Annotated in this window: 53 protein-coding genes and 2 tRNA genes (2 of these 55 cut by a window edge); 29 read left to right on the top strand and 26 right to left on the bottom strand. The window is 63.8% G+C overall.

Going from position 1 to position 56,373, the window contains the following annotated elements; genetic code table 11:
* The 8 genes from glyS to miaB form a co-directional block, all read right to left on the bottom strand.
* Positions 1–1,210, bottom strand: the 5' portion of a protein-coding gene (gene glyS / locus O3299_RS16730) for a glycine--tRNA ligase subunit beta (RefSeq protein WP_305062746.1). 893 nt of this gene lie to the left of the window's left edge; the window shows 1,210 of its 2,103 coding nt (coding positions 1–1,210); it begins with the start codon at positions 1,208–1,210; its stop codon lies off the left edge, out of view.
* A 39-nt stretch (positions 1,211–1,249) separates the two neighbouring features.
* Entirely contained in the window at positions 1,250–2,167 is a 918-nt protein-coding gene (gene glyQ, locus O3299_RS16725; protein WP_034780177.1) for a glycine--tRNA ligase subunit alpha, read from the bottom strand.
* 147 nt (positions 2,168–2,314) lie between these two features.
* Positions 2,315–3,832 carry an apolipoprotein N-acyltransferase gene (gene lnt, locus O3299_RS16720; RefSeq protein WP_305062745.1) on the bottom strand — a complete coding sequence of 506 codons (1,518 nt, stop codon included), beginning with the start codon at positions 3,830–3,832 and terminating at the stop codon, positions 2,315–2,317.
* Positions 3,833–3,911: 79 nt separating this feature from the next.
* Positions 3,912–4,790: an HlyC/CorC family transporter gene (locus O3299_RS16715; RefSeq protein WP_071075558.1), complete on the bottom strand. Its 879-nt coding sequence runs from the start codon at positions 4,788–4,790 to the stop codon at positions 3,912–3,914.
* A gap of 117 nt (positions 4,791–4,907) precedes the next feature.
* Positions 4,908–5,330, bottom strand: coding sequence for a DUF4259 domain-containing protein (locus O3299_RS16710; RefSeq protein WP_099666558.1), 423 nt, complete (start codon positions 5,328–5,330; stop codon positions 4,908–4,910).
* 4 nt (positions 5,331–5,334) lie between these two features.
* Positions 5,335–5,799 carry an rRNA maturation RNase YbeY gene (ybeY, locus tag O3299_RS16705; protein WP_305053992.1) on the bottom strand — a complete coding sequence of 155 codons (465 nt, stop codon included), beginning with the start codon at positions 5,797–5,799 and terminating at the stop codon, positions 5,335–5,337.
* On the bottom strand, positions 5,783–6,847 hold the full coding sequence (locus O3299_RS16700) for a PhoH family protein (protein ID WP_099666560.1): 1,065 nt from the start codon (positions 6,845–6,847) through the stop codon (positions 5,783–5,785). The genes ybeY and O3299_RS16700 overlap by 17 nt, the downstream gene beginning before the upstream one ends.
* Positions 6,844–8,211 carry a tRNA (N6-isopentenyl adenosine(37)-C2)-methylthiotransferase MiaB gene (gene miaB / locus O3299_RS16695; protein ID WP_305062744.1) on the bottom strand — a complete coding sequence of 456 codons (1,368 nt, stop codon included), beginning with the start codon at positions 8,209–8,211 and terminating at the stop codon, positions 6,844–6,846. Before miaB ends, O3299_RS16700 begins: the two co-directional genes overlap by 4 nt.
* A gap of 687 nt (positions 8,212–8,898) precedes the next feature.
* Between miaB and O3299_RS16690 the strand changes: the two genes are divergently transcribed.
* Positions 8,899–9,225: a hypothetical protein gene (locus tag O3299_RS16690; protein WP_034746769.1), complete on the top strand. Its 327-nt coding sequence runs from the start codon at positions 8,899–8,901 to the stop codon at positions 9,223–9,225.
* A gap of 141 nt (positions 9,226–9,366) precedes the next feature.
* Here the strand turns inward: O3299_RS16690 and O3299_RS16685 are convergent, their stop codons facing one another.
* Complete coding sequence (locus O3299_RS16685) at positions 9,367–10,212, bottom strand: HDOD domain-containing protein (protein ID WP_289903568.1); 846 nt, start codon at positions 10,210–10,212, stop codon at positions 9,367–9,369.
* A complete protein-coding gene (locus O3299_RS16680) occupies positions 10,209–10,547 on the bottom strand; it encodes a hypothetical protein (RefSeq protein ID WP_305062743.1) in 339 nt (112 codons plus the stop codon). The genes O3299_RS16685 and O3299_RS16680 overlap by 4 nt, the downstream gene beginning before the upstream one ends.
* Positions 10,548–10,748: 201 nt before the next feature.
* Here O3299_RS16680 and O3299_RS16675 point away from each other — a divergent pair, with 201 nt between their 5' ends.
* From O3299_RS16675 to O3299_RS16660, 4 genes are read left to right on the top strand one after another with little or no spacing between them, the layout of a single operon-like run.
* Complete coding sequence (locus O3299_RS16675; RefSeq protein WP_305062742.1) at positions 10,749–12,326, top strand: sensor histidine kinase; 1,578 nt, start codon at positions 10,749–10,751, stop codon at positions 12,324–12,326.
* A gap of 15 nt (positions 12,327–12,341) precedes the next feature.
* On the top strand, positions 12,342–12,929 hold the full coding sequence (locus O3299_RS16670) for a DUF1697 domain-containing protein (protein ID WP_305062741.1): 588 nt from the start codon (positions 12,342–12,344) through the stop codon (positions 12,927–12,929).
* Positions 12,929–13,330 carry a DUF3224 domain-containing protein gene (locus tag O3299_RS16665; RefSeq protein WP_305062740.1) on the top strand — a complete coding sequence of 134 codons (402 nt, stop codon included), beginning with the start codon at positions 12,929–12,931 and terminating at the stop codon, positions 13,328–13,330. Before O3299_RS16670 ends, O3299_RS16665 begins: the two co-directional genes overlap by 1 nt.
* Positions 13,327–13,506 carry a hypothetical protein gene (locus O3299_RS16660; protein WP_099666566.1) on the top strand — a complete coding sequence of 60 codons (180 nt, stop codon included), beginning with the start codon at positions 13,327–13,329 and terminating at the stop codon, positions 13,504–13,506. Before O3299_RS16665 ends, O3299_RS16660 begins: the two co-directional genes overlap by 4 nt.
* Positions 13,507–13,603: 97 nt before the next feature.
* Here O3299_RS16660 and O3299_RS16655 read toward each other — a convergent pair whose 3' ends face one another.
* Positions 13,604–14,005 (bottom strand): hypothetical protein, encoded by a 402-nt coding sequence (locus O3299_RS16655; protein WP_305062739.1) that lies wholly within the window; start codon positions 14,003–14,005, stop codon positions 13,604–13,606.
* Between the two features lie 332 nt (positions 14,006–14,337).
* Between O3299_RS16655 and O3299_RS16650 the strand changes: the two genes are divergently transcribed.
* From O3299_RS16650 to O3299_RS16635, 4 genes are read left to right on the top strand one after another with little or no spacing between them, the layout of a single operon-like run.
* Complete coding sequence (locus O3299_RS16650; protein ID WP_035822023.1) at positions 14,338–14,691, top strand: helix-turn-helix transcriptional regulator; 354 nt, start codon at positions 14,338–14,340, stop codon at positions 14,689–14,691.
* Positions 14,692–14,699: 8 nt separating this feature from the next.
* Complete coding sequence (locus tag O3299_RS16645; protein WP_305062738.1) at positions 14,700–15,125, top strand: YeeE/YedE family protein; 426 nt, start codon at positions 14,700–14,702, stop codon at positions 15,123–15,125.
* Between the two features lie 8 nt (positions 15,126–15,133).
* Positions 15,134–15,565: a YeeE/YedE family protein gene (locus tag O3299_RS16640; protein ID WP_289917240.1), complete on the top strand. Its 432-nt coding sequence runs from the start codon at positions 15,134–15,136 to the stop codon at positions 15,563–15,565.
* A gap of 45 nt (positions 15,566–15,610) precedes the next feature.
* Complete coding sequence (locus O3299_RS16635; protein WP_305058707.1) at positions 15,611–16,468, top strand: ChaN family lipoprotein; 858 nt, start codon at positions 15,611–15,613, stop codon at positions 16,466–16,468.
* A 17-nt stretch (positions 16,469–16,485) separates the two neighbouring features.
* Here the strand turns inward: O3299_RS16635 and O3299_RS16630 are convergent, their stop codons facing one another.
* A complete protein-coding gene (locus O3299_RS16630; protein WP_251350313.1) occupies positions 16,486–17,313 on the bottom strand; it encodes an IclR family transcriptional regulator C-terminal domain-containing protein in 828 nt (275 codons plus the stop codon).
* Between the two features lie 166 nt (positions 17,314–17,479).
* On the opposite strand from O3299_RS16630, the gene O3299_RS16625 reads away from it, so the two are divergent.
* The 18 genes from O3299_RS16625 to O3299_RS16540 all read left to right on the top strand — a co-directional run bounded on the left by O3299_RS16625 (position 17,480) and on the right by O3299_RS16540 (position 39,175).
* A complete protein-coding gene (locus O3299_RS16625) occupies positions 17,480–18,178 on the top strand; it encodes a 3-oxoacid CoA-transferase subunit A (RefSeq protein WP_077408447.1) in 699 nt (232 codons plus the stop codon).
* 10 nt (positions 18,179–18,188) lie between these two features.
* Positions 18,189–18,830, top strand: coding sequence for a 3-oxoacid CoA-transferase subunit B (locus tag O3299_RS16620; RefSeq protein ID WP_305062737.1), 642 nt, complete (start codon positions 18,189–18,191; stop codon positions 18,828–18,830).
* A 41-nt stretch (positions 18,831–18,871) separates the two neighbouring features.
* Entirely contained in the window at positions 18,872–20,074 is a 1,203-nt protein-coding gene (gene pcaF, locus O3299_RS16615; RefSeq protein WP_251350314.1) for a 3-oxoadipyl-CoA thiolase, read from the top strand.
* A 152-nt stretch (positions 20,075–20,226) separates the two neighbouring features.
* A complete protein-coding gene (locus tag O3299_RS16610) occupies positions 20,227–21,522 on the top strand; it encodes an MFS family transporter (RefSeq protein WP_099666574.1) in 1,296 nt (431 codons plus the stop codon).
* A 78-nt stretch (positions 21,523–21,600) separates the two neighbouring features.
* Positions 21,601–22,296 carry a fumarylacetoacetate hydrolase family protein gene (locus O3299_RS16605; RefSeq protein ID WP_099666575.1) on the top strand — a complete coding sequence of 232 codons (696 nt, stop codon included), beginning with the start codon at positions 21,601–21,603 and terminating at the stop codon, positions 22,294–22,296.
* A gap of 18 nt (positions 22,297–22,314) precedes the next feature.
* Entirely contained in the window at positions 22,315–22,638 is a 324-nt protein-coding gene (locus O3299_RS16600) for a thioredoxin family protein (protein ID WP_099666576.1), read from the top strand.
* Between the two features lie 518 nt (positions 22,639–23,156).
* Complete coding sequence (locus O3299_RS16595) at positions 23,157–24,443, top strand: MFS transporter (RefSeq protein WP_070290424.1); 1,287 nt, start codon at positions 23,157–23,159, stop codon at positions 24,441–24,443.
* Positions 24,444–24,688: 245 nt separating this feature from the next.
* Positions 24,689–25,708, top strand: coding sequence for an ABC transporter substrate-binding protein (locus O3299_RS16590; protein WP_369812307.1), 1,020 nt, complete (start codon positions 24,689–24,691; stop codon positions 25,706–25,708).
* A gap of 83 nt (positions 25,709–25,791) precedes the next feature.
* Entirely contained in the window at positions 25,792–27,966 is a 2,175-nt protein-coding gene (locus O3299_RS16585; RefSeq protein ID WP_305053981.1) for an iron ABC transporter permease, read from the top strand.
* On the top strand, positions 27,963–29,048 hold the full coding sequence (locus tag O3299_RS16580; protein ID WP_305053980.1) for an ABC transporter ATP-binding protein: 1,086 nt from the start codon (positions 27,963–27,965) through the stop codon (positions 29,046–29,048). The genes O3299_RS16585 and O3299_RS16580 overlap by 4 nt, the downstream gene beginning before the upstream one ends.
* On the top strand, positions 29,045–29,878 hold the full coding sequence (locus O3299_RS16575; protein ID WP_251350320.1) for an inositol monophosphatase: 834 nt from the start codon (positions 29,045–29,047) through the stop codon (positions 29,876–29,878). Before O3299_RS16580 ends, O3299_RS16575 begins: the two co-directional genes overlap by 4 nt.
* Before the next feature lie 111 nt (positions 29,879–29,989).
* On the top strand, positions 29,990–31,096 hold the full coding sequence (locus O3299_RS16570) for a porin (protein ID WP_305053979.1): 1,107 nt from the start codon (positions 29,990–29,992) through the stop codon (positions 31,094–31,096).
* A gap of 70 nt (positions 31,097–31,166) precedes the next feature.
* Entirely contained in the window at positions 31,167–32,156 is a 990-nt protein-coding gene (gene iolG, locus O3299_RS16565; protein WP_305053978.1) for an inositol 2-dehydrogenase, read from the top strand.
* A gap of 12 nt (positions 32,157–32,168) precedes the next feature.
* Positions 32,169–34,115 carry a 5-dehydro-2-deoxygluconokinase gene (iolC, locus tag O3299_RS16560; protein ID WP_305062736.1) on the top strand — a complete coding sequence of 649 codons (1,947 nt, stop codon included), beginning with the start codon at positions 32,169–32,171 and terminating at the stop codon, positions 34,113–34,115.
* Positions 34,112–35,953, top strand: a complete 1,842-nt coding sequence (gene iolD / locus O3299_RS16555) for a 3D-(3,5/4)-trihydroxycyclohexane-1,2-dione acylhydrolase (decyclizing) (RefSeq protein WP_305062735.1) — start codon at positions 34,112–34,114, stop codon at positions 35,951–35,953. Before iolC ends, iolD begins: the two co-directional genes overlap by 4 nt.
* Positions 35,950–36,867 (top strand): myo-inosose-2 dehydratase, encoded by a 918-nt coding sequence (gene iolE / locus O3299_RS16550; RefSeq protein ID WP_305062734.1) that lies wholly within the window; start codon positions 35,950–35,952, stop codon positions 36,865–36,867. Before iolD ends, iolE begins: the two co-directional genes overlap by 4 nt.
* On the top strand, positions 36,864–37,661 hold the full coding sequence (gene iolB, locus O3299_RS16545; RefSeq protein ID WP_305062733.1) for a 5-deoxy-glucuronate isomerase: 798 nt from the start codon (positions 36,864–36,866) through the stop codon (positions 37,659–37,661). The genes iolE and iolB overlap by 4 nt, the downstream gene beginning before the upstream one ends.
* A gap of 14 nt (positions 37,662–37,675) precedes the next feature.
* Positions 37,676–39,175, top strand: coding sequence for a CoA-acylating methylmalonate-semialdehyde dehydrogenase (locus tag O3299_RS16540; protein ID WP_305062732.1), 1,500 nt, complete (start codon positions 37,676–37,678; stop codon positions 39,173–39,175).
* 30 nt (positions 39,176–39,205) lie between these two features.
* Here O3299_RS16540 and O3299_RS16535 read toward each other — a convergent pair whose 3' ends face one another.
* The 12 genes from O3299_RS16535 to O3299_RS16480 all read right to left on the bottom strand — a co-directional run bounded on the left by O3299_RS16535 (position 39,206) and on the right by O3299_RS16480 (position 53,912).
* Positions 39,206–40,774 (bottom strand): histidine-type phosphatase, encoded by a 1,569-nt coding sequence (locus O3299_RS16535; RefSeq protein ID WP_305053115.1) that lies wholly within the window; start codon positions 40,772–40,774, stop codon positions 39,206–39,208.
* 91 nt (positions 40,775–40,865) lie between these two features.
* Positions 40,866–42,485: a histidine-type phosphatase gene (locus O3299_RS16530; protein ID WP_305053114.1), complete on the bottom strand. Its 1,620-nt coding sequence runs from the start codon at positions 42,483–42,485 to the stop codon at positions 40,866–40,868.
* 79 nt (positions 42,486–42,564) lie between these two features.
* The gene (gene acpA, locus O3299_RS16525) at positions 42,565–43,965 is read right to left on the bottom strand and encodes an acid phosphatase (protein ID WP_289903600.1); all 1,401 of its coding nucleotides are present in this window, start codon (positions 43,963–43,965) and stop codon (positions 42,565–42,567) included.
* A 232-nt stretch (positions 43,966–44,197) separates the two neighbouring features.
* A complete protein-coding gene (locus O3299_RS16520) occupies positions 44,198–45,184 on the bottom strand; it encodes a LacI family DNA-binding transcriptional regulator (RefSeq protein WP_354669647.1) in 987 nt (328 codons plus the stop codon).
* Between the two features lie 182 nt (positions 45,185–45,366).
* On the bottom strand, positions 45,367–47,847 hold the full coding sequence (locus O3299_RS16515; protein ID WP_305053113.1) for a TonB-dependent receptor: 2,481 nt from the start codon (positions 47,845–47,847) through the stop codon (positions 45,367–45,369).
* 78 nt (positions 47,848–47,925) lie between these two features.
* A complete protein-coding gene (locus O3299_RS16510; RefSeq protein ID WP_305053112.1) occupies positions 47,926–48,930 on the bottom strand; it encodes a FecR domain-containing protein in 1,005 nt (334 codons plus the stop codon).
* The gene (locus O3299_RS16505) at positions 48,927–49,454 is read right to left on the bottom strand and encodes a sigma-70 family RNA polymerase sigma factor (protein WP_305053111.1); all 528 of its coding nucleotides are present in this window, start codon (positions 49,452–49,454) and stop codon (positions 48,927–48,929) included. Before O3299_RS16505 ends, O3299_RS16510 begins: the two co-directional genes overlap by 4 nt.
* Positions 49,455–49,637: 183 nt before the next feature.
* A tRNA-Met gene (locus O3299_RS16500) sits at positions 49,638–49,714 on the bottom strand.
* Between the two features lie 59 nt (positions 49,715–49,773).
* Positions 49,774–49,850 (bottom strand) — tRNA-Met (locus tag O3299_RS16495).
* A gap of 91 nt (positions 49,851–49,941) precedes the next feature.
* Positions 49,942–50,901, bottom strand: coding sequence for a tRNA (adenosine(37)-N6)-dimethylallyltransferase MiaA (gene miaA / locus O3299_RS16490; protein ID WP_289917201.1), 960 nt, complete (start codon positions 50,899–50,901; stop codon positions 49,942–49,944).
* Between the two features lie 126 nt (positions 50,902–51,027).
* Positions 51,028–52,935, bottom strand: a complete 1,908-nt coding sequence (gene mutL, locus O3299_RS16485) for a DNA mismatch repair endonuclease MutL (protein WP_099666595.1) — start codon at positions 52,933–52,935, stop codon at positions 51,028–51,030.
* Positions 52,936–52,973: 38 nt separating this feature from the next.
* Entirely contained in the window at positions 52,974–53,912 is a 939-nt protein-coding gene (locus O3299_RS16480; protein ID WP_305062731.1) for a peptidylprolyl isomerase, read from the bottom strand.
* A 248-nt stretch (positions 53,913–54,160) separates the two neighbouring features.
* Between O3299_RS16480 and O3299_RS16475 the strand changes: the two genes are divergently transcribed.
* On the top strand, positions 54,161–54,811 hold the full coding sequence (locus tag O3299_RS16475) for a VTT domain-containing protein (protein WP_071075583.1): 651 nt from the start codon (positions 54,161–54,163) through the stop codon (positions 54,809–54,811).
* A gap of 99 nt (positions 54,812–54,910) precedes the next feature.
* On the opposite strand, the gene O3299_RS16470 is transcribed toward O3299_RS16475, so the two are convergent.
* The gene (locus O3299_RS16470) at positions 54,911–55,102 is read right to left on the bottom strand and encodes a hypothetical protein (RefSeq protein ID WP_251351786.1); all 192 of its coding nucleotides are present in this window, start codon (positions 55,100–55,102) and stop codon (positions 54,911–54,913) included.
* Between O3299_RS16470 and O3299_RS16465 the strand changes: the two genes are divergently transcribed.
* A complete protein-coding gene (locus tag O3299_RS16465) occupies positions 55,101–56,000 on the top strand; it encodes a carbonic anhydrase (RefSeq protein WP_305055851.1) in 900 nt (299 codons plus the stop codon). The genes O3299_RS16470 and O3299_RS16465 overlap by 2 nt on opposite strands.
* Positions 56,001–56,098: 98 nt before the next feature.
* Here O3299_RS16465 and O3299_RS16460 read toward each other — a convergent pair whose 3' ends face one another.
* Positions 56,099–56,373 carry the end of a D-hexose-6-phosphate mutarotase gene (locus tag O3299_RS16460; protein ID WP_305053109.1) on the bottom strand. 562 nt of this gene lie beyond the right edge of the window, so 275 of the gene's 837 nt are visible here — the last part of the coding sequence; its start codon lies off the right edge, out of view; it ends in the stop codon at positions 56,099–56,101.

Genomic DNA, 56,373 nt, shown 5'->3' with positions numbered 1-56,373 from the left:
GCAAATCGGCCTTGGCCAGCAGGGCGCCGCGTTCGGCCAGGGCGACGTCATATTGCAGCTTGGCGGCGATGGCGCCGGCCAGCGACTTGACGCGCTCTGTGCGCGCGGCTTGCGTGCCCAGCTTGTTGTGGTAGACGACATTGGCCAGCAGCGGCAGACGCGATGCCAGGGTCTTCTTCTTGTCTTGCTCGAAGAAGAACTTGGCGTCGGACAGGCGCGGGCGCACGACGCGCTCGTTGCCGCCGATGATGTGCTCTGGCGTGTCCGTCTCGATGTTCGAGACGATCAGGAAGCGCGAGCGCAGCTTGCCTTCGCTGTCCGTCAGGGCGAAGTATTTCTGGTTCGTCTGCATGGTGAGGATCAGGCATTCCTGCGGCACGGCCAGGAATTCTTCCTCGAAGTGGCACTCATACACGACCGGCCATTCGACCAGCGCCGTGACTTCATCGAGCAGCGCTTCGGGCATCAGCACCTGGTCGGCACCGGCCTTGTCCAGCAACTGGGCGCGGATGCGCTCCTTGCGTTCCTCGTTGCTGGCGATGACGCTGGCGTTGAGGATCAGCGACGGCGCATAGTTTTCCGCGTGCGCGATGGTGATCGGTTCGCCGTCGGTGAGGAAGCGGTGGCCCAGGGTGGTGCGGCCGGCCGTCAAACCCAGCAAGGTCAATGGCAGGATATTGATGCCGTGCAGGGCGATCAGGCTGTGGGCCGGACGCACGAATTGCACGGTGGTGCCGTCCGGGCGCTGATAGCTCATCAGCTTTGGAATCGGCAGCTTGGCGGCCGACTCGGCCAGGGCAGCTTGCGCGCCCGTGGCGAGCTGGCTGCCGGGCGCCGTGTAGGTGTAGAAGAAGCTTTCAGCCTTGCCGTCGGCGGCGCGTTCCAGCTCGGTCACCGTCAGCTCGGGGAAGCCCAGCGCGGCCAGTTTCTTGGCCAGCGGCGGGGTGCCGTTGCCGTTCGCGTCCAGCGCCACGGAGACGGGCAAGACTTTTTCGCGGATCGATTTATCGGGCGAGACTTCACGCACGTTGGTGATGGAGACGGCCAGGCGGCGCGGCGAGGCGTAGCTGGTGGCGACGCTGTCGGCTTCCAGGAAGTCGCGCGCCTTCAGGCCGTTGACGATGCCGGCCGTGAAGGCGGCGCCCAGTTTGGCCAGCGCTTTCGGCGGCAGTTCTTCGGTCAGCAGTTCGATGAGCAGTGTTTGGTTCATGGTGTTCTTGTCTGGTACGGCGGTGTATGAGCTAGGCGATCAAGCGGCGGCGGGTTGGTCTGCGGCGGGCAGCATCGGGAAACCGAGGCGCTCGCGCGAGTCGTAATACGCTTGCGCCACCAGGCGCGACAGGGTGCGCACGCGGCCGATGTAGGCGGCGCGTTCCGTCACCGAGATGGCGCCGCGCGCATCTAACATATTGAAGCTGTGCGAGGCCTTCATGATCTTCTCGTAGGCGGGCAGGGTCAGTTGCAGCTCGATCAGGCGCTTCGCTTCCGCTTCGTAGTTGCCGAACTGTTCGAACAGCAGGTCCGTATTCGCGTGCTCGAAGTTGTAGGTCGACTGCTCCACCTCGTTCTGGTGGAAGACGTCGCCGTAGGTCAGCTTTTTCGTGACCCCGTTCTCTTCCCACTCGGTCCACACCAGGTCATACACGTTTTCCACGCCTTGCAGGTACATGGCCAGGCGTTCGATGCCGTAGGTGATTTCGCCCAGCACGGGCTTGCAATCGAGGCCGCCCACTTGCTGGAAGTAGGTAAATTGGGTCACTTCCATGCCGTTCAGCCAGACTTCCCAGCCCAGGCCCCAGGCGCCCAGGGTCGGGCTTTCCCAGTCGTCTTCGACGAAGCGCACGTCATTCTGCTTCAAATCCAGGCCCAGCGCGGCCAAGGAACCCAGATACAGGTCGAGGATGTTTTCCGGCGCGGGCTTGAGCACCACCTGATACTGGTAATAGTGCTGCATGCGGTTCGGATTTTCGCCATAGCGGCCATCTTTCGGGCGGCGCGACGGCTGCACATACGCGGCGCGCCAAGGCTCCGGGCCGATCGCGCGCAGGAAGGTACCGGTGTGGAAGGTGCCGGCGCCGACTTCCATGTCGTAAGGCTGGAGCAGGGCGCAACCTTGCTTGTCCCAATAGGTTTGCAAGGTCAGGATAATTTGTTGAAATGTGAGCATCGTATGAGTTCGCCGCGCGGGAGGCTGCGCTTTGTTAAGGTTTGCTTGAAGCCCGGACGCATGCTTGGAAGCTCGTCCGGGCCGGAGTTTTGCTAATTTTAGCGGTTTTTACGGGCCCACTGTGACTCTTCGGGCAATATCGGCCGCTTATTGCTGCGCGGTGCGGCCACGGCGGGCGGCGCGCGACAGCAGGAAGGCCGTCAGCAGGGCCAGCGCGGCCAGGGCCAGCACCAGTTTGTTGCCGTAAAGAATGTATGGCGTCATGCCGCCCATGCCTTGCACCTTGGCCGCCAGGGTGGCTTGCTGTTCCGGCGGCAGCAGGCTTTGCACCACGCCCTTGCCGTCGATGACGGCGGTGGCGCCCGTATTCGTCGAGCGCAGCATCGGGCGGCCCGTTTCCAGGCTGCGCATCTGCGAGATCTGCAGATGCTGCGGGATGGCGATCGAATCGCCAAACCAGGCCAGGTTCGAGATATTGAGCAGCACGGACGCCGACTGCTTGCCGCTGCGGTGGGCGCTGGCCAGCTGGCCGGCGATTTCCTCGCCAAACAGGTCTTCGTAGCAGATATTCGGCAGCACCAGCTGGTCGCGCACGGCCAAAGGCGCTTGCACCTCGGCGCCGCGGCCCATGTCGCCCAGCGGGATGGCCATCATGGCGACAAACCAGTGCAGGCCGGGCGGCACGAATTCGCCGAACGGCACCAGGTGGTGCTTGCGGTACTGGTAGTACGGTCCCGGCGTGCCGTTGGGCGTGATCCCCACGGCTGCATTGTAGAAGCGCTGCTGCTCGTCGAGCACGGGCATGCCGACCAAAATCGAGCTGCCCGTTTGCTGCGCATACGTCGCCAGGCTATCCAGATAGCCGGGCGGCAGCTGGTGCGGCAGCACGGTGACGGCCGTTTCCGGCGTGGCGATCAGGTCGGCCGGCGCGCTGGTGATGGCGCTTTGGTACATCTGCAGGGCGCCCAGCACGAAGCCGGGGTCGAATTTCTGCTGCTGCGGCACATTGCCCTGCAGCAGGCGCACCGTGATCGGGCGTCCGACCGGGTGCGTCCACGCCACGTACTGCAAGCCGATGCCGGCCGCGTACAGCGTGATCACGCCGCCCAGCGCGAACCAGCGCGTGCGATGCGTGAGCAAGAGCAGGGCGCCGGCCGACAGCGCCGCCAGCCAGCCCAGGCCATACGACCCAACGATGGGGGCAAAGCCGGCCAGCGGGCTGGCATTGTGGGCGTAACCGGTAGCCAGCCACGGGAAACCCGTAAACAGCCAGCCGCGCGTCCATTCGAACAGGGTCCAGGTCGCGGGCAGCACCAGCAGGGTCATGGCGGGCAGGGACAGCACCCAGCGCTGGCGCAGCCAGGCGGCCGCGCCCATGGCCAGGGCCACGTAAATGGCCATCAGGAGGGCTAGCAGGGCCACGGCGACGGCGGCGATCGGCGCGGCCATGTCGCCATAGCGGTGCATGGAGATGTACAGCCAGTGCGTGCCGGCCGCGCACCAGCCGAAGCCGTAGGCCCAGCCGATCAGCGCGCCGCCCTTGACGCTGGACGAACGCAGCACCTGGTAGAACAGCACGCCCAGGCTGAGGATTTGCAGCGGCCAGTAGCCGAAAGGGGCGAACGCCAGCACGGCGACGGCGCCGGCGATGGCGGCAGTCAGCATGCGCGCCCAGGTGCTGCGGGGCGGTTTGGCGGGGGCGTTGGGGTCAGCGCGTCTGAAACGCATTTACAGCACGCGCATGTCAGAGTTCCAGTTCCGGCACATTGGGCAGGCGCTCGACGAGCAGCACGTGCACCTGGCGCGCATCGGCGCGCAGCACCTCGAAGCGCAAATTGCCCAGGTCGAAAATATCGCCCTTGTGCGCCATGCGGCCCAGGTACTTCGACACGAGGCCGCCGATGGTGTCGACGTCGTCGTCCACCAGGTGGCTGCCCACTTCTTCGTTGAACTGCTCGATCTCGGTCAGCGCCTTGACGCGCCAGCGGGGGCCGAACTGGCCTTCCTTGAGCGACAGGATGTTGTCCTCGGCTTCGTCGAAGTCGTATTCATCCTCGATATCGCCGACGATCTGTTCCAGCACGTCTTCGATGGTGATCAGGCCGGCGACGCCGCTGTATTCATCGACGACGATGGCCATATGATTGTGGTTGGCGCGGAAATCGCGCAGCAGCACATTCAGGCGTTTCGATTCGGGGATGAAGATGGCGGGGCGCAGCATGTCGCGGACGTCGAAAGTTTCTTCTGCGTAATAACGCAGCAAGTCTTTCGCCAGCAGGATGCCGATGACCTTGTCGCGCTCGCCTTCGATCGCGGGGAAGCGCGAGTGGGCGGTGGACAGGACTTCCGGCATCCATTCCTCGATCGGCTTGCTGATGTCGATGACATCCATTTGCGAGCGGGGAATCATGATGTCGCGCGCACAGAGATCCGATACCTGAAACACGCCTTCGATCATCGACAGGGCGTCGGCGTCGATCAGCTTGCGTTCATGCGCATCGTGTAGAACATCGAGCAATTCTGCACGGTTCTCTGGCTCGGGGGAAATGAGTGCGGTCAGGCGTTCAAACAGTGACCGGTGGGGCTTGACGTCAGTTCTGACGCCACTAGGGTGCTCGGGCATAGGAGGCGTGAGCCGTTGTTGCGAAGGGATATAGGATACACCAAAAGTGGGGGAATACCGGATTTCCCCGCTTTTGATGCAAATTTAATACGTCGAAGTGCGCCGTTGCCCGATGTTTTACGCGGCGTCCGGGCCCAGCACGCGCGCGCGCAGGGCCGCCACGTCGGCCTGCCAGTCGGCGAAATGCTCGCTGTCCTGCCACAGCTGACGCAGTTCCGACGACTCGGCCGTGATGCGCTCGAAGGCCAGGCGCGCCTTGTCCAGCAGCGGCGGCGTCACCTTCTTCTTGCAGGCGGCCACCCACTCGTCCACTTCCGCCGTGGCCGGGTCGTCCTCGCCCGGCTTGCCCAGCAGGCGCGCGATCACTTCCAGCGCGGCCAGCGCTTCGGCGGCGAACGGCGCTTCCAGCTCCGCTTCCTGGCTGTCGATGACGTTGTCGAGCGTCGTCTCGACCAGTTCCAGGGTTTTATATTCGTGCAAGTCCTGCGCCCAATCCATGGCGTAGTCGTTGCCGAAGGCGTCAGTGGCCCAGGTTCCCATGGTCTTACTCCTTGTACGGGTCGGTGATGCCGAGCTTGGCCAGGATGTCCGTTTCCAGGCCCTCCATTTCGGTGGCTTCTTCGTCATCCATGTGGTCGTAGCCCTGCGCATGCAGCACGCCGTGCACGATCAGATGGGCAGTGTGTTCTTCCACGCTTTTCTTCTGTTCCGCCGCTTCCTTTTCCAGCACGTCGGTGCACAGGATGATGTCGGCGCGCGTCGGCTCGTCGTCACCGAGTTCTTCGCCTTCGTTGTAGGCGAACGTCAGCACGTTGGTGGCGTAGTCCTTTTCGCGGTAATCGCGGTTCAAGGTACGGCCTTCTTCCGCGTCGACGAAGCGGATGGTGAATTCTGCGGGGGCGAACAGGGCCGCCTTGACCCAGCGGCGCACTTTCGGGCGCGTGATCAGGGTTTCCAGGCGGGCGTCCGGATATTGCACGGACAGGGACAGTTTATTTTTTTCGGACATTTTTGGCGGCAGCTGGTTTCAACAAGGGGAGTAACTGGGCGGCGTCGGCGTTGGCCGCCTGCGCCGTTTCATAGGCGTCGACGATGCGCGCGACGAGCGGATGGCGCACCACGTCGGTGCTGTTAAATTGCGTGAAGCCGATGCCGCGCACGTCTTTCAATACGTGCACGGCGTCGATCAGGCCGCTCGTCTGGCTCTTGTGCAGGTCGACTTGCGTGACGTCGCCCGTCACCACGGCCTTGCTGCCGAAGCCGATGCGCGTCAAAAACATCTTCATCTGTTCGACGGTGGTGTTTTGCGCCTCGTCAAGGATGACGAAGGCGTGGTTCAGGGTGCGTCCGCGCATGTAGGCCAGAGGGGCGATCTCGATCACCTGTTTTTCAAACAGTTTTTGCGTGCGGTCAAAGCCCAGCAAATCATACAGCGCATCGTAGAGGGGACGCAGATACGGGTCGACCTTTTGCGCCAGGTCACCCGGCAGGAAGCCCAGGCGTTCGCCCGCTTCGACGGCGGGGCGCGTCAAAATGATGCGCTTGACGGCGTCGCGTTCGAGCGCGTCGACGGCGCAGGCGACGGCCAGGTAGGTTTTGCCCGTGCCTGCCGGGCCGACGCCGAAGCTGATGTCGTGCTCGAGGATGTCGCGCAGGTAGGCGATCTGGTGCGGCGTGCGCCCGCGCAGGTCGGCGCGCCGCGTTTTCAGCACGGGGCTGGCGATGTCCGGCTCGACGAAGGTGCTGACGGGTGCGTTGGCGTGGTGTTCCGAGGCGGCGGACAGGCCCGCGCGCTGTTCCACCAGGGCCAGCTGCACTTCTTCCAGCGGCACGACCTTGTTGGCGATGGCGTAGAACTGTTCGAGGATTTCCACGGCGCGTTCGGCATTGCTGCCGCCGACGATGAATTTCTCGCCACGGCGGAAGATCGTCACGTCGAGGGCGGCGGAAATCTGGCGCAGGTTTTCATCGAGGGGGCCGCACAGGTGCGCCAGGCGCGTGTTGTCGAGCGGCTCGGGGATGAAGTAATGCGGCTGTATCGGGGCTTTGGTTTTCAACTGGCTCTTTTCAATGCGGGTGCGCTGGCGACGAGTTCGCCGCGCAGGGTGTAGGAATGGCTTTCGGTGATGCGCACGTCGACCAGCTGGCCGATCAATTGCAAGCCGTCGGGGCCGGCGTCGAAATTGACCACGCGGTTGTTTTCCGTGCGGCCTTGCAGTTCGCGATCTATCGTATCCTTTTTCGAACGGCCTTCGACGAGGATGGTTTGCACGGTGCCGACCATGGCCAGGCTGTATTTGCGCGTGTTGGCGTCGATGGCCGCCTGCAACTGTTGCAAGCGAGCCAGTTTGACGTCATGCGGCGTGTCGTCTTCCAGGTTGGCGGCTGGCGTGCCGGGGCGCTTGCTGAAGATGAAGCTGTAGCTGTTGTCGAAGCCCACGTCGGCGATCAGCTTCATCATGGCGTCGAAGTCGGCCTGGGTCTCGCCGGGGAAACCGACGATGAAGTCGGACGAAATGGCCATGTTCGGGCGCACGGCGCGGATGCGGCGGATGATGGATTTGTATTCGAGGCCCGTGTAGCCGCGCTTCATGGCGCCCAGCACCTTATCGGAACCGTGCTGCGCGGGCAAATACAGGTGGTCGACCAGCTGCGGGATCTTCGCATAGGCGTCGATCAGGCGCTGCGTGAATTCCTTCGGGTGGCTGGTGACGAAGCGCATGCGCGCGATGCCGGGGATGTCGGCCACGTATTCGAGCAGCAGGGCGAAGTCGGCAATGTCTCCGCCTTCCATCGCGCCACGGTAGGCGTTGACGTTTTGCCCCAGCAGGGTGATTTCCTTGACGCCCTGGGCGGCCAGGCCCGCCACTTCCGTCAGCACGTCCTCGAAGCGGCGCGACACTTCCTCGCCGCGCGTGTAGGGCACGACGCAGTAGCTGCAATATTTGCTGCAGCCTTCCATGATGGACACGAACGCCGAGGCGCCTTCCACCTTGGCTGGCGGCATGTGGTCGAACTTTTCGATTTCCGGGAAGCTGATGTCCACTTGCGCGTCGCCGCTGGCGCGGCGCAGTTCGATCATCTGCGGCAGGCGGTGCAGGGTTTGCGGGCCGAAGACCATGTCGACATACGGCGCGCGCTTGACGATGGCGTCGCCTTCCTGCGACGCCACGCAGCCGCCCACGCCGATCAGCAGGTGCGGCTTGGCCAGTTTCAGCTCGCGCAGGCGGCCCAGGTCGGAAAACACTTTTTCCTGCGCCTTTTCGCGCACGGAGCAGGTATTGAGCAGGATCACATCGGCATCTTCCGGCGTGTCGGTGCGCACCAGGCCATCGGAGGCGCCCAGCACGTCGGCCATCTTGTCCGAGTCGTACTCGTTCATCTGGCAGCCGAAGGTTTTAATGAATACTTTTTTCTGCATGGCGTCGGGTGCTTATCGGTAAATGTGGCGGCAAATAAGTGGGACAAATAATGGAGCAAATCAGTGTGGCTGCAAATAAGCTGGGCAGGGGGCTTGCGCTGTGCGCCGCTCGGGGCGGGAGGCGGTGGATGACCGGCCGGGCGCCTCTGGCTGCCCGGCGGCAGGCTCGCTGCAAGTTCAGGCCATAGTTTAGCGTAAATCGCCGGGGCGGGCCATGTTGTGCTTACCTTGCCGACAAGGTTGTCGCCTGTATATGTGGCCCTGCGTCGTGATGCCCAAAAGCATTTATTGCCGTGTGACACCATTGATTTGTAACAAGTTGCTGCAAAGCCTTGTGTGCGCCCGCTGGCATCCTAATGTGTTGAAATAGCATCGTTGCCAAGCCAACCAGCAGCTTGATTGATATTTAACAATCAGGAAGTTTGCGCGAGGCGCAGATGCCGCGTGTTTGGGCTAGTATATTGCCTTATATGCAATTCATTTCAGTGAATTGCACGTGCTTTTACTCACGCGGCAAATTGCGTACGTTGGCTGGGCGTGGCTGTGCGAGTCCTGTGCAGGCAGTGCGATACGGAGGAAAGGCGGGGGAGGGCTGAATCCGATGGACAGACGTTTATTTGAACACTCTAAGCCAGCCTTAAGTTCGTATCGGCATTATTTTCTACATTCACCAGACGAGGAAAAATCATGGCACATCATGCATTAGCATCGCAAGAGAGTTACAACCCGAACCACCTGCTGGATATTCTGCTGAGCAAGATGCAGCTGAAAAACGATGCAGCCCTGTCGCGTCTGCTCGAAGTGGCGCCACCCGTCATCAGCAAGATCCGCCATCACCGCTTGCCGGTCGGCGCCTCGCTGCTGATCCGCATGCACGAAGTGACGGGCATGAGCATCCGTGACCTGCGCGACTTGATGGGCGACCGCCGCACCAAGTATCGTCTGTCCGACGCCCAGGGCCGTCCAAAAGCGGAAGACCGCGGCGATGCGCAAGAATCGAATTACGCGCACTGATGCGGCGGTGGCGCGCTGACTGTGCCGCTTGCGTAACTGCTGGCGGCAACAGGCCGGCGTGGACCGGGCAGCATGGACACACCGCAGTACCCTTGACGGCTTTCGCTTCGCAGCGAGAGCCGTTTGCGTTTGCGGCCATGTTTAGCTCAGCAGTGCCGAGGTGATTTCGTCATAGCGCAGTTCCGTCTCGCGGAACAGTTGCAGATACGTGTCTTCGCCCAGGCCCAGCGCGTCCCAGGCTACCGGCGAGACGCGCGGCACCATGTCGTCGCCCGCCTGCGCCAGGTCGAGCGCGCAGACGACGGCATTGGCCACGTGGATCAGCGATGCGAGAAAGCCTGCTCCCGGCGTGTCCGGCTGCAGATAGTTGCCCAGCGCCAGGCGCATCGTGTCGGAAAAATTCCAGTGTTCGGCCAGCGCCACGCCGGCTTGCACGTGATCCACGCCCAGTACGGCTTGCTCCGCTTCGAGCAGGCTGCAATCGTGCGCCGCCTGGTGCGCGATGACTTGCGCATAGTGCGCGGGAAAACTGCTGACCAGCACCAGGCGGCCGATGTTGTGCAGCAAGCCAGCCGTGAACGCGTAATCCTGGTTGAAGCGGATTTGCCGCGCCAGCACCTTGGCGCAGGCGGCCGTCGCCACCGAATGGCGCCAGAAGGCCTTGTCGTCGAAACCGGGACAGCGTCCTTCCGGGAAGCAACCCGTGATGGCCGCCGACGTGATCAGGCTGCGCGTGGTCTGGAAGCCCAGGTAGGTGATCGCCTGCTGGATGGTGGTGGCTTTCACTTGCAAGCCATATTGCGAGGAGTTGGCCAGGCGCAGGGTTTTCGCCGTCAGCGCCTGGTCGTACGATACTTTTTTGGCCAGCACGGAAATATCGACGTCTTCCTGGTCGATGCTGTTCAATAGTTCCATGACGACGGCGGGCAGCGATGGCAAGTCGTCGAGGTGGGCGACGATATCGTCGAGCGTCAGCTGGGTGCTCATGCTGCCTCTCCCGTGCCCAGGCGGTAAGCCGTGACATAGCTGCGCAGCAAGGTGGTGGTCGCATCCAGGGGATCCTCGGGGTCATGCTTGCGGAACAGGTAGGCCAGTCGTTCGCTGTCGGCCGCCTGTTGCGCGGCGATTTCTTCGGGCGAGGGGGGAGGCGCCTGGATCGGCAGCATGTCGATGTTGTGGCGCGGCATCAGGGCCAGCATGTTTTCCGTCAGTACCGCGCCTTGCGGCAACAGCACTTGTCCATGCGCATCGAGCAAGACATCCGACAAGACCATGCCAGGACGAACTTGTTCCAGGGGTAGATGTTGATGCATGACCGCCATGACGACTCCTTAGATGATTGCGGGATATTACCATTGCCATGACGCAATGTCTCAACCTGTATCAAGGCCTGGTGGAAAACGGCATTGCTGTAAATCTTGCCAATAAGCATGTCATACCGTACATTTGATTCAGGCTGTTGTCCGCTGACGTCACTGCGCCCGCGCCGCGGGCTGGCGGCCTGGCCCGGGGAGTGTTGATTGATGGTGAGTATCCAAGTCCGGCTGACCCTGCTTTTTGTCGTGATCGTCACCCTGGTGCTGGGCATTTCGGGTAGCTATACCCAATATACCTTGAGCAAGGAACTCGAATCGGGCAGCGCGCGCCTGCGCAGCGGCGTGCTCACGCGCTTGCAGACCAGCTTGCCGTCCGCCCTGTGGGATCTCGACAAATCCAAGGTCGACAGCATCGTCGCGGCCGAAATGCTGCCGCCGGAACTGGTCGGCATCCGCGTCTACGACGCCTCCGTCGGCCTGTTCGCGGGCGAAGTGCGCGACGCGGCCGGCACCCTGGTGCCTTTGACCTCCGATGTGGCCATGGGCGGCACGCCCGTCGAGGCGCCGCTGGTGTTCCGCGACGCCGTGGCCGCGGCCACGGGCGGCAAGCCGGTGATCGTCGGCAAGGTCATCGTCAATTTCAGCCGTGCCCAGATCGATGCGGCCCTGCGCGGCGAAGTGCGGCGCAAGGTGCTGGAAGTGTTGCTACTTGACATCATTTTGGTGGGCGCCCTGGCGCTGAGCCTGCGCATCGTCTTTGGCCCCTTGAAACAGTTGCGCGACGGCTTGTTCGACCTGGCCACGCGCGGCAGCGATGACGTCGAAGAGCTGCCGGAAAACCGGCGCGACGAGCTGGGCGACGTGATCCGCGGCTTCAATGCCGTGCAGCGCAAGCTCAAGTCCATCATCGAGGGCAGCCGCGAGGCGGAAGACATGGCGCGCCGCTCGCAGCAGGAGACGGCGCAGGCCATGGACGAGTTGCGCCGGGCGCAGGAATCGTTGCTGCAGTCGGAACGCCTGGCCTCGCTGGGCAGCCTGGTGGCGGGCGTGGCGCATGAAATCAACACCCCGGTCGGCATCGCGCTGACCAGCGCCTCGGTGCTGAAGGAAGCCACCGATGGCATCAGCGCGGCGGTGGCGGGCGGCAGCGTGAAGAAGACCGATATCGTGCGCTACCTGGAAACGGCCGGCGAAAGCGCGCGCCTGATCATGAACAATGCCTACCGCGCCGCGCACCTGATCCACAGCTTCAAGCAGATCGCCGTCGACCAGGTCAGCGAAGCGCGCCGTTTGTTCGAATTGCGCGACTATATCGGCGAAGTCATCTCGAGCCTGCAGCCGACCCTGAAAAAGACGCGCATCCGCGTCGATATCGATTGCCCGCCCGGCATCATGCTCGACAGCTATCCGGGCGCGCTGGCGCAGGTGCTGACCAACCTGGTCCTGAACTGCGTCGAGCACGCCTTCGATGCGGACACGGACGGCCACATCCATATCGGCGTGCACGGCGACAACGACTGGATCGCCATGCAGGTGCGCGACAATGGCCGCGGCATCGCGCCCGACATGCTCGACCGCGTGTTCGACCCGTTTGTCACCACGCGGCGCGGACAGGGCGGCACGGGCCTGGGCTTGAATATCGTATTCAACTTGATTGCCAAGCAGTTTGGCGGCACCATCACGGTCAGCAGCACCTTGGGTCAGGGCGCGACGTTCCTGCTGCGCCTGCCCAAGGTGACGCCATTGCCGGAAGGCGCCGCCAGCGTTCCGGCCGGCCAGGCATAGGCAAGGAGACAACACATGGCACAGATGGAAAATAGTCAGCAAGTGGCGCTTTTGCGCGGGATCAATGTCGGCCGCGCCAAGCGCGTGGCCATGGCCGACCTGCGCAAGCTGCTGGGCGACCTGGGTTTTGCGCAGGTGCGTACCGTGCTCAACAGCGGCAACGTCGTGTATGACGGAGGCAAGGTCGCGCCGGTCGACGCCGCTGCCCGCATCGAGGAAGCGCTGGTGCTGAAACTGGGCGTGGCGGCCCGGGTGACGGTGCTGTCGGCCAGCCAGTTTGCCGAACTGATCGAACAAAACACCCTGGCGCCGGCGGCCGATGCGGCCCGTCTGCTGACCTTGGTGCTGAACAATCCGGCCGACATGCTGCGCCTGGCGCCCCTGGCGCAGCGGCCGTGGCAGCCGGAAGCGCTGGTCCTGGGGCGCTGGGCCGCGTATGCCTGGTGTCCCGACGGCGTGTTGGCCAGCAAGGTGGTGGCGGCGCTGGGCGTGCTGCTCGGCGATGGCGTCACCTCGCGCAACTGGGCCACCATGCAAAAATTACATGTGCTGCTGAACGGGCCGGAGGCGGCCGCCACCTCTTCATTTTCCAAGGAGTACTGATGCCTACCATTCGCGGTACCTTCGACGTCACCATCACCCCGGAAACCTTGTCGGACACGGCCGCGCAATCGGGGCTGGGACGCCTGTCGCTCGACAAGCGCTACCACGGCGCCCTCGACGCCAGTGCGCGGGGCGAGATGCTCAGCGCGCGCGCCAGCGTGGCCGGCTCGGCAGGCTATGTGGCGCTGGAGCGGGTGGAAGGCACGCTGGACGGACGTCACGGCAGCTTTTATTTGCAGCACAGCGGCACGATGACGCGTGGCGCGCCCGCCTTGTCGGTGACGGTGGTGCCCGATACGGGGACGGAGCAATTGCAAGGGCTGTCGGGCAGCCTGGCCATCCGCATCGAAGAGGGCAAGCATTATTATGCTTTCACGTATGAGATTGCTGACGCGCCATGAACTGGGAGATCGTCAAGGGCGTGCTGATATTGCTGGTTGCCGTCAGCGTCCTGGGCACGGCCTTCGTGCTGATTTCCGCCTCGGGCACGGACAAGGCGGCCTGCATCGCACGCGCCCTGAAGTCGGGCATTCCTGTGGGCAATATCGAACGGGTTTGCCGCTTGCTGGACAAGTGAGTATCAAGTGAGCATCAACCCAGGCACGGCAGGCAAAAAAAATTCCGCGCAAGGCGGAATTTTTTTTAAGGCAGCGGCATCGTCTGCCGGAATAGGGTCAGCTATCGAATTTTTCCTGTTTTTCACCGTGCATGCTAAAGGCCAGCAAGCCCAGTCCCACCAGCAACATCGAGACCATGCTCGCTTCGGGCACGGGCGGCGGCACGTTCGTTTGCTGCACGGCCGGGGCCGTGGCGGCTGCGGACGGAGGCAGTGCGCCGTGGCGCGCACCGGTGCTGCTCCAGCGCGGGGCCGCGTTGAGCATGGTGCCCTGCGCCAGCAGGCGCGCATACGGCAAGTCCGGTGTGTCCCAGCCGGGATTGTCGGCAGTGCTGGTGAAACCGAGACTGTCGTCGCTCACGACCTGGGCGTGTGTCGTGGGCGGGGGGCTGGCCGCCGCACTGCCGGCACACGCCGACAGCGCCAGCATGGCCATGCCTAGCGGCTGAAGTAACTTCATCTTTGACTCCCTGGTTCACCGTGCGGTGCGGTCGAAAACCGGCCTGCGCCTGGACGGACAATGCGCCTGTACGGGGGCGTATCACGATTTTTCTGAAGAGCTCTTATTACAGCACAAATCGTGGCAATTTTGCTACGCTTATTTACTTTAAATTACGAATATTTATCATTTTGATAGCGTGATGGCTATCGCTGCCGCACACTTCGCATGAGCACGCTATCGCCGAAAAACACTGTTGTTTTTTTGTGCGAATCGCCAGCAGGAAAACAGTATATTGATTAGTATATTGTTTATCGCATGATGATCAATATGACCGCCTGTGGGAGGGCACGATGGAGACAGTCGCAACACAACACGCCGAATACAACCTCGACGCCATGCGTGGCTCGGCCTACAAGGCCAGCTCGCTGCTCAAGGCCATGGGCAATGCCGACCGATTGATGCTGCTGTGCCAGCTATCGCAGGGCGAGCATTGCGTCAGCGACCTCGAACAAAAAGTGGGCATCGGCCAGCCGACCCTGTCGCAGCAACTGGGCGTGCTGCGCGAAGAGATGCTGGTGGCCACGCGGCGCGACGGCAAGCAGATCTATTACCGCGTCGCCAGCGCGCCCGTGCTGGCCGTGCTGCAAGTGCTGTACGCGCAATTTTGCGCGCCACGCCCCACGTTCAACGACGAAGCGGACTGAGTATTTCCATGCACATCGACTGGCAGCATTTCACGCCGTGGGCCTCGCTGGCCGGCGGCATGCTGATCGGCCTGGCCGCGGCCCTGCTGATCCTGTTCAACGGCCGCATCGCCGGCATCAGCGGCATCCTTGGCGGCTTGCTGCGGCCGCGTCGTGGCGACCTGGCCTGGCGCATCGCCTTTCTTGCCGGCCTGATCGGCACGCCCTTGCTGTATTCGCTGTGGCAAGCCTTGCCGCCCGTGCGGATCGATGCGGGCACGCCCGCCCTGATCGTGGCGGGTTTGCTGGTGGGCGTGGGCGTGCGCTATGGCGCCGGCTGCACCAGCGGCCACGGCGTGTGCGGCCTGTCGCGCCTGTCGCCGCGTTCGCTGGCGGCCACCATCGCCTTCATGGCGGCCGGTTTCCTCACTGTCTATCTGTTGCGCCATCTGTGAGCAAGCTTATGAGCAAGCTGATCCTTTCCCTGTTGAGCGGCCTCGTCTTCGGCCTGGGCCTGATCGTTTCCGGCATGGGCAACCCGGCCAAGGTGCTCGGCTTCCTCGACCTGGCCGGCGCCTGGGACCCGTCGCTGGCGCTGGTGATGGGCGGCGCCATCGGCGTGGCCCTGCCCGCCTTCTGGCTGGCGCGGCGGCGCAGCACGGCGCTGCTGGGCGAACCCATGCAATTGCCAGTATCGCGGCGCATCGACCGGCGCCTGCTGCTGGGCAGCCTGGCCTTTGGCGCGGGCTGGGGCATCGCCGGTTTCTGTCCCGGCCCCGCCCTCGTCTCCCTGCTGGCGGGCCAGCCGAAGGCGTGGCTGTTTACCGGCGCCATGCTGGCCGGCATGCTTGTCTTTGAAGTGCTGGAGCGCCGCAAGCTGCCGGCGCCGGCCTGAGACGGTACAATCTGGCGCATCGCCACTTGAAGATACCCGCCTGACATGAAAACCGTGATTTTCCGCGCCGGCGCGCGCGCCGCCCTGTTGTGCAGCGTGCTGGCGCTGGCCGCCTGCGGCAGCTTGCTGAAGAAAGACGCTCCGCCCGCTCCCGTGCCCGTGGCTGACACCTTGCCCAATCCGCAAGTGTTGCTGCTGGGCGAAGTCCATGACAATGCACAAGGCCAGCGCCTGCGCGTCGAGGAATTGCGCCGCCGCCTGGCGACCGGCTGGCGTCCCGTGATTGTCATGGAACAGTTCGACCGCGAAAACCAGGCCTTGCTGACGCGCGCCGCGCGCGATTGCGCCGACCCCGATTGCATCATCCGCGTGATGGAACAGCCGCGCTGGGACTGGAGCTTGTACCGGCCCGTGCTGGACCTCGTCATCAGCTACCAGCTGAGCCTGGTCGCCGGCAACCTGTCGCCCGCCGACGCCTCGCGCATCGTGCGCGACGGCATCCAGTGGGCCATGCCGCCCGCGATGGTGGCCACGTACCTGGCTGCGCCCGTGCCGGCCGATATCCTGGACGGGCAAGAGAAGGAAGTCCAGGCGGCCCGCTGCAATATGCTGCCCGACATGATGATCAAAGGTGTCGTCAACGCCCAGGTGGCGCGCGATATCTGGATGGCCAAGCTGATCCGCGACCAGGCGCCGCGCGACGTGGTGTTGATCGCCGGCAACGACCACGTGCGCAAGGATATCGGCGTGCCCCGCTGGCTGAAGCTGGCCGACCCGCAGCTGAACGTGCGCAGCATCGGCTACCTGGAGCAGGGCGGCAGCGGCTACAAGGGCACGTTTGACCTGACGCAAACGATGCCCGCGCAACCGCGCCCGGATCCGTGCGCCAAATTCAAGAAATAAGGTTCAAGCAATAAGCGCTACTGCTGCACGCGCACCAGGGCGCTGACCCGGCTTGCCGTATCGAGCAGTTTCGGCAAGCTGTGTTCCAGCAGGTGCGCGACGGACGGCCCCGCCGTCTGGCCGCTGACGTTGATCGCCGCCACCACCTTGCCGGCCCGGTCGAACACGGGCGCGGCCAGGGCGATCAAGCCCTGTTCCAGCTCTTCCTGCACCAGGCACCAGCCCTGGCGCCGCACTTGCGCAATCTCTTCCATCAAGACGTCGATATCGACCTTGGTCGCCGGCGTGATTTTCAGCAGCGCCATCTTCGACAGCCGTTCGCGCAGCACCTCGGGCGCCAGGCCCGCCAGCAAAACCCGTCCCATCGAGGTGCAGTAGGCGGGCAGGCGGCTGCCGATGCCCAGGTTGATCGACATGGTGCGGTGCGCGGACAGGCGCACCACATACACGATGTCGTCGCCGTCGAGCACGGTGGCCGAGCACGACTGGCGCAAGGTCTGCATCAATTCTTCCAGCAGCGGCTGCGCCTGCGTCCACACGGGCAGCGACGACAAATAGGCATAGCCGAGGTCGAGCACCTTCGGCGTCAGGCGAAACAGCCGCCCATCCGCTTCCACGTAGCCAAGATGCAACAAGGTGTGCAGGATGCGCCGCGCGCCCGCGCGCGTCAGCTGCGCCCGCTCGGCCACTTCGCTCAGGGTCTGTTGCGGCGCGTCCGCGCCAAAGCTGCGCAGCACGGCCAGGCCCCGCGCGAACGATTGCACATAGCTGTCGCCAGGACGCGGCGCGCCGTCGGCATCGAGGGTTTCTTCGGCGGAAAGGGGCGTGCTGCTGCGTGCGGTCATGGCGATTCCAATTGGTCAAGGTGGCAATTATAGCCATGGCGCTAGCGAAAACGGCAAATTGACAAGCGCCCCGATCAGGCATATTCTCACGAATAAGTTCTAAATGCGAATATTTGTTCGCTATACGAACAAATGTCTGATGAGTTTGATTTGAAGGGGACAGGCAATGATCGACAAACTGCGTTCCAGCGTGCTTGATGCGCTGGCCGATATCCACGATGGCGCCACCGTCATGATTGGCGGCTTCGGCGGCGCGGGCCAGCCGGCCGAGCTGATCGACGGCTTGATCGCCCAGGGCGCGCGCGACCTCGTCATCGTCAACAACAATGCGGGCAATGGCGACACGGGCTTGGCCGCTCTGCTGAAAAACGGGCAAGTGCGCAAGATCATTTGCTCGTTCCCCCGTCAGGCCGATTCCCACGTGTTCGACGCGCTGTACCGCGCGGGCAAGCTGGAGCTGGAATTGGTGCCGCAGGGTAATCTGGCCGAGCGCATCCGCGCCGCCGGCGCCGGCATCGGCGGCTTTTTCACGCCCACGGGTTACGGTACGGACTTGGCCAAGGGCAAGGAGACGCGCGAGATCGACGGCCGCATGTATGTGTTCGAGTCGCCGATCCACGCCGACTTCGCGCTGATCAAGGCGGAGCAGGGCGACCGCTGGGGCAACCTGACTTACCGCAAGACGGCGCGCAACTTCGGTCCCATCATGGCCATGGCCGCGAAAGTCAGCATTGCTTCCGTGCATGAAGTTGCCGAGCTGGGCAGCATCGATCCCGAGCACGTCATCACGCCGGGCCTGTTCGTGCAGCGCCTGGTGCAAGTGCCGCGCACGGCCACCGGCCCCGCCGGCTTCAAAGCTGCCTGAGGAATATCAAGTGAATAAATGGAATCGAGATCAAATGGCGGCCCGCGTGGCGGCGGACATCCATGAAGGCAATGTCGTCAACCTGGGCATCGGCTTGCCGACCCTGGTGGCGAACCACTTGCCGGCCGGCGCGGACATCATCCTGCACAGCGAAAACGGCGTGATCGGCATGGGCCCCGCGCCCGCGCCGGGCGAGGAAGACTACGACCTGATCAATGCGGGCAAGCAACCCGTTACCCTGCTGGCGGGCGGCAGTTACTTCCACCACGCCGACAGCTTCGCCATGATGCGCGGCGGCCACCTGGACATCTGCGTGCTGGGCGCATTTCAAGTCTCCGCCACGGGCGACCTGGCCAACTGGCACACGGGTGCCCCCGACGCCATTCCCGCCGTGGGCGGGGCCATGGACCTGGCCATCGGCGCGAAAAAAACCTGGGTCATGATGGAATTGCTGACCAAGACGGGTGAAAGCAAGCTGGTGCAGGCCTGCAGCTATCCGCTGACGGGCATCGCCTGCGTCAGCCGCATCTACAGCGACCTGGCCGTGCTCGACCTGTCGCCCGCCGGCGCCACGGTCGTCGAACTGGTGGATGGCTTGAGTTTCGAGCAGTTGCAAGCGTTGACCGCCGTGCCGCTGACGGACGGACGTTAGTTCACCATCAATACGCAAACTACTTTCTTGGAGGAAAGAACATGACCCATGCTTACATTTGCGACGCCCAGCGCACGCCGTTTGGCCGCTATGGCGGCGGACTCGCCGGCGTGCGCGCCGACGACCTGGGCGCCGTGCCCATCCGTGCCTTGATGGCGCGCAACCCGAATGTGGACTGGAACGCCGTCACCGACGTGCTGTACGGCTGCGCCAACCAGGCGGGCGAGGACAACCGCAACGTGGCGCGCATGGCGGCCTTGCTGGCGGGCTTGCCCGACAGCGTGCCGGGCGCCACCCTGAATCGCCTGTGCGGCTCGGGCCTGGACGCCATCGGCAGCGCCGCCCGCTTCATCAAGAGCGGCGAAGCGGGCTTGCTGATCGCCGGCGGCGTGGAAAGCATGAGCCGCGCGCCGTTTGTCATGGGCAAGGCGGACAGCGCCTTTTCGCGCGGCATGAAAATGGAAGACACGACCATCGGCTGGCGCTTCATCAATCCCTTGATGAAGGCGCAGTACGGCGTCGATTCGATGCCGGAAACGGCGGAAAACGTGGCGTCGGACTTCGGCATCAGCCGTCTTGATCAGGATGCGTTCGCCCTGGCCAGCCAGGTCAAGGCGCTGGCGGCGCAGCAGGCGGGCGTGTTCGACAGTGAAATCTGTCCCGTCAGCATCGCCCAGAAGAAGGGCGACCCTGTCATCGTTGCCCGCGACGAGCATCCACGCGCCACCACCCTGGAAACCTTGACGAAACTCAAGCCCGTCGTGCGCGCGGATGGCACGATCACGGCCGGCAACGCGTCCGGCGTCAACGATGGCGCGGCGGCCCTGCTGCTGGCCGACGAAGCGAACGCGGCCCGCTTTGGCTTGACGCCCCGCGCGCGGGTCGTGGCCATGGCGACGGCCGGCGTGGCGCCGCGCATCATGGGCATCGGCCCCGCGCCCGCCACCCTGAAAGTGCTGGCTATGACGGGCTTGACCCTGGCCGACTTCGACGTCATCGAATTGAACGAAGCGTTTGCCGCGCAAGGCCTGGCCGTGCTGCGCCAGCTGGGTTTACCCGACGACGACCCGCGCGTGAACCCGAACGGCGGCGCCATCGCCCTGGGCCACCCGCTGGGCGCGTCGGGCGCGCGCCTGGCCATGACGGCCGTCAACCAGCTGCACCGCACGGGCGGGCGCTATGCACTTTGCACCATGTGCATCGGCGTGGGCCAGGGCATCGCGCTGGTGCTGGAACGGGTCTGATTCCGCCCGCCCGCAGGTGAAAAAAGTTGCCGGCGATACGTATTAACGCGTATGCCGGGCGGCTTTTTGACCCTGATCAAGGGCGTATGATGCAAAACCAGCCCGGGCAACCCGGCTGGCGTTGGCTTTTTCACACGAACAAGAAGACTGATATGACATCCCACGATACTCCGCATGACGTTGCGCAGCTGACATCCCAGCAGCGCATCAAGGCCATCATTGGCGCTTCCTCCGGTAACCTGGTCGAATGGTTCGACTTCTACATTTACTCGTTCTGCGCGCTGTACTTCTCGCACGCCTTCTTCCCTTCTGGTAACCCGACGACGCAGCTGCTGCAGACGGCCGGCATCTTTGCCGCCGGCTTCCTCATGCGTCCCGTGGGCGGCTGGCTGTTCGGCCGCATCGCGGACAAATACGGCCGCCGCCAGTCGATGATGATTTCCGTGCTGATGATGTGCGGCGGCTCGCTGATGATCGCCGTGCTGCCCACGTATGAAACCATCGGCGCCTTCGCACCGTTCCTGCTGCTGGTGGCGCGCCTGTTCCAGGGCTTGTCCGTGGGCGGCGAATACGGTACCAGCGCCACCTATATGAGCGAGGTGTCGGAATCGGGCAAGCGCGGTTTCTTCGCCTCGTTCCAGTACGTGACCCTGATCGGCGGCCAGTTGCTGGCCTTGCTGGTGCTGGTGGTCTTGCAGCAATTGCTGACCCTGGAAGAATTGCGTGCCTGGGGCTGGCGCATCCCGTTCGTCTTCGGTGCCCTGGCGGCCCTCGTGTCGCTGAACCTGCGTAAATCCCTGACGGAAACGACCACCGCCAGCGAGCGCAAGGACAAGGACGCTGGCAGCCTGCGCGGCTTGCTCAAGCACAAGCGCGCCTTCATCACCGTGCTCGGCTTTACGGCCGGCGGCTCGCTCGTGTTCTACACGTTTACCACCTACATGCAGAAATACCTGGTCAACACGGCCGGCATGGATACCAAGACGGCCAGCGCCGTCATGACGTGCGCCTTGCTGGTCTACATGATTTTGCAGCCCGTGTTCGGTGCCTTGTCGGACCGCATCGGCCGCCGCACCTCGATGCTGTTCTTCGGCGGCCTGGCCACCCTGTGCGTGTTGCCGATCATGCATGCCTTGAAAGACATCACCAGCCCGTACGCGGCGTTTGGCCTGATCATCATCGCGCTGGCCATCATCAGCTTCTATACGTCGATCAGCGGCTTGATCAAGGCGGAAATGTTCCCCGTCGAAGTGCGCGCGCTGGGCGTGGGCCTGTCGTATGCGGTCGCCAACGCCATGTTCGGCGGTTCGGCCGAATACGTGGCGTTGCAGTTCAAGGCTTGGCACGTGGAAGAGTATTTCTATTGGTACGTGACCATCATGTGCCTGATTTCCTTCATCGTCGCCATCCGCATGCCGGATCCGAGCCGCTCGGGACTGCTGAAGTAAGCTTGCCGTAAAATAAGGGGACACTGCGGTGTCCCCTTTTTCATCACCGCCTTTTTATCGTGCCGATCAGGAGTTTCCATGTCGTATGTCATTGCCGCAGCCATCCAGCCCAGCGTTCCCGTCAGCGGCAGCGTTGATACTTTCCCCGTCCACCGCATCTATTGCGTGGGCCGCAACTATGTCGACCATGCCAAGGAAATGGGCCATACGGGCCGCGAGGCGCCGTTTTTCTTCATGAAGCCTGCCGACGCCGTGCTGCCCGTGCCTGCCGGCACGACGGGCGAACTGCCGTACCCGGCGCAGACGCAGGATTTCCAGCACGAGATGGAACTGGTGGTGGCTATCGGCAAGGGCGGCAGCGATATCGGCGTGGCCGATGCGCTGAGCCACGTGTGGGGTTATGCGATCGGCCTGGACATGACGCGCCGCGACGTGCAGGGTGCGGCGAAAAAGCAGGGCCGTCCGTGGGAAACGGGCAAGGCGTTCGAGCACTCGGCGCCCATCGGTTCCATCACGCCGGCCGCGCAGGCGGGCGACGTCAGCCATGCCGCCATCACCCTGCACGTGAATGGCGAGCTGCGGCAAAGCAGCAGCATCGACATGCTGATCTGGAATGTGGCGGAAACCATCGCCGACCTGTCGACCTACTTTACCTTGCAGCCAGGCGACCTGATCTACACGGGAACGCCGGCCGGCGTGGCGGCCGTGCAGCGCGGCGACGAGCTGGTGGGGGCCATCGATGGCCTGGAGACCTTGCGCGTGAAAGTGGTCTAAGTTGTCAAGGAGACTGGCATGATGAATGACACGTATGCTGTGGCGCAACCCACGCGCGCCGGGATCGACGCCCTGGCAGGGCCGGCCCTGCTGGAATTCGGCACGGGCTGGTGCGGCCACTGCCGCGCCACTCAGGCGCCGCTGGCCGCCGCCTTTGCGCAGCACCCCGAGGTGCCGCACCTGCGCGTGGAAGACGGCCCCGGCCGCGCCCTGGGACGCTCGTTCCGGGTGAAACTGTGGCCGACCTTGATTTTCCTCAAGGATGGCCAGGAAGTGGCGCGCCTCGTGCGCCCGCTCGACAGCGCGGAGATCGCCAAGGCGTTCGCCCTGATCGACGCGTAGGCGGTTTCCATCATTTCTTGCCGCACCGCACCACTGCGCGTATCATAAGCCGCTTACAGCAAGATCAACCGCATCCTTCGTGATGCAGGCGCGATCATCGCCGGCCCGCTCCACCCGGAGGGGCCGCAGGCAAGGATTCACCACAAATGACCGATGCCGCGATGCCGACGCGCGGGTCTGGTACGGAATGCCTGGCGATACGCCGGGCCTGATGCACGTCGCCCATCCCCTGACGCCTTTCCTGCCGTGCCCCGGGTAACCGGATGGCGCACGACCGTTGTTTCTCTGATCAGCACTGATCGCAGCGCGATAGCGCGCGTTTGTTCACCGTTGCCTGCCGTTAACAACGGCGTGTTGCTGCGTGGAATTTGTTTGCGAATTTAATAGCAAATTCACAGCAAATACGCCCGCGCACGGCTATGATATGTGAACCGCGCGCCTAGACAACGTGCTGTGCTGCTGCCTGAAAAAACATCCAGAGAATGGCCTTTAGACACCCTCCCCAAGGAGCGCAGTAAATGAGCACCCCCCCCAAGAAAAATTCCCCCGGCACGGTGCTGTTCGCCAGCCTGATCGGCACCACCATCGAGTTCTTTGACTTTTATATCTACGCCACCGCCGCCGTGCTGGTGTTCCCGAAACTGTTCTTCCCCGCCGGCGACCCGTCGGCCGCCGTGCTGCAGTCGCTGGCCACGTTCGCCATCGCCTTCTTCGCCCGTCCCATCGGTTCGGCCGTGTTCGGCCACTTCGGCGACCGCATCGGCCGCAAGGCCACCCTCGTGGCCGCCTTGCTGACCATGGGTATTTCCACCGTCATCATCGGCTTGCTGCCCACGTATGCCGCCATCGGCACCCTGGCGCCGCTGCTGCTGGCGCTGTGCCGTTTCGGCCAGGGCCTGGGCCTGGGCGGCGAGTGGGGCGGCGCGGTGCTGCTGGCCACGGAAAACGCGCCACCGGGCAAGCGCGCCTGGTACGGCATGTTCCCGCAGCTGGGCGCGCCGATCGGCTTCTTCCTGTCGGGCGGCATCTTCCTGCTGCTGAGCGAAACCATGACCGATGAGCAATTCTTCAGCTACGGCTGGCGCATCCCGTTCCTCGCCAGCGCGCTGCTGGTCATCGTCGGCCTGTACGTGCGTCTGAAGATCACGGAAACGCCGGACTTCCAGAAAGTCATCGACAAGAACGAGGTCGTCAAACTGCCGGTAGCCACCGTGTTCCGCCAGCATGGCCGCATGTTGTTCCTGGGCACCATCATCGCCCTGGCCACCTTCGTGCTGTTCTACCTGATGACTGTGTTCGCGCTGAGCTGGGGTACGACCAAGCTGGGCTTCACGCGCAAGGAATTCCTCGTCGTGCAGCTGTTTGCCGTGCTGTTCTTCGCCCTCACGATTCCATTCTCGGCCGTGCTGGCCGACCGCCGCGGCCGCCGCGCCACCCTGATCTGGGTCTCCGTCGCCATCGCCATCTTCGGCCTGGTGCTCGCGCCCATGTTCGGTTCGGGCGTGACGTGGGAAGTGACGGTCTTCATGGCCGTCGGCCTGGGCCTGATGGGCATGACCTACGGACCGCTGGGCACGATGTTGTCCGAACTGTTCCCGCCCGAAGTGCGCTACACGGGCGCGTCGCTGACGTTCAACCTGGCCGGCATCCTGGGCGCCTCGCTGGCGCCGTACATCGCCACCTGGCTGGCCACGAACTATGGCTTGCAATACGTGGGCTATTACCTGTCGCTGGCAGCCGTGCTGACCCTGGGCGCGCTGCTGATGGTGGGCAAGCCACGCGCGGGCAAGGAAGCCTGGCAGTAACACCCCTCTGACCCCACCGGTCCCGAAAGCCGCCAGCTGCAACGCTGGCGGCTTTTTTTGTCGGTAAAACACCACGCCGCCCGCCTGCCGAGATTCTTGTTGACAGTCAAAATCGGCTGGTGGTAAGGTGTGCACACGTGTGCAATGCAGTGCAAGTCTTGAAAAAGCACATCCCGGGACAGTGACACCGCAAGATAGCGGTGCGGTCTGAAGTACCACAACGACAACAAACTTGGAGTGAGACGATGAAGATGCGCAATGTTGCGATTGCTATAAGCCTGGCCCTGCCGATGACGGCCATGGCCGCCGAGGAACGCCTGTCCGTGCTGTGTTCAGCCGACATGGAGTGGTGCCAGCTGATGAAGAACCGCTTCGAGGCGGAAAGCAAGATCAAGGTATCGATGATCAGGAAAAGCGCCGGCGAGGCCTATGCGAAGATCCGCGCCGAAGCGTCGAACCCGAAATCGGACATCTGGTGGGGCGGCACGGGCGACCCGCACCTGCAAGCGGCCGCCGAAGGCTATACGGAAGAATACAAGTCGCCCACCCTGTCCAAGCTGCAGCCGTGGGCGCTCAAGCAGGCCGAGACGGCCAAGTACCGCACCGTCGGCATCTACATCGGCATCCTGGGCCTGGCCTACAACGAAAACGTGCTGAAGAAGAAAAACCTGCCGCCGCCCCAATGCTGGAAAGACCTCGTCAAGCCCGCCTACAAGGGCGAGATCGAGATGGCCAACCCGAACTCCTCGGGCGCCGCCTACAACGCGCTGGCCACCGTGGTGCAGCTGTTCGGCGAAGAGGAAGCCTTCGATTTCCTGGCGAAAATGGGGCAGAACGTCAGCAAGTATCCGAACGCGGGCGTGGCGCCCGGCGAGGACGTGGGCCGTGGCGAAGCGGGCGTGGCCATCGGTTTCATGCATGACCTGATGAAGCTCACCGTGGCCGGCTTTCCCGTGAAAGTCTTGCCGCCCTGCGAAGGCACGGGTTACGAGATCGGCTCCATGAGCATCGTCAAGGGCGCGAAAAACATGGAGCAGGCAAAGAAATTCTATGAATTCGCCCTGCGCCCGGACGTGCAGAGCGAAGCGGTGAAAGCGCTGGCGTTCCAGATCCCGTCCAACGTGGCCGCCACCATTCCCGCCGCCTCGCCGCGCCTGGAAAACATCAAGACCATCAACTACGACTTCGCCAAGTATGGCGCCTCGGACACGCGCAAGCGTTTGCTGCAACGCTGGACGACACAGATTTATTCGGCTGGCAATTAAGGCGTAAAGACTGTCATCGTACCGAACCTGCCGCATGCCGAAATGGCCATGCCGGCGGGTCTACTTAGCTGGATAGAGACCTCATGAAAAAGATATTTTACGGCTGGCTGCTGGCCGCCCTGGCAGCGTTGTGCCTGTTGCCCTGGCAGCAACAGGAAGCGGGATTGTTTGCCGGCGAATGGTTGCGCGACGGCCAGTTCTTCAGTGACCGTGGCGCACCGGCCGTGCTGCACCTGCTGTCGTTCGGCGCCTGGCCGCTGGGCGTGTTCTTCGCCCTGATCGCCGCCAGCGCCGCCCTGGTAGCCGGCAATCCTCACCGCAAGACCCTGGGCCTGGGCCAGATCGCCATCGGCGGCGCCGGCATGCTGTGGCTGGCATGGCTGGGCTGGGGGCCACTGGCCGCCAGCACGGGCCTGGGCTTCGGCGCGCTGCTGCTGGCGCTGTGCCTGCTGTTCCTCCTCACCTCGGGCGCGGCCGCCTGCGGCGTGTGCCGCGGCGACGCCTTCGTGGCCGGCGCCATCGGCCTCATCATTTGCCTGATCTCCCTGTTCGTGCTGTTCCCCGTCGCGCTGATCCTCGTCAGCGCCGGCCAGCCCATGGACGATGGCGGCACGGGCGCCGCCGCCCTGGCGCGCCGCCTGGCGGACCCCGGCATCTGGAGCCTCAATTGCGTGTCCGGCCCCGGCCGCTGCGGCGTGGCCTGGAATACCCTGGCGCTGGCCCTGCTGACGGGCGTGTCGGCCACCTTCCTCGGTCTCGTGTTCGCCCTGCTGGTAACGCGCACCAATGGCCGCTGGGTACGCCCGATGCGCGCCATTACGATACTCCCCATCGTCACGCCGCCTTTCGTGCTGGGCCTGGCCCTGATCCTGCTGTTCGGCCGCAACGGCGCCATCACGGGCCTCGTCGGCGACCTGTTCGGTATCGAGCAGAGCCGTTGGCTGTACGGCATGACGGGCGTGTGGCTGTCGCAGATGCTGGCCTTTGCGCCGATTGCCTTCATGACATTAATTGGTGTGGTGGAGGGCGTCAGCCCTTCGCTGGAAGAAGCGTCGGGCACCCTGGGCGCCAGCAGCTGGCAAACCTTCGTCAAGGTGTCGCTGCCCTTGATGCGTCCCGGCATCGCCAATGCCTTTTTGCTGTGCTTTATCGAAAGCATGGCCGACTTCGGCAACCCGATGGTGCTGGGTGGCAACTTCCACGTGCTGTCGACGGAAATCTTCTTTTCCGTGGTGGGCGCCTCGAACGACCAGGGTCGCGCCGCCACCCTGGCCATCGTGCTGCTGACCTTTGCCGTGGGCGCCTTCTTCATCCAGAACTTGTGGCTGGGCAAGAAATCGTATGTGACGGTGACGGGCAAGGCCGACCATGGCGGCCACGCCTCGCTCAACCCGCGCCTGAAAACCATGCTGTGGACCATCGCCTTGCCATGGTTCGCCTTCACGGCCCTGATCTATGGCACGGTGGTGGCGGGCGGCTTCGTGAATAACTGGGGCCAGGACAATGCCTTCACCTTGCGCCACTACATCGACGCTTTCGGCATCACGGCGGGCGCTTCCGGCTGGCACTGGACGGGCCAGGCCTGGCCGTCGCTGTTCACCACCTTGACGATTTCGGCCATCGCCGCGCCCTTGACGGCCTTTGTCGGCATCCTCTCGGCCTGGCTGCTGGTGCGCCAGCAATTCGCCCTGAAAAGCGCGTTCGAGTTCGGCACCATGCTCAGCTTTGCCATTCCCGGCACCGTCATCGGCATCAGCTACATCCTGGCGTTCAACTCGGCGCCCATCGAGTTGACGGGCACGGCGACGATTTTGATCCTGTGCTTTGTCTTCCGCAACATGCCGATGGGCTTGCGTACGGGCATCGCCGCCATGCGCCAGCTCGACGGCAGCCTGGACGAGGCCTCGATCACCCTGGGCGCCAGCAGCTGGACCACCATGCGCAAGGTCATCCTGCCGCTGTTGCGCCCGGCCATCGCCTCGGCCCTCGTGTATGGCTTCGTGCGTTCGATCACGTCGATCTCGGCCGTCGTCTTCCTCGTCAGCGCCGATTACGACATGGCCACGTCCTACATCATCGGCCTGGTGTCGAACGGCAACTACGGCACGGCGATTGCCTACGCCACGGTCTTGATCGTCGTCATCCTGCTGTGCATCCAATTGATCCATTTGCTGGTCGGCAAGCGCCGCCTTCGCCGCGTCAGCGCCGAAAAAACGCTGCCGGCCGCCGTTCCCAACCTGGAAAAGAGCTACGCATGAACCACTTTACTACCCAAGCAGCAGAGCTTGCCGCGCTGGAATTCGATGGCGTCACCAAGCGCTACGGCAAGGCGCTGGCCGTGAACGATGTGTCGTTCACGATCGCGCCGCGCACCATGGTCACCCTGCTGGGCCCCAGCGGTTGCGGCAAGACCTCGACCCTGCGCTTGATCGCCGGCCTGGAACGCGTCAGCGCCGGACGCATCCTGCTGGCCGGCGAGGACGTCACCTTGACCTCGGCCGCCGAGCGCGACGTCAGCATGGTGTTCCAGTCCTATGCCTTGTTTCCGCACATGACGGTGCTCGACAACGTGTGCTACGGCCTCATCGTGTCCGGTGAAACCAAGCCGCGCGCCGTGGAACGGGCGCAGGAAAGCTTGCGCCTGGTGGGCCTGGCCGACTTTGCCGCGCGCTTCCCGAACGAGTTGTCGGGCGGCCAGCAGCAGCGCGTGGCCGTGGCCCGTTCGCTGGTGCTGCAGCCCAAGGTGCTGCTGCTGGACGAGCCGCTGTCGAACCTCGATACGAAACTGCGCCGCCGCGTGCGCGACGAGATCCGCGACATCCAGGTCAAGCTGGGCTTGACTGCCGTGTATGTCACGCATGACCAGGAAGAGGCGCTGGCCATTTCCGACCAGATCATCGTGATGAACCGGCAAGTGATCGCGCAAAAGGGCACGCCGCACGAGCTGTTCGAATCGCCGGCCGACAAATTCGTCGCCGACTTCATCTGTAACGCGAACATCGTCGATGGCGTGATCGAAGCGGTGGCCGACGGCAAGGCCACCTGCGTCATGGGCAAGTTGCGGCTGCGTCTGCCATGCCGCAGCCAGCGCAGCGGCGAAGCGAGTTTCGCCGTGCGTCCGGAAGCGATCCTGCTGTCGCCCGCGCAGCCCGACAGCGCCATGGTGGTGCGCGTGGCACGCGCCACCTACCTGGGGCGCGAAATGCAATACACGCTCGACACGCCGGTCGGCGAACTGTTTGCCGTCTCGCACGACTTGAGCCAGGTTTTCACGCAAGGCACATCGGTCGCCATGACCGTACACGAACATGGCGCAGCCATCATTGGAGGACAAGCATGACAGATATGACACAGGCAGCGGTACTGGCCGACGCGGCCACCCTGGAGCGCTATGCCTACGCCCGGCACATCATCCGCCAGGCCGGCGAGATTGCGCTGGGCATGTTTCACCGCCGCACGGAACTCGTGATCGAGGAAAAGGGCTTGCAGGACATGGTCAGTATCGCCGATCGCATGGTGGAAGACTATGTGCGTGCGCAAATCGCCGCGCGTTTTCCTGACGACGCCGTGGTGGGCGAGGAGCGGGGCGGCGGGGCGTCGGACGCGCGCTGCGTGTGGGTCATCGATCCCATCGACGGCACGGCCTGCTTCGTCAACGGCATGCTGGCCTGGTGCGTGTCGATCGGCGTGCTGGTCGACGGCAAGCCGGCCATCGGCGCCGTGTACGACCCGAATGCGGACGAGCTGTTCCACGCCTGCCAGGGGCAGGGCGCCTACGTGGCAGCGAAGGCCGGCGAAACGCGGCTGCGCGTCAACGACGTGGTCAGCCTGCAGGGCGGCGTGCTGGGCGTGGGCTTTTCGCACCGCGTGGGCACCGACACCTTTTTACCGTTCCTGCTCGACGTGCTGGAAGAGGGCGGCATGTTCATCCGCAACGGTTCCGGCGCGCTGATGATCGCCTATGTGGCGGCCGGGCGCCTGATCGGCTATTTCGAGCCGCACATCAATTCCTGGGATTGCCTGGCCGGCATCGTGCTCGTCAATGAGGCGGGCGGGCGCTGCAATGATTTCCTGGCCGATAACGGCCTGGAAAAGGGCAATCCCATCCTGGTGGGCGGCCCCCGCCTGTATCCGCAACTGGCGGCGCTGGCCTTGCCGCGCTGTGCCTGAGCACATTTTATTGAAAGGGAGGACAGGCGTCCGGCGAGGGACGCGCGGAGTGGCAACACACTGTTGAGCATCATGAGTAATCCACCACCATAAAAACAAGCAGGAGACAAAATGAAAAACGGGATGAAAAACGAGATGAACACCATGCAGTTGAACAAGATCGCCGCCGTATTCTTGCTGGCCGTGCCAGGCTGCGTGCTGGCCGAATCGAGCGTCGTCGTGTACGGCCGCATCCATGCGGGCTTCGACCGTATCGAAACGTCAAGCTCGGCCACGGCGCCGAATGGCGAATCCATTTCTCGCGTATCGGACAATTCCTCGAAGATCGGCTTCCGGGGAAGGGAAGACTTGGGCAATGGCAACACGGCCTTCTTCCAGATCGAGGGCAATGCCAAGCTGGACGATGGAACGGGCGCCATCAATAGCAAGGATACCTTTGTCGGGCTGGAAAACCCCGCCTATGGCCGTATCGCGCTGGGCCGCTTCGCTACGCCGATTCGCCAGATCAACGGCTACACCAACCGTTTCGTGGGCGAAGGCATCCAGGATGACGCCAACATCTCCCAGCTGGGCGGCGAAGGCTTCAACCGCCGCAGTTCGAACGCCATCAGCTACCGCACGCCCGTACTGCAAGGCTTCAGCGCCACGATTTACCGCGCCAGCGAAAACGAGGCATCGAACGGCGACCGCATCTATTCGGGCATCGTGCAATACGTGAACGGCCCCATCAAGGGCGCCGTCGGCTATGAAAAGCACAAGGACTTGCGTCCCGGCTTCAGCGAAAAGATGTTCCGCGCCGTGGGCAATTACAACTTCGGCGGCGGCGACGTGGGCGTGGCCTGGAACCGCATGGTGTATGACGTGGCCGGCGGCGACTTGCAGCGCGACTATTTCACCATCACGGGCGCCTACAAGGCGGGTGGTGGTTCCTTCATCGGCCGGTTCGGCGTGGCTGGCGATGTGTCCGGCAGCGCGCCCAACGGCAGCAGCGTGACCATCAAGGCGACCACCCTGGTGCGCGGCGACGACAGCGGCGCCAAGCAGGCCACCCTGGGCTACGAGTATTACTTGTCCAAGCGCAGCACCGTGTACGCCTACTACACGCAAACGAATAACGACAAGAACGCCAACTACACGTTTGGCGGCAATGCCTTCGCCGCCACCAAGAAGGGTGCCAAGCTCAGCGGTGTGATGCTGGGCGTCATCCACCTGTTTTAACCTTTTTTGCCCGGAAATGCACACGTGTGCATTTCCGGGCGGCATTATCCCGACTATCAAGGAGATGGAAATGATTCAAGTGGCATTGTTCGGCGCCGGCCGCATCGGCCGTATTCACGCTGGCAATCTGGTGCGCCAGCCTGGCGTGCGCCTGAAATACGTGGTCGACGTGCATGCGGGCGCGGCGGCGGAAGTGGCGGCCCTGCATGGCGCCAGCGTCGCCAGCGTGGAAGCGGTGCTGGCCGACCCCGAAGTCAAGGCCGTGCTGATCGCGTCGAGCACGGATACGCATGCGGACCTGATCGTGCGCGCAGCGGCCGCCGGCAAGGCCATCTTTTGCGAGAAACCCGTCGACCTGACCCTGGAGCGTGCGCGCGCCGCCGCCGTTGCCGTCAAGGATGCTGGCGTGCTGTGCATGATCGGCTTCCAGCGCCGCTACGACCCCACGTTTGCTGCCGTCAGGCAGCGCATCGCAGCGGGCGAGATCGGCACGCCGGAGTTGCTCATCGTCACCAGCCGCGATCCCGGCCCGCCACCCGTCAGCTATATCCAGGTATCGGGCGGCATCTTCAAGGATATGCTGATCCACGATTTCGACATTTTCCGCTGGATACTCGACGATGAAGCCGTCAGCGTGCACGCCACGGGCAGCTGCCTCGTCGACCCGGCCATCGGCGCGGCGGGAGACCTGGACACGGCCGTCGTCACCATCCGCACGGCGAAAGGACGCTTGTGCCAGATCAATGCTTCGCGCCGCGCCGCTTACGGCTACGACCAGCGTTTCGAGGTGCTGGGCAGCCTGGGTATGCTGCAGGCGGGCAACCACAAGCCGACGGAAGTGACGGCCTATGGCTCAGTGAACGTCAGCGTCGACAAGCCGGAAGACTTTTTCCTGGAACGCTACCGCGCCGCCTACGCCAGCGAAATGGCGCACTTTTTCGAGGCATTTGCCCATGGCGCGCCCTTGCGCACCACCGTCCATGATGGCTTGAAGGCACTGGAACTGGCCGAGGCGGCCACCGTGTCATGGCGCGAACAGCGCATCGTGCAATTGTCATAAGGAATGCATGTCATGAAGAATACGACTGAATTTGCCCAGGGACGCGCGCTGGACGTGATCTGCCTGGGCCGCCTAGCGGTGGACCTGTATGCGCAGCAGATCGGCAGCACCCTGGAAGACGCGACCAGTTTCGCCAAATACCTGGGCGGCTCATCGGCGAATATCGCCTTCGGCACGGCCCGCCTGGGCTTGAAGTCCGCCATGCTGTCGAAAGTGGGCGACGACCACATGGGCCGTTTCTTGACGGACACCTTGGCGAAAGAGGGTTGCGACGTCAGCCATGTCGGCATCGACCGCGACCGCCTGACGGCGCTGGTGATGCTGGGCATCAAGGATAAAAACACCTTTCCCCTGATTTTCTACCGTGAAAACTGCGCCGACATGGCCATCGAGCCATCCGCCGTCGACGCCGCCTTTATTGCATCGAGCAAGGCGCTGTTGATCACCGGCACGCATTTTTCGACGGCTGCCATGCACGCCGTCAGCACGCAGGCCCTGAAATTGGCGCGCGCCAACAACGTGCGCACCATGCTCGACATCGATTACCGGCCCGTGCTGTGGGGACTTTCCGGCAAGGCGGACGGCGAAACGCGCTTCGTTTCCAACGATGGTGTCACGCGGCACTTGCAGGCGATCCTGCCGCAGTTCGACCTGATCGTCGGCACGGAAGAGGAATTCATGATCGCCGGCGGTGGCGCCGACATCATGGCGTCCTTGCGCGCCGTGCGGGCCGTTACCCTGGCCACCCTGGTCGTCAAGCGGGGCCCGCTGGGTAGCGCCGTCATCGACAGCGTGGTGCCGCACAGCCTGGACGATGCGTATAACTACCGCGGCGTGCGCGTGGAAGTGCTGAACGTGCTGGGCGCGGGCGACGCGTTTCTCTCGGGCTTTTTGAAAGGCTGGCTGCGCGGCGAGGATTACGAAGCGTGCTGCCGCTACGCGAACGGTTGCGGCGCCCTGGTCGTGTCGCGCCACGGTTGCGCACCGGCCATGCCGTCGCCCGTGGAACTCGACTATTTCCTCGCCAACGCGGCGAAACTGACGCAACCGGACCAGGACGCCACCTTGTCGCGCCTGCACCGCACGACGGTGGCGCGCCCGCAGTGGGATGAACTGTGCGTGTTTGCCTTCGACCACCGTACGCAATTCTTTGAGCTGGCGCAACAGACAGGCGCGCCCGAATCGGCTATTTGCGCCCTGAAGCAACTGATGGTGCAAGCCGTGGCGCAGACGGAAACGGCCTTGCAACTGGCCGGCAAGACGGGCGTGCTGATCGATGGACGCTATGGCGTCGACGCGCTCAACGATGCGACGGGGCGCGGCTGGTGGATCGGCCGTCCCGTGGAATTGCCCGGCTCCAATCCGCTGCAATTCGACTGGGGCCGCTCCATCGGTTCGCACCTGCTCAGCTGGCCGAAGGAACACGTGATCAAGTGCCTGGTGCAGTTGCATCCGGACGATACCGTGGAAAACCGATTGGAACAGGAAGCGCAGATCAAGGCCCTGTATGACGCGGCGCAAGTGAGCGGTCACGAACTGTTGCTCGAAGTCATACCGTCGGATGCCTTGCCGCAAAGTGAAGACACCGTCTTGCGCGCCGTCAAGCGCTTGTACAACCTGGGCATTTACCCGGAATGGTGGAAGCTGGAAAGCATGTCAGCCCAGCAATGGCAAGCCATCGATGCCCTCGTGCACGAGCGCGATCCGTATTGCCGTGGCGTCGTCCTGCTGGGCTTGAACGCGCCGATTGCCGCCCTGGCCGCCAGTTTTGAGCAAGCCAGTGCCAGCACGACGTGCCGCGGCTTCATGGTGGGCCGCACCATCTTCCAGGAACCGAGCCGTCGCTGGCTGGCCGGAGAGCTCGACGATGCGGGCCTGATCGCCGCCGTGCGCGCCAACTTCGAGCAGCTCATTGCCCTGTGGCAGCGCACGCGCAACCGCCTGGAGCGTGCAGCATGAGCGCCACAATCAGATTGACCATGGCCCAGGCTTTAGTCCGCTACCTGGCCGCCTTGCGCACGGAAGAGGGCGATGGTTCCTTGATCGCCCTGTTCGGCGGCGCCTTCGCCATCTTTGGCCACGGCAATGTGGCGGGCCTGGGCGAGGCGCTGTACCAATATCGGGAGAGTTTCCCCACGTACCGCGCCCACAATGAGCAGGCGATGGCGCACTCGGCCATTGCGTATGCGAAAGCCCACATGCGCCGGCGCATGCTGGCCGTCACCAGTTCCATCGGCCCGGGCGCCACCAATTTGCTGACGGCCGCCGCGCTGGCCCACGTGAATCGCTTGCCGGTATTGCTGTTGCCCGGCGACGTGTTCGTCTCGCGCGCGCCGGACCCCGTGCTACAGCAGCTGGAAGACGCCGGCGACGGCAGCGTGTCGGTGAATGATGCCTTTAAACCTTTATCGCGCTATTTCGACCGCATCGTGTATCCGGAGCAATTGCTGACGGCCTTGCCGCGCGCCATTGCCGCCTTGACGGACCCGGCCGCCTGCGGTCCCGTCACGTTATCTTTGCCGCAAGACGTGCAAACGATGGCGTATGACTATCCGGCCGACTTTTTCGAGCCGCGCATCGTGCGTTTCCGCGCCGTGCCGCCCGTGGAGCAGGAACTGGAAGAGGCGGCCGCCTTGCTGAAACACGCGAAACAGCCGCTGATCGTGGCCGGCGGCGGCGTGCTGTACGGCCAGGCCAGCGCCGCCTTGCAGGCGTTTGCCGAGCGTCACGGCATTCCCGTGGCGGAAACCCAGGCCGGCAAGAGCGCCTTGCCGTGGGACCATCCGCTGCAGCTGGGCGCCATCGGCGTCACAGGTTCGCCTGCCGCGAATGCCCTCGCGGCGCAGGCGGACGTGGTGCTGGCCATCGGCACGCGCTTGCAGGATTTTACGACGGGATCGAACTCCCTGTTTGCGCAAGCGCAACTGGTCAGCCTGAACGTCAACGCTTTCGATGCGCTGAAACGCCGTGGCCTGGGCGTGCAGGCGGACGCGACACTTGGCTTGCAGGGCTTGTCGCGGTACTTGCCTAACTGGAATAGCGCGGGCCAGTGGCTGGACCGCGCACAGCAGGCTGGGAACGCATGGCGCGATACCGTCCTGGCCATTACTGGCCAGCGCGAGGTGGACGGCTTGCCGTATGACGGCGAAGTCATCGGCGCCGTGCAGCGCTCTTCACCGGACTCGACCAGCAACGACATCGTCGTCTGCGCGGCAGGCACCTTGCCGGCCGAACTGCACAAGCTGTGGCGCACGTCGACAGCCGGCGGCTATCACATGGAATACGGCTATTCGTGCATGGGCTATGAAATCGCCGGCGGCCTGGGCGTCAAGATGGCGAAACCGGATGCCGAGGTCATCGTCATGGTGGGCGACGGCAGTTATTTGATGATGAATTCGGAAATCGCTACCTCCGTGATGCTGGACAAAAAACTCATCATCGTCGTGCTCGACAACCGGGGTTACGGCTGCATCAACCGCCTGCAGCAGGCGTGCGGCAACGCGTCATTCAACAATATGTTGCCCGACAGCGCACCCGCCATCGACTTCGCCCTGCATGCGCAAGCGCTGGGCGCGCTGTCCGAGCACGTGGCCAACATTGCCGAACTGGAACAGGCGATGCTGCGCGCCCGCGCCGCCAGCCGCACCTACTTGATCTGCATCAATACGGACGCTACGCGCACGACCGAGGAGGGCGGTTGCTGGTGGGAAGTGGCCGTACCCGAAGTCTCGACGCAAGCCGGCGTGCAAGCGGCGCGCGCCCGTTATGAACTTGACCGCCAAGGACAACAAAAATGACTACTACATGGAATGTGAAGATCGGCATCAACCCGATCTCGTGGATGAACGACGATTTACCCAGCCTGGGCGGCGAAACCCCGCTGGAAACAGCGCTGAAGGAAGGCGCCGAGATCGGCTACGTGGGTTTCGAACTGGGCAACAAGTTTCCCAAGGATGCCCCGGCCCTGAACGCCGTGCTGGGCAAATACAATCTTGCCTGTGTGTCCGGCTGGTATTCGGGACGGCTGGCCCATCGCTCGGTCGAGGAGGAAATCGCCTCCGTAGCCTCGCATTTACGCCTGCTGGCGGACAGCGGCGCCACCGTCATGGTCTACGGCGAAGTGGCGGACGCGATCCAGGGCGAAGCCCGTCCCCTGTATAAGCGCCCGCGTTTCCAGTCGCCGCAGCAATGGCAGGACTACGCCGACAAACTGACGGCGTTTGCGAAGCACTTGCTCGACCACGGCGTGCGCCTGGCCTACCACCACCACATGGGCGCCTACGTGGAAACGCCGGCCGACGTGGACCAGTTGATGGCCTTGACGGGACCGCAAGTGGGCTTGCTGTTCGACACGGGCCACATCACCTTTGCCGGCGGCGATGCGCTGGCGGTGCTGAATAAACATATTCAACGCATTTGCCACGTGCATTGCAAGGATGTGCGCCCCAACGTGGTGAAACTGGCGAGAAATGGCCACTGGAGTTTCCTGCAAGCCGTGATCAATGGCGCCTTCAGCGTCCCCGGTGATGGCAGCATCGATTTTCCCGCCATCCTCACGCGTTTATATTTGCATGGCTACGAGGGCTGGCTGGTGGTGGAAGCGGAGCAAGATCCGGCCGTGGCCCCCAGTTATCAGTATGCCAAGATGGGCCACGATTACCTGGCACGCCTGGTCGACGCCATCCCGCGATTGAAACGGGAGGCGGCATGAGCCCGCTGCTGGTGAAAGCGGCCAAGACCGGCGGCAAGATCGTCGAAGTCACGCCGGAATCGGCCGGCTGGACGCACGTGGGCTTCGCCGCGCACCGTCTGGCGGCAGGCGAACAGCTGACGTTGGAGACGGGTAGCCGCGAACTGTGCCTCGTCGTGCTGACGGGCACGGTGACGGTGCAGGCGGGCGGGCAGACCTGGGAAGCCATCGGCAATCGCCAGAGCGTGTTTGAAGACGTCTCGCCCTACGCCGTGTATGTGCCGCTGGAAACCACGGTCGGCATCACGGCCGTGAGCAACGCCGAAGTGGCGCTGTGCAGTGCGCCGGCCACCACCCATCGCCCGGCGCGCTTGATCGACCCGCAGTCGATGACGCGTTCCGTGCGCGGCAAGGGGGCGAACACCCGCTATGTGTGCGACATCTTGCCGCAGACGGCCGAGGCCGATGGCTTGCTGGTGGTGGAGGTGGTCACGCCATCCGGCCATTCGTCCAGCTATCCGCCGCACAAGCACGACAGCGACAATATCCCGCTGGAAAGCTCGCTGGAAGAAACGTATTACCACCGCCTCAATCCCGAGCAGGGCTTTGCGTACCAACGCGTCTACACGGACGACCGCAGCATCGACGAAGCCATGGCCGTGGAAAACCACGACGTGGTGATGGTGCCCAGGGGTTACCACCCCGTCACCGTGCCGTATGGCTACGATGGCTATTACCTGAACGTGATGGCCGGCCCGAAACGCGTGTGGCACTTTAAAAACGACCCGGCCCATGACTGGCTGATGACGAAATAACCAAGGACAAGACAATGACTACCCCGATGATTGGCCACTTTATTGGTGGCAACCCCATGGCGTCGCGCTCCGAGCGCACGAGCGACGTCTTCAACCCCGCCACGGGCGCCGTCACGGCGAAGGTGGTGCTGGCGACTGCCGCCGAGCTGAATGCGGCCGTGGCTGCCGCCCACGCGGCCTTTCCCGCCTGGTCGCAAACCTCGCCCCTGCGCCGCGCCCGCGTCATGTTCAAGTTCAAGGAGTTGCTGGAAGAACATGCGGACCAATTGGCGGCCCTGATCACGGCCGAGCACGGTAAGGTGTTCACGGATGCAAAAGGGGAAGTGACGCGCGGCATCGAAGTGGTGGAATTTGCCTGCGGCATCCCGCAAATGATGAAGGGAGAATATTCGGAGCAAGTGGCCGGCGGCATCGACGCCTGGTCGATCCGCCAGGCATTGGGCGTCTGCGTCGGCATCACGCCGTTCAATTTCCCCGTGATGGTGCCGATGTGGATGTTCCCGATGGCGATCGCCTGCGGCAATACCTTCGTCTTGAAACCGTCCGAGCGCGACCCGTCGGCCAGCCTGCTGCTGGCGCAGTTGTTGACGGACGCCGGTTTGCCGGACGGCGTCTTCAACGTGGTGCAGGGAGACAAGGAAGCCGTGGATGGCTTGTTGCACCACCCGGACGTGCGCGCCGTCAGTTTCGTCGGTTCCACGCCGATTGCCGAGTATATCTATGCGACCGGCTGCGCCCAGGGCAAGCGCGTGCAAGCGCTGGGCGGCGCGAAAAATCACATGGTCGTCATGCCGGACGCGGACATTCCGCAGACGGTCGACGCCCTGATGGGCGCCGCCTTCGGTTCGGCCGGCGAGCGCTGCATGGCCATTTCCGTCGTCGTGGCGGTGGGCAATGTGGCCGACCAACTGGTCGAGGCGCTGGTGCCGCGCATCGCGGCCCTGAAGATCACGCAAGGCATGGATTTAACAGCGGAAATGGGCCCCGTGGTGACGCAAGTGCACAAGGACAAAATTGCCGGCTACATCGCGAAGGGTGTCAAGGAAGGCGCCAAGCTGGTCAGCGATGGGCGCGGTTTCGTCTTGCCCGGCCACGAAAAGGGCTTTTTCCTAGGCGGCAGCCTGTTCGACCACGTCACGCCGGACATGACGATCTATAAAGAGGAAATCTTCGGCCCCGTCCTCTGCATCGTGCGCGTGCCCGATTTCGCCACGGCGCTGGACCTGGTCAACGCGCACGAGTACGGCAACGGCACGGCGATTTATACGCGCGACGGCAATACGGCACGTGAATACACGCACCGCGTGCAAGTCGGGATGGTGGGCGTCAACGTGCCGATCCCCGTGCCGATGGCCTTCCACAGCTTCGGCGGCTGGAAGCGCAGCCTGTTCGGCGACCACCATGCGCATGGCCCGGAATCGGTGCGTTTCTACACGAAACAGAAGGCCGTCACCCAGCGCTGGCCGGCATCGACGGCGGCAGGGGCGGAATTCGCCATGCCGACCTTGAAGTAAGGTGCGATGGCGGCGCGCAGCATCAGCGCGTCAGGGCGCCGCCACGTGGCCGTAGCAGCTTTTCAGCTTTGCGTAGTCATAGAAGATGCTGTCCGGCGCGATGCGGGCGCCGTCGCATGCAGGCTGGAAGCTGGTTTCCTTTTCGTTGTACAGCAGGCGCACGATCAGTTGTCCTGCGCTGTTGCGGTACACATCCCACTGCATGTTGGCCGCCAGCGGCGAGACGTTCTGGCCGCGCCATTGATTGCTTTGATAACTGTCGCTGGCCGATACCGGCAAGGGGGCCAGCGCCTGTTGCAAGCCCATGGCCGAAGCGAGCGGAATGATCATCTCGGCGTGCGTGAAGCGCAGCTTGGCCGCGTGGCGCAAATCTCCCCTGGCCAGCGCATCGACTTCCTTGAAAAAATCGTCGCGCAGGGCCAGCGCGAAGCGCCAGGTCACGCCGCTGCTTTCCGTGGTGGCCGGCCCTTTCTGGTAAAAATCCTCGTGGTCGGCGATATAAGCATAGTAGCGCGCATCCTCGGCGGGCATGTAGCGGCTGAAATCGGCCGGCATTTCATGGCGCATGCCGGCGGCGATCGCGTACAGCTCATACAGTTTCGTGGCGGCCGCATTCAGGCTGCGGATGATGGTCTTTCCGCTGCCCGTCATGGTGCGCGTGAGCTGGCCGTCCGCGCTGGTGAAAGTGTAGCTGCCCGTATCCGCAAAACTGGCGGCGCCGCGCTCAAGCTGGTCGAGGAAGGCGGGTGCAAACAGCCGTTCGAGCACCTGGCGCGCATGCGCGGCCGCTTCCGGTTTTCTGGCCGGGGCATCCATCAGGGCGTGCAGCTGCTTGGTTCTTTCATAGTACTGGTAGGCCTGGCTGGCGGCATAGGTGGCGTAATGCGGGTTGGCGCGATCGGCGACAAAATCCGTCTGCGGCGCCAGCTTGTGCGCATACAGCAGGAAGCGGTTAACACCATCGGACTGCGCCACTGCCTTGCGTCCCTGCGGATACGGCGCCGGCGCGGGCGGCAGGTATAGCAAGGGCGCCAGCGCGGGCGCGTGCTCCAGCAGCGACTGCGTAAAAAAGCGTGCACTGTCGCGCGCGCGGTCCACGCCGGAATGGATGGTGACGAGCTGGCGCGGCGCCGTCGCGGCGTCTTGCCCCACTTGCGCGAACAGGGTGGGCAGGCGCGCCAGCATGCGCACGGCCAGTTGTTGGTGTTCCTCGATGCCAGTCCGTGACAGATTGCCGTAGCCGGGCCGCTCGATGCCGGCCACGCCGTAACCGAGCAAGGCGTTCGCCTGCATCAGGGCCAGGATGTCGGGACCCAGTTCGCGCCCCAAGGGCGTGAGCGCATCCTGCGCGGCGGCCTGCCGCCACATCGCATACAGGGCCGCGTCGCTCTTCATGCCGGTCAATCCGCGCGCACCGTGGCGCGCCACCAGCTGCGTGAAGATGGGCTGGAAACCGGCCGGTGGTGCGGCATAGGTGGCCGGGTCCTGCTGCGGCGCATACGGCGCCTTGGTCTGGTAATGGCCTTCGGCGGCCAGGGCGGGAGCGGCGCAGATGGTGAGGGCCAGCAGCATGCTGGACAGGGGGAGCGGTGGGGGCATGGTGATCCGTAGGTGACGTGATTGGTTCTTACGTGCAAGCCTAGCAGCAAACGTCCAACAGGCGGGCACGGCTGCCCGCCTGCATTCGTACTTACTGCGCCACGTGGCCGTAGCAGGTCTTCAGCTTCGCATACACATAGAAATGGCTGCCGGCGGCAAAGCGGGCGCCATCGCAGGCGGCCTGGAAGTCCGTTTCCTTTTCGTTGTACAGCATTTTCACGAGCACATTGCCGCCGGCGTCGCGGTACACATCCCACTGCATGTTGGCCGCCATCGGCGCCACGTACAGGCCGCGCCAGCTGCTGTTGTCATAGCTGTAGGTCTGCGCCGCCGGCAGCGCGCCGACGACGTTCTTCAGGCCCATGGCAGTGGCCAGCGGAATGATGGCTTCCGCATGCGTGAAGCGCAGTTTGGCGCCGTGCGACAGGTCGCCGCGCGCGATGGCGTCCACTTCCGTGAAAAAGTCGTCGCGCAGCGCGCGCACGTAGTTCCAGGTGACGCCGGCGCTTTCCGTGGTACCGGGGCCCTTGTTGTAAAAATCCTGGTAATCCTGCACGAATGCCTGGTACTTGGCCGCGTCCGACGGCATGTACTGCACGAAATCGGCTTTCACTTCGTTCGTCAGGCCGGCCATGATGGCGTACAGGTTGTACAGCACCGAGGCGGCATCTGCCAGGCCCTTGATGGTGGTGCCGCCGTCGCCCGTGACGGTGTTGGTGAACTTGCCGTCGTCGCTGGTAAAACTGTAGGTACCCGTGTTGGCGAAGCGGTAAGTGCCGTTGTCGATCTTGTCGACGAAGGCCTTGGTGAACAAGCGTTCCAGTACTTCGCGGCCCAGGGTACGCGCCGTGGCATCCGTGTCGATGGCCGTGTATTTGGCCAGGAAGCCGGGGCTTTCCAGGTAGGCCTGATAGGCCTGGCTATCCTGGTAAGTCTGGTAATGGCGGTCGAGGGTATCGGTGACGAGGTCCGTCTTCGGCACCAGCTTGTGCGCATACAGCAGGAAGCGGTTGGTGCCATCGGGCTGCGCCACGGGCTTGCCGGCCGGGTAGCCGGTCGGGGCGGGCGGCAGGGTAATCAGCGGTGCGACGTTTGGTGCCGTGGCGGCCAGCGACTGCGCAAAGTACGCGGCGCTGTCCTTGGCGCGGTCCACGCCGGAACTGACGGTGACGATCTGGCGCGGTGCGCTGGCGGCATTGCTACCCAGTTGCGTGAACAGGGCAGGCAGGCGCGCGAGCATGCGCACGGCCAGCTGCTTGTGTTCATTGATGCCCGTCTGCGACAGGTTGCCGTAGCCTGGCGCCGTGATGCCGTCCACGCCGTAGCCGAGCAGCGCGTTGGCCTTCATCAGTTTCAGGATGTCGGCGCCCAGCTTTTGCCCCAGCGGCGTGAGCGCATCGTCGGCTGCAGCCCGTTGCCAGACGTTGTAGAAGGCGGCGTCATACTTCATGCTCGACAGGCCGCGCGAACCGTGGCGGGCCACCAGTTCGGTGAACACGGACGCGTAGCCGGCAGGTGCCGCTTCATACGTGGCCGCATCTTGCTGCGGCGTGTAGGGCGTCTTGGTCTGGTAGTAGGTGGCGGGGGCGGCCGGCGTCACGGGCGGCGTTACCGGGGGCGTGACGGGGACGGGCGGTGTATCGTCGCCGCCGCCACAGGCGGTCAGGGAAAGCATCAGGAGGGACAGGGGGAGATGGCGTGCGCGCAGCATGGTGTTTCCTTCAGGTGTGGTTAGCCCGGGCGCGCCGTGCAGATGGCGCACCCGGGACAGACAGGCAGGGGAATGGGTATTACAGCTTGAGGGCTTTGGCCAGGCTGTTGGCGCGCGCATCGCGCTCGCTCAAGGGCGCCAGGCCATGGCGTTCCTCGATGAACTTCAGGATCGACACGGTTTCATACTCGGTATGGTCGATATGCCCGCCTTCGCTGAAGGGCGAGATGACCAGTGCGGGGATGCGCGTGGCCGGGCCGAAGCGGTCGCCTTTCGGTGGCGCCACGTGGTCCCAGAAACCGCCGTTTTCATCGGTGGTGACGATGATGACGGTGTCCTTCCATTGCGGGCCTTCCATGATGGCGCTGATGATGGCCACGCCTTCGTCGTCGCCGGCCGCCACGCTCGATTTATCCATCCCCGGATGCATGTTCTTCTTGCCCATGGGTTTGTAGAACGAGACGGGCGGCAGCTTGCCTGCCTGGACGTCGGCGAGCATGTCGGAGCGGTCCTTCAGGTGCGTGGCGCGCTGCTGCGGGCTGTCGATGAAGCGCTTGAAGTAGGTGAACGGCTGGTGGTGATACGAGAAATCGTCGGCCTTCTTGCCTGACTTGGTCGAGGCGACGGCGATGTCGTAGCCGTCCGCATAATAGACCCAGGAGATGCCCTTGTCCGTCAGGCGGTCGCCGATGGTGGGCATGGTTTGCGGCGGCAGGAACGTCTGTTTTTTTGTCGGATCGAACAGCAGCGGGCCCTGCATGGTGTTGACGGCGTAGCCGTCCTGCGTCACTTCCGCTTCCTCGCCCTTCTTGTGGCCCGTGCCGCGCTCATCCTGGGAGACGATGGACTTGGGCGCGTTCGGGAACACGGGCGTGCAGGCGCAGGTCAGCCACATGTGGTTGAGGAAGGAGCCGCCGTAGGCGGACTGGAAGAAGCGGTCGGCCAAGGTGTAGCGCTGTGCCAGCGCCCATAGTTTGAGCTTGCTGCCGTCGAAATAGCCCATGGGCAGGGCGCCCGTATTGCCCTCGACGACGAAGCGGTCATTCTTGCCGTCGTTGATCTGGCGCTTGTGCGTCCAGAACGCGTGCACGGGACTGGCCGTCTTGTCGCCAAGCGAGACGCTCGGCTCCATGCGGAAGGGCGCGTTGGCGATGTCGGCCTTGAAGCGCTGGTCCAGGCCGCCCTTGTCGAGTGCCACGGCGGGCAGCATGGCATAGGGCTTGCCATCGGGGCCGGTCTGCGTGGTGGTGTCGGGCGAGTGGCCATTGGCGATGCCGTCGGCACCGGGGAAGGTGCCGAACAGGTGGTCGAAGCTGCGGTTTTCCATGTACACGACAACGATCTGACCGATCTTCGCCAGCTTCGGATCGGCGGCGACTGCTGCGGCCATATTGCGCTGCGTGCCGACTTGGGTGGTGCAGGCTGCCAGACCGATGGCCCCGGCGCCGAACAGGGCGATTCTTAGAACGTGGTTCAACATAACAGTCTCCTTGATGCGCCTCCGTGGACGGGGCGCTTTTTTTAGTGGTGTGGCCAGAACTGGCTTGTTTGAAGAAATTGCACACGTGTGCAGCGCGCGTGTGCAAACAGTAACCCGGATTTTTTTTGATGTCAACAAGTACAGGCGGGGGACGAAAAAGTGTGGAAAACGGGGAACGGCGGGCGGTGGCGGGCGGGCAGACGGCGTTGCGCCATCTGCCGCATCGAATGATTTAGCGCGTCGTGCCGCGCCGCACCAGGGTGACGGGCACTTCCTTCAATCGGCCCGGCATGGCAAATTTTTCCATGCGCTCGACCAGGCTCTTGACGGCGCGGCGCGCCAGTTCGCCCGCGTCCTGGCGGATGGTGGTCAGCTGGTAGGCATCCAGCGCGGCCATGGGAATGTCGTCGAAGCCGATCACCTGCAGTTGCGCGGGCACGTCGATGCCATACTTGCTGCGCGCCGCGTCGATGAAGCCGCAGGCGATCAGGTCGGTGGCGCAAAAGACGCCGTCAGGCAGCTTGCCCGAGGCGAGCAGGGCGTCGGCCGCTTCCTGGCCCGCCTGGTAGCCGATGGCGTCGGCCAGGTATTCGCCGGCCGTGCAGCGCTTCTTCGCCAAGGCCGGCGCCAGGTGGTCGAGGAAGGCCTGGCCGCGCGCGATGCCGCTGAAACTGCTGGCGCGCGTGTTGATGAAGGCCAGCCGTTTGGCGCCGCTGTCGAGCAGGGTGCTGGCCGCCAGTTCGCCGCCGTGGCGGTTGTCACTGTTGACCACGTCCACGCCTTTCAGGTCGCGCGCGCGGTTGATCATGGCCACTGGCACTTGCCGCTGCAGGTATTCCGTGGCGACGGCGGACGGCGGCGAGCCGGACGTCATGATGACGCCGGAAATCTTGTAGCTGAGGAGGATGCGCAGCAATTCGCTGAGGCGCTCGGGGTCTTCCGCATTCATCAGCAGCGGCACCAGCGCATGTTCGCTCAGGCTGCGCGTGACTTCGCCCAGCAGGGCCACGCGGAACGGGTCCGTGAAGCCCGTGATGACGACGCCTACCAGGTTGCTTTGTCCCTGGTTCATGCTGCGCGCCAGGATGTTGACCTGGTAGCCCAGCGATTGTGCGGCTTCCATCACGCGGGCCCGCGTTTCGGGCGCCACGCTGGCGCCGGGTGTGAACGTGCGCGAGACGGCGGAGCGGGAGACGCCGGCCCGTTTGGCGACGTCCACCGAAGTGACCCAAGACTTGTCTTTTTGTTCCATTGACGGTGTAGATGAATGAGAGGCCGATGCACGATGCGGTGCGGCGCAATGCCGCGCCATCATCTTAGCCGAAAATCCCGGCCGCGGCGCGAACTGAATGCCAGTTCCGCGCCATGGCCAGCGTGCCGGCCCTCAGCCTCTCGATCGCCTTACCACTTCGGCGTGTACTTCAGGGTGAACTGCACGTTGCGCGGGTCGCCATAGTAGTTATTCGACCCGGTGGTATTGTAGGCCGGGATGATGTAGCTCTTGTCGAAGACGTTGTTGACATTGAGCGACAGGGCCACTTGCGGCGTGGCTTGCCAGGCCATGCGTGCATTCCAGATCGAGACGCCGGCAACCTTGAAGGTGCTATTGGTATCGAGCGTATGGCTTTGCGTGTTGACGCCGGCGCCCACGCTGAATTTGTCCCAGGCGCCGGGCAGCGTGTAGCTGGACCACACGCGCAGCATGTGCTTGGGCGTCCAGGTGGAAAAGACCTTGCCCTGGTTGTCCGGGTCGTTCAGATAGGTCGTCGTCGTATAGGCGTAGCCGGCCGACAGCTGCAAGCCGCGCGCCACTTCGCCCGACACTTCCGCTTCCAGGCCCTGGCTGCGCACCTTGCCCGAGGCGCGCGAGCAGTACTCGTTATCGCACACCATGCCCGCGTCATAGTCGAACACGGCACGGTTCTTGTGGTCGTAGCGGAACACGGCCAGCGAGGTGTTGAGCTTGCCATCCATCAGCTCACCCTTGATGCCCGCCTCGTAGTTGGTGCCCGTGATGGGCTTGAGGACCTTGTCTTGCGCATCGCGGATACTTTGCGGCGTGAAGATGTCGGCATAGCTGGCGTAGGCCGACCATTGCGGATCGAGCGCGTAGATCAGTGCCGCCGATGGCGTGAACTTGGCGGTGGTGTTGAGTTGCTCTTCAGGACCTTCGGGTGTCGCATACACGAAGTCGTACCAGCTGAAGCGTCCACCCAGCACGGCTTTCAGCTTGCGGGTCAGCTGGCCGTTCCAGCTGCCATACAGGCCTTTCTGGCGTATTTCGTAGGTGCTGACGGGACGCACGCCCTTCGGGCGCGCGGCGATGCTGTCGAGGTCTTGCCATGGGCGGTTGTGCCTGATGTTGAAGACGTCCGCACCGGATTCCCAGGCGCGGGCGTAGACGTCGTCCGACGCCATCGTGACATAGCTGGCGCCCACGAGGACTTCCTGCGCGATGCCCAGGCCGTCGAATTTGCCGCGCACGTAGGTATCGATGCCGCGCTTGCGGTTGTCGAAATCCATGCCAAAGTCGGCATAGCTCGCGCCGCTGCCGTCGGGATTGATGGGCAAGGCCACGCGCTGGTGCACGGAGCCGGTGTTTTCCTTTATGTTCACGGCGGATGCCTTCAGGCTCCACTGGCTGTTGAAATGGTGTTCCAGATCGAGATACACGTTGGTTTGTTTGGCTTCGCTGCGGTTCCAGTCTGCGCCAGTGAAGGTGGAGCGGGGCAGGTTCAGCGCGCTGCCGTCCGCGTAGCGGGGCAGACCGATGAAGGTCGGGCGGCCATGGTCGTTGACGTTGCTGATGGCCAGGCCCAGGGTGGTGGCCGGTCCCAGGTCGTAGTCGAGCGCCGCGTACAGGGTACGGTTCTGGCTCCACACCTGGTCGACGAAGGAATGGGTATCGTCTTCATCGACGATGGCGCGTCCGCGCAGGCTGCCGTCCGCATTCAGGGGCATGCTGACGTCGAGCTGGGCGCCGTAATGGTCCCACGAGCCGGCGCGCGCCGTCATGCTGACACTGCGCGCGGCGGTCGGGCGCTTGCGCACCAGGCTGACGGAGCCGCCGGGACTGCCCGTGCCGACCAGCATGCCCGAGGCGCCGCGCAGTACTTCCAGGCGGTCGTAGATGACCATGTTTTCCTGGCCCCAGTTGCCCAGCGCATAGGTGTTGCGGTCGATGGGCACGCCATCGTATTGCCATTGATCGATCTGGAAGCCGCGCGCCGTGATCACCACGCCCGGTCCCACGCCATGCACGCCCACTACGCCGGTGACGTTGTTGACGGCTTCGCGCAAGTCCGTGATGCCCTGGTCGTCCAGGCGCTGGCGCGTCAGCACGCTCACGGATTGGGGGATGTCCTTCATCGATTGCTCGCCCTTGCCGATGGTGAGCTTGCGCGCCGTGTAGGAGCCGCTGCCTTCCGTGGTGGCGCCTTGCTCGGCCTGGCCAACGATGGTAATCGAGGGCATGGTGCGTTCGGCCGCTGAAGCCGCGCCGATCGCCGCCGTGGGCGGGGACGCCGGCGCGGCCACCAGCACATAGCCGGTCGGCGTCTTGCCGATGGCGTAGCCGCTGCCGCGCAGCAGGACGGCGAAACCGTCATCGATGGCGTAGCTGCCTTGCAAGCCTGCACTTGTCAAGCCCTGCACCCGGGATGCATCGATGACGATGGACACGCCCGCCTGCTGCGCATAGCGGTTCAGGGCGCCGGCCAGCGGGCCGGCGGGGATGGCGTAGCTGGCGACAGCCGGGGCAGCCTGGGCGACTGCCTGGGCGTGCAGGCAGTCGCTTGCCAGCAGCATGGCCGCCAGGGCGAGCGGACGCAGGCGCGTGCGCAGGGTGTTCGGGGAGGAAACGGCAACGACTTGAGCGTACATGGTGACAGCCTTTTTTGAATGATCTCAGCTGCCTTGACGCACGAGATGCGCAAAGTGGAACCGCGAACGCACAATTTCTTATTTATTTTTTGCGGAGCCGCTGGCGGGGACATCAACCATCACCAGGTAGCGCGTCAGCATGCGGATGCGCAGTTGCGGGAAATTGTCGATCAACAGCTGCAGCGCCTTGTCCGTGTCGTCCAGCGGCAGCACGGCGGCCACGCGGATGCCGGCGATCTGCGCGCGGTCGTAATGCAGCTGGCCCGGGCGGTGGCGCGCCAGCTCGTCGAGCACCTCGGCCAGCGGCAGGTCGTCGACCACCAGTTGGTGCGCGCGCCACGCTTCCTGCACGCTGGCTGCATCGATGGCCGTGATCGGCCCCACGCCATCGTCCGTGATGCGCGTGCGCTGGCCCGCCTGCACCACGACGGCCGGATGTTGCGGCACTTGCGCCAGCACCTTGGACTCCAGCATGCTCAAGATGGTGGCGCCGTCTTCCCTGCGCACGCTGAAACGCGTGCCCAGGGCGCGGATCGCCGCCTGCCGGCTGTCGATGATGAAGGGGCGCTGCGCATCTTTCGCCACGTCGACGAGAATATCGCCCTGCACCAGTTCCACATGTCGTTCGCCCGCATTGAAATGCACGTTGACGGCGCTGTTGCCGGCCAGGGTGATCCGGCTGCCATCGGCCAGGGTGTGCGTGGACCATTGTCCCGTGGGGCTGCGCAGGTCGGCCAGCAGGTAGGCGGGGCGCTCGCTGAAGACCAGCGCCCCGGTCAGCGTCAGCACGGCCACGGCGCTGGCCGCGGCCAGCTGGCGCAGACGCTGGCGGGGCTTGGGTGCGATGGCGGCCAGGGCGGCGCGCGCGGGGCGATGGTCGCCGCCGGCCGGCTCGCGCACGGCGTTCAACTGACGCAGCAGGTTTTCCATGCCGGCGGCCGCCGTCGCGTGCAGCGGATCGGCGGCCTTCCATGCTGCGAAGCCGGCCTGCGCGGAGTCGCGCTCGGCCGGGTCGTCGGCGCTCAGGCGCACGATCCACCGTGCGGCCTGTTCGGCGGCGATATCCGTGCGGGGACTATTCATGCCGCCAGGGCCGGGCAGGCGTGGCGGCAGGCCAGCAAGGCTTGCACCAGGTATTTTTGCACCATGCGCGTGGAGACGTTCAGTTGTGCGGCGACGGCGGCCTGCGGCTGCTCTTCCAGGTAGTGCAGCAAAAAGGCGTCGCGCGCCTTGGCGGACAAGCCGGCCAGCGCCGTGGCGATCTGCTCGAGCGCCTGCACGGCCATCAGGACTTCATCCGGCGAGGGCGCGCCGGGCAGGCTGTCGGCCAGCAGGGCCAGTTCCGCCAGGTAGCTGCGCTCGAGTATCTGGCGGCGCGCGCGGTCGAGCAGCAAGCGCTTTGCCGTCGTCGACAGGTAGGCGCGCGGCTCGCGCATGCCGAACAGCGCGTCGCGCGAGGCGATGATGCGCACAAATGTATCTTGCGCCACGTCGGCCGCGCCATGCGGGCAACTGAGTTTTTTGCGCAGCCAGCCGACCAGCCAGCCGTGATGCTCGCTGTAGAGCGACTGCATTTGCTGTTGCAGGCTGGGCTGGATGGCGGACATGGGCGACGAATAATATAAATGAGAATTATTCTCATTGTAAGCGCCAGCGGCGGATTGCCACAATCCCCGATTGCATGTGGATGGGGCTGGTGTTGCGTACAGGCCGCACGCGCGGTGATGGCGGAAATGAAAAAACCCGCCGCTGCACGGGGCAGAGGCGGGTTCTTCAATACTGCAAATTCTTGGTGGTGATAGGTGGACTTGAACCACCGACCCCAGCATTATGAATGCTGTGCTCTAACCAACTGAGCTATATCACCAAACAGACCGGTCAGACCGGATGCTCGTTTTGACCAGGGGAAACCTGATCGATGTTCTTTGGTGGTGATAGGTGGACTTGAACCACCGACCCCAGCATTATGAATGCTGTGCTCTAACCAACTGAGCTATATCACCCAACAGCCGAGCATTATCCAGTCTTCCCTTTTTCTTGTCAATGCCGGCGCAAAAAAATGTGCGTTTTTTTCACGCGCCGGCGCTGGCGTGATTATTTTTGTAACGCCGTCAGCAAGGGCTGGATTTGCGCCAGCATGGCCGCGGCCGGATCGGGCCCCAGGCAATCGATGACGATGCGTTCCGGCATGGAGCGTAGCCAGGTCAGCTGACGCTTGGCCAGCTGGCGCGTGGCGATGATGCCCGTTTCGCGCAAGGCGGCGCGGTCGATACGGCCGTCCAGGTAATCCCAGGCCTGGCGGTAGCCCACGCAGCGCATCGAGGGCAAGCCCGGATGCAGGTCGCCGCGGCGGCGCAGCTGCTCCACTTCATCGAGCAGGGCGTCGTTTTTCAGCATGAGGTCGAAGCGCGTGGCGATACGCGCGTGCAGCACGGCGCGGTCCGACGGTTCCAGCGCGAACGATTGCAATTGAAATGGCAGCACGGTTTTTTCGCGGCGGTCCAGCAGGGCCGACATGGGCTGGCCGGACAGCGCGATGATTTCCAGCGCGCGGCCGATGCGCTGCGCGTCCTGCGGCGCCAGGCGCGCCGCCGTGACGGGGTCTTGCTGCGCCAGGCGCGCATGCATGGCGGGCCAGCCGATGGCGGCCGCGTCCTCTTCCAGCTGGGCGCGCAAGGCAGGATCGGCGCCGGGCAAGTCGTCGAGGCCATCGGCCAGGCCCTTGAAGTACAACATGGTGCCGCCGACGAGCAGCGGCAGCTTGCCGCGCGCCGTGATCTCGGCCACCAGGCGCAGGGTATCGTTGCGGAACTGCGCCACGGAGTACGCGTCGAGCGGGTCGATGATGTCGATCAAATGATGCGGTACCTGGGCCAGTTCTTCCTTCGATGGCTTGGCCGTGCCGATATCCATGCCCCGGTAGACGAGGGCGGAATCGACGGAGATGATCTCGGACGGGATGGCTTGCGCGATGGCCAGCGCGCTGGCCGTCTTGCCGCTGGCCGTGGGGCCCATGATGGCGACGGCCAGGGGGAGGTGTGGGGTGTTTTGCATGTTGGTTTTGTATGATGTGGTGCAAAAGAGACTGGCAAAACGTTCAGGGCAAGGCGCATTGTCGAAGACAGTACGACCAGTACGGCGAGGCAGTGCAACGCCGCCATGGACGTTTTTCAGGTTCTTTTATTGGCCGCGCAGGAACAGTTTATCGAGCGCGTTGATCTCGACCTGCACCCACGTCGGCCGGCCATGGTTGCACTGGTCTGCGCGTTCCGTGCTTTCCATCTGGCGCAGCAGGGCATTCATTTCCTGTACCGATAAAATCCGGTTGGCGCGCACGGCCGTGTGGCAGGCCAGGGTGCCCAGCAATTCATTCTGGCGCTCGATCAACACGCGCGAGCCGCCGTATTCGCGCACGTCGCGCAGCACGTCGCGCGCCAGCGTTTGCGCATCGGCGTTTTTCAGCAGCGTCGGCACGGAGCGCACGGCCAGGGTGGTGGGCGACAGGGCGGCGATGTCGAAGCCCAGCGCCTTCAAGGTGTCCTGGTTTTCATTCGCCGTCGACACTTCGATGGCGTCCGCATAAAACGTCACGGGGATCAGCAAGGATTGCACCTGCATGTCCTGGCCCGAGACTTGCGCCTGCAGCGCGTTTTTCAGCTGTTCATAGAGGATGCGCTCGTGCGCGGCGTGCATGTCGACCAGCACCAGGCCCTTGGTATTTTGCGCCAATATATAAATGCCGTGCAGCTGGGCCAGGGCAAAACCCAGCGGATATTCTTCGCGCGCCATCGCTTCGGGCGAGGCGATGTAGGGCTCCGCCTGCGTGATGGGAGAACTGGCAGCGCCGCCGCCGAACAGGGCGCCATACGACGCTGTGTCTTGCGCCACGCCTGGTGCGTCGGCAAAGAAGGGGCGGGCAGCGCCGGGCGAGGCGGGCGCGAAGGTATTTGTAAACTGCGCGCCGAACGAGGTTTGCGTCTGTTCGCGGCGCCAGATGCCAGGTCCACCCAAACCTGCGCCCGTGGTATCACCGCCGAGGCTGGAGGCGGCCGGCAGGGGCGCCGGCACGCTGCCGAAGGCCGTGGCCGACGTTTGCGCCAGCGCGCGCTGCACCGCGTGGAAAACGAATTGGTGCACGGAGCGGCTGTCGCGGAAACGCACTTCGATCTTCGACGGGTGCACGTTGACGTCGACCAGCGCCGGGTCGAGGTCGAGTGCCAGCACGTAGGAGGGAAAACGGTCGCCATGCAGCACGTCCTGGTAGGCCATGCGCACGGCGTGCACCAGCAGCTTGTCGCGCACGAAGCGCCCGTTGACATAAAAGAACTGGCCGTCGGCGCGCGCCTTGGACGCCGTCGGCAAGCCGGCAAAGCCGTGAATGCGCAAGGTGCCGGCCGATTCGTCCAGCGCCAGGCGCGCTTCGGCGAAGTCATTGCCAAGGATGTGGGCGCTGCGCTTGGCCAGTTCGCTGATATTCCACTGGTCGATGGTGCGGCCGTTGTGCGACAGCGAGAACGATACGTCCGGCCGCGCCAGGGCGATGCGGCGCACGACTTCGGCGCAGTGGCCATACTCCGTCTGTTCCGATTTGAGGAATTTGCGCCGCGCGGGCGTGTTGAAATACAGGTCTTGCACGTCGACCGTGGTGCCGTGCGCGCCTGACGACGGCGAAACGCTGCCATTGTGCGAGCCGACGATTTCCCAGGCGTGGGCCGCGTCGGCCGTGCGCGACGTCACGGTGACGGCGGCGACCGACGCGATCGAGGCCAGCGCTTCGCCGCGAAAGCCCAGGGTGCCCACGTTTTCCAGGTCGCTCAGCGACGCGATCTTCGAGGTGGCATGGCGCGCCAGGGCCAACGGCAGCTGATCTTTATCAATGCCGCGCCCGTTATCGGTAATCGCGATGCGTTTCACGCCCCCTTCTTCCAGCCGCACCGTGATCTGCGTGGCGCCCGAGTCGAGCGCGTTTTCCAGCAACTCCTTGACGACGGCGGATGGCCGTTCGACCACCTCGCCGGCGGCGATTTGCGAAATCAACTGGTCAGGCAGGGCCTGGATCGGGCGGTGGGGCGTGATGGGAGCGTTCATTCCCTGATTATAACGGGTTGCGAATTGCCGGGCACCGGCTACTTCGCCACCTCCCGCACCGGTATCGGCGCATTGCACACGTCGACATGGCCGGCCGTGACCTTGCTCCACGGGCCGCCGCGGTGGCGCTGGGCTTCCAGCACGGCCTGGTAGGCGGCGCTGTCGGTACGCATCACTTCCAGGTTGCTGCGCTGCGCCAAAGGCACGCTGGCGGCCAGGCGGATGGCCTTGATCGGCACGTTTTTCTCGGGGCTGTCATAAAAGCCCATGGGGCCCGTGCCGCGGGGCAGGGTGGACAGCAATGGCATGCCGGAGACGACTCTGCCGACGACGGTGATGTCGCGGTCCAGGTGGCGCGGCGATTGGCCGATGACGGCGTACAGCTCCGTGCCGCCGCCGCTGTCGCTGGCGCTGTCGCGCCCCACGCCCACGGTGGCATAACAATGCGTGAGCCAGGCCGTGCCGGTTTTCGGATCGCGCGCGGACGGGAAACCGTTCGAATGGCCGACTTGCGGCGCATAGCCATCGACGTCCGGCAGGCGGGTGAAGTTCTTGACGTTTGTCAAAGGTACCGTAAATTCGCCGGGCAGGGTGCGCTGGGCATGCTGGATCGGTTTTGGATTTTTCTCGTTCGGATCGCCCCACTGCGCCACCCAGTTGTCCTGCGCCCGCGTGATGGCCAGGCCGTCGTAATACTGCTCGGCCACCAGGGCCTTGATGTTGGCCACGTGTTTCGGCGCGAAGTCCGGCGCCAGTTCGATCACCACGCGGCCGGCGGGAATGTCCAGGTACAGGGTGTTGTCCGGGTCCAGCGCACGCCAGTCGGACGGCTTCGAAGCCTTGATCACGTCGGCCAAGGTCGCCTTGGCGGGCAGTTCGGCGGGCGCCTTGATCTGGACGGGCGCCGCGTGGGCAGTCAGATGTGCAAGGCCCAGTACGGTGGCCATGGTCAGGCCGCTCAGTGGGTGTAGATACATGTTTTCTCCTGGTCGACGCGGGTTGCGCCGTGCAGAAAGTGTATACCGGAATGCCAATATTTCGTTGGAAAAACATTGCATATGGCAATCCTGGCAGTTGCCTGCCGATAAGGCGTTTCCTTAACCTTTACTTAAAATGCCACGCCGCCAGGGGCGCTGCCGAATTAATCACGAAATATCGGCCCGGGGACTGCCGTTGCGCTGGCCGGGTGGTGTATGATTCCGCCGCTACCTTTAGGGAAAAATATATGGATTTTGTGCAATTCCTCGACATGATCGTGCATGTCGACAAGACGCTGGGTCTCTTGATCGAGCAGTACGGTACCCTCGTGTATGCAGTGCTGTTTGCCATTATTTTTTGCGAGACAGGCCTCGTGGTGCTGTTTTTCTTCCCTGGGGATACCTTATTGTTTATCGCCGGCGCGTTTTGCGCGACGGGACAGATGCACCTGGGCTTGCTGATAGCCTTGCTGGTGACGGCCGCCGTCACGGGCAACACGCTCAATTACTGGATAGGCGAGGCCATCGGGCAAAGGGTGTTTACCCACGATTACCGCTGGATCAACAAGGATGCCATGCGCCGCACGCATGAATTCTTTGAAAAGCACGGTGGCAAGACCATCATCCTGGCCCGTTTCGTGCCGGTGGTGCGCACCTTCGCGCCGTTCGTGGCCGGCATTTCCGATATGACGCATGCGCGCTTCCAGATGTACAACGTGACGGGCGCCCTGTTGTGGGTGGTCGGTCTGGTGACGGCCGGTTACTTCTTCGGCAATATCCCATGGATCCGCGACCACCTGACCTTGATCGTGCTGATCGGAGTCGGCGCCGCCGTCGTGCCGGTGGTGTTGGGCGGCATGTGGAAACTCTACAAGCGTATGGTCGGCAAGTCGGCGTAAGGCCGCATGGATCCGGGGCCAGTGCGCTGCGGCACAGCCCGCAGCCGGCCCCGGATCCCGTTTTTCTCTGTCTTGTTTCTGTTTTGCTCCCGCCCTGATTCAAGTTTTGTTGCTTTCCAGCCGTAAACCAGAGGGTATTCTCACTTTCTGGATTTCCATGCGACATTTGAGCGCCCTGTTAGCTTGCAGCCTTGCCGCGATGGCGGCCATGGCAAGCGCCAAAGATGCCCCCGCTTCGGCGAGTGCCGCTGCATCCGCGCCCATGTCGGCGTCGGCGCGTGCGGCCGCCATGAAAACCCTGACCGAATCGGTGAAGGGCAAGGAGGCCAAGGCGCCTGTCGTCGTCGCGCCGACGGCGCGCGAGAAGGAAGAAGCGGCCGAAGTCGACTTGTCCGAACGCATCGCGGCGCGCCTGGCGGAAATGCGCGCCACCCAGGCGGCCCGCGCCGCCGCCCGCGCCAAGCGCGCCGCCGTGGTGAAGGCCGCGCCGCCGCCACCGCCACCCGTGCCGCGCGGTACGCACTGGTCGTACGAGGGCGACAGCGGCCCGTCCAACTGGAGCAAGATCAATGTCGACTGGGCCAAGTGCGGCAATGGCAACCGCCAGTCGCCGATCGACATCCGCGATGGCATGAAGGTGGAACTCGAGCAGATCAGCTTTGACTACCACCCGTCGTCGTTCAATGTAGTCGACAATGGCCACACGGTGCAGGTGGGCGTCAGCGGCGGCAATTACATCACGGTGCAGAACCGCATGTTCGAGCTGCAGCAATTTCATTTCCACCGGCCGTCCGAAGAGCGCATCAACGGCAAGGCTTTCGAGATGGTGGTGCACCTGGTGCACCGCGATGCGGAAGGCCGGCAAGCCGTGCTGGCGTTGTTGCTGGAGCGGGGTGCGCCGCAGGCGACCATCCAGACCGTGTGGAATAATCTGCCGCTGGAAAAATTCGAGACCATGCAGCCGACCATCCTGCTCGACCCGGCCGAGATGCTGCCGACGCGGCGCGATTACTACACCTACATGGGATCGATGACGGAGCCGCCTTGCAGCGAAGGCGTGTTGTGGATGGTGATGAAGCAGCCGGTGCAGGCTTCGCCGGCGCAGATGGCGCTGTTCAGCCGTTTGTATCCCTTGAATGCGCGCCCGATCCAGCCTGCCAACGGCCGCATCATCAAGGAGTCGAATTAAGAGCGCCTGCGAAAAGCCCATGGCGTTGTTACCCCGCCTCGTCGTACATGCGTACTGCCTTCGGCGAGGCGCCTAGCCCTGGACTTGTTCAGTCACTCTTATGTAAATTCAAGGCGCTGGCGGCCGGTCCATTCGGCGCCGGCAGCCAGCAGATCGGGCTGGATCAGGGCTGGCTCGATGCAGAGGAAGCGCTGGTACTCGTCGTCGGCCAGGTCGGACAGGGCGGCCGCGTCTTGCGCACCGGGGTTCCACACGACGGCATCCGTAAAGCCCTGCTGTTCCAGGCGCAGGGTATGGCTGCCGGATTGCAGGCTCAAGGCGCCCGGCAACTGGTAGTAGATGCGGTCCAGTTTGTCCTCGAATTGCAGCACCT

It is taken from the genome of Janthinobacterium sp. SUN176, from assembly GCF_030587335.1.
GTDB lineage: Bacteria > Pseudomonadota > Gammaproteobacteria > Burkholderiales > Burkholderiaceae_D > Janthinobacterium > Janthinobacterium kumbetense.
The sequence above is the reverse complement of the archived record's forward strand: the minus strand, read 5'-3'. Positions and strand labels throughout refer to the sequence as shown.

Coding starts and splice junctions, on each gene's coding strand:
- glyQ (WP_034780177.1), bottom strand. CDS start 2,167: ATGCTCACATTTCAACAAATTATCCTGACCTTGCAAACCTATTGGGAC.
- lnt (WP_305062745.1), bottom strand. CDS start 3,832: ATGCTGACTGCCGCCATCGCCGGCGCCGTCGCCGTGCTGGCGTTCGCC.
- O3299_RS16715 (WP_071075558.1), bottom strand. CDS start 4,790: ATGCCCGAGCACCCTAGTGGCGTCAGAACTGACGTCAAGCCCCACCGG.
- O3299_RS16710 (WP_099666558.1), bottom strand. CDS start 5,330: ATGGGAACCTGGGCCACTGACGCCTTCGGCAACGACTACGCCATGGAT.
- ybeY (WP_305053992.1), bottom strand. CDS start 5,799: ATGTCCGAAAAAAATAAACTGTCCCTGTCCGTGCAATATCCGGACGCC.
- miaB (WP_305062744.1), bottom strand. CDS start 8,211: ATGCAGAAAAAAGTATTCATTAAAACCTTCGGCTGCCAGATGAACGAG.
- O3299_RS16690 (WP_034746769.1), top strand. CDS start 8,899: ATGGCACATCATGCATTAGCATCGCAAGAGAGTTACAACCCGAACCAC.
- O3299_RS16685 (WP_289903568.1), bottom strand. CDS start 10,212: ATGAGCACCCAGCTGACGCTCGACGATATCGTCGCCCACCTCGACGAC.
- O3299_RS16680 (WP_305062743.1), bottom strand. CDS start 10,547: ATGGCGGTCATGCATCAACATCTACCCCTGGAACAAGTTCGTCCTGGC.
- O3299_RS16675 (WP_305062742.1), top strand. CDS start 10,749: ATGGTGAGTATCCAAGTCCGGCTGACCCTGCTTTTTGTCGTGATCGTC.
- O3299_RS16670 (WP_305062741.1), top strand. CDS start 12,342: ATGGCACAGATGGAAAATAGTCAGCAAGTGGCGCTTTTGCGCGGGATC.
- O3299_RS16665 (WP_305062740.1), top strand. CDS start 12,929: ATGCCTACCATTCGCGGTACCTTCGACGTCACCATCACCCCGGAAACC.
- O3299_RS16660 (WP_099666566.1), top strand. CDS start 13,327: ATGAACTGGGAGATCGTCAAGGGCGTGCTGATATTGCTGGTTGCCGTC.
- O3299_RS16655 (WP_305062739.1), bottom strand. CDS start 14,005: ATGAAGTTACTTCAGCCGCTAGGCATGGCCATGCTGGCGCTGTCGGCG.
- O3299_RS16650 (WP_035822023.1), top strand. CDS start 14,338: ATGGAGACAGTCGCAACACAACACGCCGAATACAACCTCGACGCCATG.
- O3299_RS16645 (WP_305062738.1), top strand. CDS start 14,700: ATGCACATCGACTGGCAGCATTTCACGCCGTGGGCCTCGCTGGCCGGC.
- O3299_RS16640 (WP_289917240.1), top strand. CDS start 15,134: ATGAGCAAGCTGATCCTTTCCCTGTTGAGCGGCCTCGTCTTCGGCCTG.
- O3299_RS16635 (WP_305058707.1), top strand. CDS start 15,611: ATGAAAACCGTGATTTTCCGCGCCGGCGCGCGCGCCGCCCTGTTGTGC.
- O3299_RS16630 (WP_251350313.1), bottom strand. CDS start 17,313: ATGACCGCACGCAGCAGCACGCCCCTTTCCGCCGAAGAAACCCTCGAT.
- O3299_RS16625 (WP_077408447.1), top strand. CDS start 17,480: ATGATCGACAAACTGCGTTCCAGCGTGCTTGATGCGCTGGCCGATATC.
- pcaF (WP_251350314.1), top strand. CDS start 18,872: ATGACCCATGCTTACATTTGCGACGCCCAGCGCACGCCGTTTGGCCGC.
- O3299_RS16610 (WP_099666574.1), top strand. CDS start 20,227: ATGACATCCCACGATACTCCGCATGACGTTGCGCAGCTGACATCCCAG.
- O3299_RS16605 (WP_099666575.1), top strand. CDS start 21,601: ATGTCGTATGTCATTGCCGCAGCCATCCAGCCCAGCGTTCCCGTCAGC.
- O3299_RS16600 (WP_099666576.1), top strand. CDS start 22,315: ATGATGAATGACACGTATGCTGTGGCGCAACCCACGCGCGCCGGGATC.
- O3299_RS16595 (WP_070290424.1), top strand. CDS start 23,157: ATGAGCACCCCCCCCAAGAAAAATTCCCCCGGCACGGTGCTGTTCGCC.
- O3299_RS16590 (WP_369812307.1), top strand. CDS start 24,689: ATGAAGATGCGCAATGTTGCGATTGCTATAAGCCTGGCCCTGCCGATG.
- O3299_RS16585 (WP_305053981.1), top strand. CDS start 25,792: ATGAAAAAGATATTTTACGGCTGGCTGCTGGCCGCCCTGGCAGCGTTG.
- O3299_RS16580 (WP_305053980.1), top strand. CDS start 27,963: ATGAACCACTTTACTACCCAAGCAGCAGAGCTTGCCGCGCTGGAATTC.
- O3299_RS16575 (WP_251350320.1), top strand. CDS start 29,045: ATGACAGATATGACACAGGCAGCGGTACTGGCCGACGCGGCCACCCTG.
- O3299_RS16570 (WP_305053979.1), top strand. CDS start 29,990: ATGAAAAACGGGATGAAAAACGAGATGAACACCATGCAGTTGAACAAG.
- iolG (WP_305053978.1), top strand. CDS start 31,167: ATGATTCAAGTGGCATTGTTCGGCGCCGGCCGCATCGGCCGTATTCAC.
- iolC (WP_305062736.1), top strand. CDS start 32,169: ATGAAGAATACGACTGAATTTGCCCAGGGACGCGCGCTGGACGTGATC.
- iolD (WP_305062735.1), top strand. CDS start 34,112: ATGAGCGCCACAATCAGATTGACCATGGCCCAGGCTTTAGTCCGCTAC.
- iolE (WP_305062734.1), top strand. CDS start 35,950: ATGACTACTACATGGAATGTGAAGATCGGCATCAACCCGATCTCGTGG.
- iolB (WP_305062733.1), top strand. CDS start 36,864: ATGAGCCCGCTGCTGGTGAAAGCGGCCAAGACCGGCGGCAAGATCGTC.
- O3299_RS16540 (WP_305062732.1), top strand. CDS start 37,676: ATGACTACCCCGATGATTGGCCACTTTATTGGTGGCAACCCCATGGCG.
- O3299_RS16535 (WP_305053115.1), bottom strand. CDS start 40,774: ATGCCCCCACCGCTCCCCCTGTCCAGCATGCTGCTGGCCCTCACCATC.
- O3299_RS16530 (WP_305053114.1), bottom strand. CDS start 42,485: ATGCTGCGCGCACGCCATCTCCCCCTGTCCCTCCTGATGCTTTCCCTG.
- acpA (WP_289903600.1), bottom strand. CDS start 43,965: ATGTTGAACCACGTTCTAAGAATCGCCCTGTTCGGCGCCGGGGCCATC.
- O3299_RS16515 (WP_305053113.1), bottom strand. CDS start 47,847: ATGTACGCTCAAGTCGTTGCCGTTTCCTCCCCGAACACCCTGCGCACG.
- O3299_RS16510 (WP_305053112.1), bottom strand. CDS start 48,930: ATGAATAGTCCCCGCACGGATATCGCCGCCGAACAGGCCGCACGGTGG.
- O3299_RS16505 (WP_305053111.1), bottom strand. CDS start 49,454: ATGTCCGCCATCCAGCCCAGCCTGCAACAGCAAATGCAGTCGCTCTAC.
- miaA (WP_289917201.1), bottom strand. CDS start 50,901: ATGCAAAACACCCCACACCTCCCCCTGGCCGTCGCCATCATGGGCCCC.
- mutL (WP_099666595.1), bottom strand. CDS start 52,935: ATGAACGCTCCCATCACGCCCCACCGCCCGATCCAGGCCCTGCCTGAC.
- O3299_RS16480 (WP_305062731.1), bottom strand. CDS start 53,912: ATGTATCTACACCCACTGAGCGGCCTGACCATGGCCACCGTACTGGGC.
- O3299_RS16475 (WP_071075583.1), top strand. CDS start 54,161: ATGGATTTTGTGCAATTCCTCGACATGATCGTGCATGTCGACAAGACG.
- O3299_RS16465 (WP_305055851.1), top strand. CDS start 55,101: ATGAAAACCCTGACCGAATCGGTGAAGGGCAAGGAGGCCAAGGCGCCT.
- O3299_RS16470 (WP_251351786.1), bottom strand. CDS start 55,102: ATGGCGGCCGCACGCGCCGACGCCGACATGGGCGCGGATGCAGCGGCA.